40 protein-coding genes, 1 rRNA gene and 1 riboswitch are annotated in these 43,839 nt (G+C 66.7%); of the genes, 35 read left to right on the top strand and 6 right to left on the bottom strand.

Annotated elements, in window-relative coordinates; all coding sequences use genetic code 11:
- Both rrf and TVH25_RS07415 read left to right on the top strand, forming a co-directional pair.
- Positions 1 to 84, top strand: a 5S ribosomal RNA gene (gene rrf / locus TVH25_RS07420); the annotation flags it as partial.
- Between the two features lie 168 nt (positions 85 to 252).
- Complete coding sequence (locus TVH25_RS07415; protein WP_422423718.1) at positions 253 to 390, top strand: hypothetical protein; 138 nt, start codon at positions 253 to 255, stop codon at positions 388 to 390.
- On the opposite strand, the gene TVH25_RS07410 is transcribed toward TVH25_RS07415, so the two are convergent.
- Positions 387 to 1,652, bottom strand: a complete 1,266-nt coding sequence (locus TVH25_RS07410; protein WP_422423717.1) for a cytochrome P450 — start codon at positions 1,650 to 1,652, stop codon at positions 387 to 389. The genes TVH25_RS07415 and TVH25_RS07410 overlap by 4 nt on opposite strands.
- A 204-nt stretch (positions 1,653 to 1,856) precedes the next feature.
- On the opposite strand from TVH25_RS07410, the gene TVH25_RS07405 reads away from it, so the two are divergent.
- The 10 genes from TVH25_RS07405 (at position 1,857) to TVH25_RS07360 (ending at position 12,121) form a co-directional block, all read left to right on the top strand.
- Positions 1,857 to 2,486: a TetR/AcrR family transcriptional regulator gene (locus tag TVH25_RS07405; RefSeq protein ID WP_169622821.1), complete on the top strand. Its 630-nt coding sequence runs from the start codon at positions 1,857 to 1,859 to the stop codon at positions 2,484 to 2,486.
- 400 nt (positions 2,487 to 2,886) lie between these two features.
- Positions 2,887 to 3,720 (top strand): MlaE family ABC transporter permease, encoded by an 834-nt coding sequence (locus TVH25_RS07400; RefSeq protein WP_422423716.1) that lies wholly within the window; start codon positions 2,887 to 2,889, stop codon positions 3,718 to 3,720.
- Positions 3,721 to 4,575, top strand: a complete 855-nt coding sequence (locus tag TVH25_RS07395) for an MlaE family ABC transporter permease (RefSeq protein ID WP_422423715.1) — start codon at positions 3,721 to 3,723, stop codon at positions 4,573 to 4,575.
- Between the two features lie 3 nt (positions 4,576 to 4,578).
- Entirely contained in the window at positions 4,579 to 5,883 is a 1,305-nt protein-coding gene (locus TVH25_RS07390) for an MlaD family protein (RefSeq protein WP_422423714.1), read from the top strand.
- Positions 5,880 to 6,917, top strand: coding sequence for an MlaD family protein (locus TVH25_RS07385; RefSeq protein WP_296551678.1), 1,038 nt, complete (start codon positions 5,880 to 5,882; stop codon positions 6,915 to 6,917). The genes TVH25_RS07390 and TVH25_RS07385 overlap by 4 nt, the downstream gene beginning before the upstream one ends.
- Before the next feature lie 5 nt (positions 6,918 to 6,922).
- Complete coding sequence (locus TVH25_RS07380) at positions 6,923 to 7,972, top strand: MCE family protein (protein ID WP_422423713.1); 1,050 nt, start codon at positions 6,923 to 6,925, stop codon at positions 7,970 to 7,972.
- Positions 7,969 to 9,075: an MCE family protein gene (locus TVH25_RS07375; protein ID WP_422423712.1), complete on the top strand. Its 1,107-nt coding sequence runs from the start codon at positions 7,969 to 7,971 to the stop codon at positions 9,073 to 9,075. Before TVH25_RS07380 ends, TVH25_RS07375 begins: the two co-directional genes overlap by 4 nt.
- A 20-nt stretch (positions 9,076 to 9,095) precedes the next feature.
- Positions 9,096 to 10,175, top strand: coding sequence for an MlaD family protein (locus TVH25_RS07370; protein WP_422423711.1), 1,080 nt, complete (start codon positions 9,096 to 9,098; stop codon positions 10,173 to 10,175).
- Positions 10,172 to 11,458, top strand: coding sequence for an MlaD family protein (locus tag TVH25_RS07365; protein WP_422423710.1), 1,287 nt, complete (start codon positions 10,172 to 10,174; stop codon positions 11,456 to 11,458). Before TVH25_RS07370 ends, TVH25_RS07365 begins: the two co-directional genes overlap by 4 nt.
- Positions 11,459 to 11,491: 33 nt before the next feature.
- On the top strand, positions 11,492 to 12,121 hold the full coding sequence (locus tag TVH25_RS07360) for a hypothetical protein (RefSeq protein WP_422423709.1): 630 nt from the start codon (positions 11,492 to 11,494) through the stop codon (positions 12,119 to 12,121).
- Positions 12,122 to 12,140: 19 nt separating this feature from the next.
- On the opposite strand, the gene TVH25_RS07355 is transcribed toward TVH25_RS07360, so the two are convergent.
- Both TVH25_RS07355 and TVH25_RS07350 read right to left on the bottom strand, forming a co-directional pair.
- Complete coding sequence (locus TVH25_RS07355; protein WP_422423720.1) at positions 12,141 to 13,502, bottom strand: M1 family metallopeptidase; 1,362 nt, start codon at positions 13,500 to 13,502, stop codon at positions 12,141 to 12,143.
- Positions 13,487 to 17,392, bottom strand: a complete 3,906-nt coding sequence (locus TVH25_RS07350) for a Pls/PosA family non-ribosomal peptide synthetase (RefSeq protein WP_422423708.1) — start codon at positions 17,390 to 17,392, stop codon at positions 13,487 to 13,489. Before TVH25_RS07350 ends, TVH25_RS07355 begins: the two co-directional genes overlap by 16 nt.
- A gap of 217 nt (positions 17,393 to 17,609) precedes the next feature.
- Positions 17,610 to 17,726: riboswitch (SAM riboswitch) on the top strand.
- A 69-nt stretch (positions 17,727 to 17,795) separates the two neighbouring features.
- Here TVH25_RS07350 and TVH25_RS07345 point away from each other — a divergent pair.
- Together TVH25_RS07345 and TVH25_RS07340 are read left to right on the top strand one after the other, a co-directional pair.
- A complete protein-coding gene (locus TVH25_RS07345) occupies positions 17,796 to 19,109 on the top strand; it encodes an aminotransferase class V-fold PLP-dependent enzyme (RefSeq protein WP_296551668.1) in 1,314 nt (437 codons plus the stop codon).
- 196 nt (positions 19,110 to 19,305) lie between these two features.
- Positions 19,306 to 19,899: a hypothetical protein gene (locus TVH25_RS07340; protein ID WP_296551667.1), complete on the top strand. Its 594-nt coding sequence runs from the start codon at positions 19,306 to 19,308 to the stop codon at positions 19,897 to 19,899.
- 56 nt (positions 19,900 to 19,955) lie between these two features.
- Here the strand turns inward: TVH25_RS07340 and TVH25_RS07335 are convergent, their stop codons facing one another.
- Positions 19,956 to 20,474, bottom strand: coding sequence for a winged helix-turn-helix domain-containing protein (locus TVH25_RS07335; RefSeq protein WP_422423706.1), 519 nt, complete (start codon positions 20,472 to 20,474; stop codon positions 19,956 to 19,958).
- A 227-nt stretch (positions 20,475 to 20,701) separates the two neighbouring features.
- Entirely contained in the window at positions 20,702 to 21,175 is a 474-nt protein-coding gene (locus TVH25_RS07330; RefSeq protein ID WP_169622808.1) for a YbaK/EbsC family protein, read from the bottom strand.
- Positions 21,176 to 21,278: 103 nt separating this feature from the next.
- On the opposite strand from TVH25_RS07330, the gene TVH25_RS07325 reads away from it, so the two are divergent.
- Positions 21,279 to 22,109, top strand: coding sequence for a crotonase/enoyl-CoA hydratase family protein (locus TVH25_RS07325; RefSeq protein ID WP_169622807.1), 831 nt, complete (start codon positions 21,279 to 21,281; stop codon positions 22,107 to 22,109).
- Between the two features lie 108 nt (positions 22,110 to 22,217).
- Here the strand turns inward: TVH25_RS07325 and TVH25_RS07320 are convergent, their stop codons facing one another.
- Entirely contained in the window at positions 22,218 to 22,709 is a 492-nt protein-coding gene (locus tag TVH25_RS07320) for an inorganic diphosphatase (protein ID WP_169622806.1), read from the bottom strand.
- 164 nt (positions 22,710 to 22,873) lie between these two features.
- Between TVH25_RS07320 and dacB the strand changes: the two genes are divergently transcribed.
- The 20 genes from dacB to TVH25_RS07220 all read left to right on the top strand — a co-directional run bounded on the left by dacB (position 22,874) and on the right by TVH25_RS07220 (position 43,779).
- Positions 22,874 to 24,280, top strand: coding sequence for a D-alanyl-D-alanine carboxypeptidase/D-alanyl-D-alanine endopeptidase (gene dacB / locus TVH25_RS07315; protein WP_378528766.1), 1,407 nt, complete (start codon positions 22,874 to 22,876; stop codon positions 24,278 to 24,280).
- Positions 24,277 to 25,308 carry a zinc-dependent metalloprotease gene (locus tag TVH25_RS07310; RefSeq protein ID WP_422423705.1) on the top strand — a complete coding sequence of 344 codons (1,032 nt, stop codon included), beginning with the start codon at positions 24,277 to 24,279 and terminating at the stop codon, positions 25,306 to 25,308. Before dacB ends, TVH25_RS07310 begins: the two co-directional genes overlap by 4 nt.
- Positions 25,284 to 26,327, top strand: coding sequence for a tRNA lysidine(34) synthetase TilS (gene tilS, locus TVH25_RS07305; protein ID WP_378528775.1), 1,044 nt, complete (start codon positions 25,284 to 25,286; stop codon positions 26,325 to 26,327). The genes TVH25_RS07310 and tilS overlap by 25 nt, the downstream gene beginning before the upstream one ends.
- 20 nt (positions 26,328 to 26,347) lie before the next feature.
- A complete protein-coding gene (gene hpt, locus TVH25_RS07300; RefSeq protein WP_169622803.1) occupies positions 26,348 to 26,902 on the top strand; it encodes a hypoxanthine phosphoribosyltransferase in 555 nt (184 codons plus the stop codon).
- Between the two features lie 257 nt (positions 26,903 to 27,159).
- A complete protein-coding gene (ftsH, locus tag TVH25_RS07295) occupies positions 27,160 to 29,640 on the top strand; it encodes an ATP-dependent zinc metalloprotease FtsH (RefSeq protein WP_422423704.1) in 2,481 nt (826 codons plus the stop codon).
- 74 nt (positions 29,641 to 29,714) lie between these two features.
- A complete protein-coding gene (folE, locus tag TVH25_RS07290; protein WP_206037364.1) occupies positions 29,715 to 30,332 on the top strand; it encodes a GTP cyclohydrolase I FolE in 618 nt (205 codons plus the stop codon).
- 32 nt (positions 30,333 to 30,364) lie between these two features.
- Positions 30,365 to 31,186, top strand: a complete 822-nt coding sequence (gene folP / locus TVH25_RS07285; protein WP_378528776.1) for a dihydropteroate synthase — start codon at positions 30,365 to 30,367, stop codon at positions 31,184 to 31,186.
- Positions 31,183 to 31,551, top strand: coding sequence for a dihydroneopterin aldolase (folB, locus tag TVH25_RS07280; protein WP_422423703.1), 369 nt, complete (start codon positions 31,183 to 31,185; stop codon positions 31,549 to 31,551). Before folP ends, folB begins: the two co-directional genes overlap by 4 nt.
- Positions 31,548 to 32,087 (top strand): 2-amino-4-hydroxy-6-hydroxymethyldihydropteridine diphosphokinase, encoded by a 540-nt coding sequence (folK, locus tag TVH25_RS07275; RefSeq protein ID WP_422423701.1) that lies wholly within the window; start codon positions 31,548 to 31,550, stop codon positions 32,085 to 32,087. Before folB ends, folK begins: the two co-directional genes overlap by 4 nt.
- On the top strand, positions 32,084 to 32,557 hold the full coding sequence (locus tag TVH25_RS07270; RefSeq protein WP_169653251.1) for a DUF3180 domain-containing protein: 474 nt from the start codon (positions 32,084 to 32,086) through the stop codon (positions 32,555 to 32,557). Before folK ends, TVH25_RS07270 begins: the two co-directional genes overlap by 4 nt.
- A 98-nt stretch (positions 32,558 to 32,655) precedes the next feature.
- Complete coding sequence (locus TVH25_RS07265) at positions 32,656 to 33,486, top strand: DUF6779 domain-containing protein (protein WP_422423699.1); 831 nt, start codon at positions 32,656 to 32,658, stop codon at positions 33,484 to 33,486.
- Positions 33,487 to 33,642: 156 nt separating this feature from the next.
- Positions 33,643 to 34,578, top strand: a complete 936-nt coding sequence (locus tag TVH25_RS07260; RefSeq protein WP_169653252.1) for a Rossmann-like and DUF2520 domain-containing protein — start codon at positions 33,643 to 33,645, stop codon at positions 34,576 to 34,578.
- Complete coding sequence (panC, locus tag TVH25_RS07255) at positions 34,571 to 35,509, top strand: pantoate--beta-alanine ligase (RefSeq protein WP_422423698.1); 939 nt, start codon at positions 34,571 to 34,573, stop codon at positions 35,507 to 35,509. The genes TVH25_RS07260 and panC overlap by 8 nt, the downstream gene beginning before the upstream one ends.
- 37 nt (positions 35,510 to 35,546) lie before the next feature.
- Positions 35,547 to 35,984, top strand: a complete 438-nt coding sequence (gene panD, locus TVH25_RS07250) for an aspartate 1-decarboxylase (RefSeq protein WP_169622794.1) — start codon at positions 35,547 to 35,549, stop codon at positions 35,982 to 35,984.
- A gap of 2 nt (positions 35,985 to 35,986) precedes the next feature.
- Entirely contained in the window at positions 35,987 to 36,817 is an 831-nt protein-coding gene (locus TVH25_RS07245) for a type III pantothenate kinase (RefSeq protein ID WP_169622793.1), read from the top strand.
- A gap of 91 nt (positions 36,818 to 36,908) precedes the next feature.
- Positions 36,909 to 37,358, top strand: a complete 450-nt coding sequence (locus tag TVH25_RS07240) for a rhodanese-like domain-containing protein (protein ID WP_169653254.1) — start codon at positions 36,909 to 36,911, stop codon at positions 37,356 to 37,358.
- Positions 37,359 to 37,424: 66 nt separating this feature from the next.
- Complete coding sequence (lysS, locus tag TVH25_RS07235; protein ID WP_169622791.1) at positions 37,425 to 38,936, top strand: lysine--tRNA ligase; 1,512 nt, start codon at positions 37,425 to 37,427, stop codon at positions 38,934 to 38,936.
- Between the two features lie 100 nt (positions 38,937 to 39,036).
- Positions 39,037 to 39,396: a histone-like nucleoid-structuring protein Lsr2 gene (locus tag TVH25_RS07230; RefSeq protein ID WP_169622790.1), complete on the top strand. Its 360-nt coding sequence runs from the start codon at positions 39,037 to 39,039 to the stop codon at positions 39,394 to 39,396.
- Positions 39,397 to 39,548: 152 nt separating this feature from the next.
- Positions 39,549 to 40,979, top strand: coding sequence for a phospholipase D-like domain-containing protein (locus TVH25_RS07225; RefSeq protein ID WP_422423697.1), 1,431 nt, complete (start codon positions 39,549 to 39,551; stop codon positions 40,977 to 40,979).
- Between the two features lie 259 nt (positions 40,980 to 41,238).
- Positions 41,239 to 43,779 carry an ATP-dependent Clp protease ATP-binding subunit gene (locus TVH25_RS07220; protein WP_169622788.1) on the top strand — a complete coding sequence of 847 codons (2,541 nt, stop codon included), beginning with the start codon at positions 41,239 to 41,241 and terminating at the stop codon, positions 43,777 to 43,779.
- Positions 43,780 to 43,839 lie beyond the last annotated feature (60 nt).

Genomic DNA, 43,839 nt, shown 5'->3' with positions numbered 1-43,839 from the left:
CCCATTCCGAACCCGGAAGCTAAGCCCCATTGCGCCGATGGTACTGCACTCGACAGGGTGTGGGAGAGTAGGACACCGCCGAACACCCGTTTGCTGGAGGCCCCCAACTGTGTTGGGGGCCTTCAGTGTTTTGTATGGATAGTGTTTCTGGGGCAAGTGTTTTTCGATTTGTGTTTCAACGAAGGGACCCACAAGTGGGTCCCTTTTTCGTATTTATTGATCATTGTCCGGTCAGTGGGCAGGATGCACACCGTGACGAAGGCCGAGTTGTTGCGCGTGGCTGTCGGGCAGCCGGCGGTGGTCGACGGCGACCACGTTGCGTCGACGTTCTCTGCCCGGCAGTACCGGACAGCGGTGCTGTATGAGTCGGCCCTTCCGGTGCCGAATTAGACGGGTGTGAATTCGAGATGGATCGAAGCCAGGCCGCGGAGGATATACGTCGGCTCGTAGGTGAAGTGACGATCGTCGGCGGGCCCGTGCTTCTCCTCGGAGATCTTGATGTCCGCCATGCGGTCGAGGAGGCGTTCGACGGTGACGCGAGCCTCGACCCTGGCGAGAGGTCCGCCGGGGCAGGAATGCACTCCTCGTCCGAAAGCGATGTGTTCGCGGGCATTGGCGCGGTCGAGCTGGAGCTCGTGGGGTTCGGGGAATCGCCGGGGATCGCGGTTGCCGGCGGGCAGCGACACCATGACCGGAGTGCCCGCGGGAATGTCGACGCCGCCGAGTGTGGTCGTCTTCTTCGCGAGCCGGAAGTCGCTCTTGACCGGGCCTTCGAGGCGCAGGGCTTCTTCCACGAACTGCGGGATGAGACTGCGGTCTTCGCGAAGTTGCTTCTGGAGATCGGGATTTTCGGCGATCAACCTGAACGATGCGGTGATCAGTCGGGCGGTGGTGTCCTGCCCCGCACCGAACAGGAACGTGGCGAGGCGTACGAGTTCGACCACTTCGGGGGTCTCGCCGTCGGAGTACGTCGACTCGGCGAGTATCGACAGGACGTCGCCGGCAGGTTCCTCTCGTCGGGACTCGATGTAGCGGGAGAACTTGGAATCGAGAAATTCCAGAGGATTGGCGCCGAGTGCGCCGTCTTCGGCCATCGCGCCCGGAGTTTGGGTGGACAGGTGCGCGACGAACGCGGCGTGATCGGCCTCGGGCACACCGAGGAGATCTGCGATGGTCAACAGCGCGAAGGGCTGCGCGTATTCGTTGAGCAGTTCGACCTTGCCGGCGCCGTGGAACGTGTCGATCAGGAGGTCGGCGAGCCGCCACATGAACTCTTCGTTCTCCTCGAGTCGCCTCGGGCTGAACAGACCGCCGAGCAACCTGCGGATCCGGGTGTGCTTCGGCGGGTCCATGGTGACGAGGTGCTCGTTGAGCGGAATCTCGGGCCGGTGCTGCTCGATCTGATCGGTGATGTCATCACCGTTCGCTTCGAAGGGCATACCGGGGAAAGGGCCGGTCGCGGCGTTGATGTTCGAGTACGTCGACGTATCGCGCAGAACCGCAAGGCATTCGTCGAAGCCGGTGACCGCCACAACGCCGCGCGGTTCGATGAACTGCACGGGGCACCTGGACCGGAGATGGTCGAAGTAGGGGTGTGGATCGGGAATGAAGGACGGGTCGGTGAAGAAGTCCTTCGAGTCGAAGTCGTTCAATCGGGTCTCCTGACGTCGTGCGCACGGGAACGTGCACAACTGCGGTAGTACCGATCAACGTCAGCCTCGCCCGATGCTGAGCGCCTGCCTAGCAGTGCTGGATACATGGATAGCATGGGACAGCAGATGTGGTCAAGGACACATGTATTGCGCGGCTACCATGGCCCGAACCGGCGACCCGCCGCGACGAAACGGAGGTGGGGCATGACGTCGTCCAGGCGGATAGGTGCACCGGACGCGAAGAATCGTTCGGTGCTACTCGACGCAGCGGAGCAGCTGATGGTGGAAAGCGGTTACGCCGCAGTCACTTCGCGCCGGGTTGCAGACAAGGCTGCCCTCAAACCGCAGTTGGTCCACTATTACTTCCGCACCATGGACGACCTCTTCATGGAGGTCTTTCGGCGTCGTGCGGAAGAGGGCTTGCAGATCCAGGCAGCGATCCTGGACGCGCCCCACCCTCTGCGGGCGCTGTGGAACTTCAGTACCGACTCGACCGGCGTTGCGGTGACCATGGAGTTCATCGCGCTGGCCCGCCATCGTCCCGCCTTGCGTGCGGAAATCGCGCGTTACTCGGAACTGTTCCGCGTGGGTCAGCTGGCCGCGGCCGAGCAGGTTCTCGCACGCACCGAGTACGACGTATCGAGGATTCCGGCCGTGGTGGTGTCGGTCCTGATGACGAGCATTTCCCGTGTCGTCGTCATGGAGGAGGCATTGGGCGTCACCGCGGGGCATGCCGAAACCATCGAGCTCATCGACTGGTGCCTGGGAGTCCTCGAGAACGAGGCCGCCGACCGGGCGATCGGCAACGTGCGCGGTCGCTCCGACCTGCGATAACGCCGACGGCGCGCCCACCGCCGGCAAGCAATTCGAAAACATCCATTGCATGAATGAGAATTGTCTTCTACCTTGATGAGCGGGAAGATCTCGTCTCGACGTCCGGTCGCCCGCGGGTCGTCGAGCCTGCCCCTGGATGCGCGCCGTCGTGTCGGTGACCCGACGGTCGTCGCCCGAATCGATATGCCCGAGAATCGCTTCGGTTTGCGAGTTTCTCCGATATGCCTACGCGTGCAGCACTTTTCGATGATGCTTTCGGTGTGCCGGCGAATGCCGCGCACGCGCTTTCTCACTGTCGAGGGGGAACGGCCGTGGCACAGACCATTTCGAGATCGGCGTCGCGCTGCCGGTTCCCGCTGAGCTCCGGTCCGGTCGGCGCCGGAACGCAAGGTGAGCGGTGATGGCGACGCCTGCGGCCAACGAGATCGGTGGTTGGGCACGGGGATACCTTCGTCGTCACCCCATTGCCGCACTCGAGACCGTGGGCGGTCAATTCGTCCTGGGTTTCCGCGCTGTCCAGTATCTGTTCATCGATGTCTTCACTCTGCGGTTTCCGTTCGTGGAGTTCGTTCGGCAGGCCGCGTTCATGGCTTCGGCCTCGGCGTTGCCGACGATGTTCGTCGCGGTGCCGATCGGCGTGACCCTGTCGATCCAGTTCGGTTTGCTGGCCGGCCAGGTCGGCGCGACCTCTCTTGCCGGTGCGGCGAGCGGCCTGGCAGTCATCAAGCAGGGAGCACCCATGGTCGCGGCCCTGCTCATGGCGTCCGCGGCCGGTTCGGCGGTGTGCGCGGACCTCGGGTCCCGAAAGATCCGAGACGAGATCGACGCAATGGAAGTCATGGGCTTGTCGGTGATCCGCCGACTCGTCGTTCCACGCCTCGTCGCTGCCGTCGTGGTCGGGCTCGCCCTGACCGGGCTGGTGTGCTTCGTAGGATTTCTCTCGGGCTATCTCTTCAACACGTTCGTCATGAACGGCACCCCCGGTAGTTTCGTGTCGACTTTCGCCTCGTTCGCGACCATCGGGGACTTCGTGCTGACGATGATCAAAGCGACAGTGTTCGGCGCCATCGTCGCCATCGTCGCGTGCCAGAAGGGTCTGTCGACCCGGGGCGGGCCCGCGGGAGTGGCCAACTCCGTCAATGCGACCGTCGTTGCCTCGATCCTTCTGCTCATGATCGTGAACGTCGTCTTCACGCAGGTGTATGTGCTGCTGTTCCCGCGGACGGGGTTCTGAGTGGCCTCCCGGTACGTGCCTCGCGGCACGCGCCCGTTCGTCGTCGCAGGCAGGGCACAGGCCAGATCGATTCAGCGTCTCGGGCACATGGTCGTGTTCCTGCTCCGCGCGGTCGCGGCCGTCCCTGTGACGCTGCGTCACTACAGAAAAGAGTTCTTGCGCATCCTGTCCGATGTCACGTGGGGAAACGGGTCGCTCGTCGTCGGCGGCGGCACCGCGGGCGTGATCATCGTCCTGGGAGCGTCCGCCGGAGCGATCGTGGCGATCGAAGGCTACAACGCACTGCATCTGCTGGGCCTCGAGCCTGCGACCGGAATGGTGGCGTCGACTGCGACCACCCGGGAACTCGCACCGATCATGGCGTCGCTCGCATTTGCGGCGCAGGCTGGTTGCCGGTTCACCGCGCAATTGGGTGCGATGCGGATCTCGGAGGAGATCGACGCGATGGAATCACTGGCGATCCGCTCGATCCCGTACCTGGTCACCACCCGGCTACTCGCATCGGTCGTGGCCGTCGTTCCGTTGCACCTCGTGTGTCTCACGGTGAACTACGTTGCGGTGCAAGCCGTCATCGGTTTCACCGGAGGTGTCTCGTCGGGGACGTACGAGCACTATTTCGCCTTGGTGCTCAGCGGCACGGACATCTTCTATTCGCTGCTCAAAACGATTGTCTTCGTCATCATCACGACGACGATCCAGTGCTACTACGGGTTCTATGCCTCCGGGGGGCCGCAGGGCGTAGGCACCGCTGCCGGTCGCGCGATGCGCGCCAGTATCTCCGCGATGATCGTCGTCAATCTCCTCATGACGGTCGCGCTGTGGGGCATCGGGTCGGGTGCGAGGCTCGGGGGATAGCAGATGGCGATCATTCTGGAAAGCGATACCGGGCAGATGACCCCCACCAGGCTGTTCACTGCCGGCGCCGTCGCGTTGCTCGTCGCTGTGACGCTGGTGGTCCTCGTGGTCGTGAAGGTCGATGGCAGATTCACGGAGACGGTCGACGTCGAGGCGGCATTGTCCGACATCGGGGACGGTCTGCCTGCCCGTTCGGACGTGAAGTTCCGCGGGGTCCTCGTGGGGGAGGTCAGCGACGTTCGCCGGCCCGAGGGAGAGCGTGCCGGGGTCGTACTGATGTCGTTGAAACCCGAGTACGCACAGAGTATTCCGGGCATTGTGACGGCCCGCGTCGTGCCGAGCAATGTCTTCGCCGTGTCGTCGGTCCAACTTGTCGACAACGGTGCGGCGCCACCGCTGCACGACGGGTCGACGATCCTCCAGGACACCAGCTTGTCGACCGTGCAGTTGCAGACCGCACTGACGAAGCTTCGCGAGATCACAGCCGCGACAGCGAGAGCCGAAATGCAGCACACTCTCGGTGTTCTCGCCGCCGTGGCCGAGGCCACCGACCGGCGTGGAGACGACATCGTCACCGCCGGGGCGCAACTCGACCGAATTGTGCGGGAGGTCGGAGCAGTTCTCACGCCGGACGGAGGGCCGTCGACACTGGTTGCCCTGTCGGACGCCGTGCGGGGGCTCAGCGAGTCGGCGCCGGACCTGCTCGACGCCGTCCATCACGCTGTCGTTCCGATGCGCACGATCACCGAGCAGCGGGCCGAACTGGACACCCTCCTCGCTGCCGGCGCCGACACCCTGTCCTCGCTGGCAACGGGCATGGAGAAACACGCGGACACGGTGATGGGGGTTACGGCGGCGTTGACGCCTGTACTGGGCGTAGTGGCGGACGGGTCGTCCGCGTTCACGCCGATCACCGTGAGGATGCGCCGTATCTCCGACAAATGGTTCGAGAGTTTCTGGCCGGAAGGCGAGGAGCGGGGGATGGGCAAGTTCATCTTCCAGTTCACACCGCACCGCATGTACACACGAGCCGACTGTCCTCGCTACGGTGACCTCGCGGGTGCGAGCTGCGCCACCGCACCGGACACGGGAGCGCCGCCGATCTCGTCCCTGGACAGGGAGCCGCCGATCGTCAGCACCGTGCCGGTCGGTGGAAACGTCGGTCCGGTCGGCGGCGAGCAGGAGAAGGACCTCCTCGGCAAGATTCTCGGAGGCGATGCGTCGGCCGCAGCCGAGTTGCTTCTCGGCCCTGTGGCGCGTGGAGCCGTCGTGAGCATCATCCCCGACGCGGACGGAGCGCCGAGATGAGCTACCGCACACCGTTGATAGGCCTGGGCCTGTTCCTGATCGTGTCCATCGCGCTGACCTGGCCGGTGCTCGTTACCCTCCAGCGCGGCGTGAACGGCTCGACGACACCGTACAGCGCGGTCTTCAGCGACGTGTCCGGGCTCAGGGTGGGAGACGACGTGCGGATGGCCGGTGTCCGGGTGGGCCGCATCGATTCGATCGAACTCGACGACACGGTTGCGCGGGTTGCCTTCCGCATCGAGTCGGATCAGGTCGTGTACGACAACACCGAAGCCGCGATCACCTATCAGAACATCATCGGCCAGCGGTATCTCGGTCTGTCGCTCGGCGACGGCGGGTCCGCGACCCCGCTTCCCGCACACACCGAGATACCCCTCGAGCGAACCGAGCCGTCCTTCGATATCAGTGTGCTGCTCAACGGTTTCGAACCCCTCTTCAGCGTTCTCGATCCGGAGCAGGTGGACGAGATCACCGGAGCGATCATCGCTGCGTTGCAGGGCGACGCCGGATCCGTGACCACGCTCGTGGCCGAAACATCCCGTCTGGCAGAGTCCCTGGCCGAGCCGGACAGGATTCTCGGCGACATCATCGTCGATCTCGACGGAGTGATCAACGATCTGGCGACGCAGAGCGGGGACGTCGACTCCGTCATCGGCAGCGCGCGGGCGATCTTGGCGGAACTGTCGGCGAGGCGCACCGAGACGATCGAGTCGATGGACTCGATCGCCACGACCGTCGACCGCCTTGCCACTCTGACTGCGGAGATACAGCCCGATCTGCACGACATGCTTGCCAGGGAGCCTGGATTCACCGAGCACTACATGGACAACCTGGAGGAGTTCGAGTATTTCGGGAGGAACCTGCCGGCGCTGCTCAAGGGCCTCGCCCGGGTGAGCCAGGACGGCAGCTATCTCAGCACATACCTGTGCAACTTCAACGTCACGCTGATACCCGCTCTGAGCAACGTCATTCCGACGCTCGTCGCGCAGGCCACGCCCGAGGGCCGTGCCACGTACTCCCCGGTGTGCGGGTGATGCGCATGATGCCGGAGAAGACGGCAACCACGCGAGCGCGGAAGCCCACGCTCGAGGACCGAAGTCCGCTCCTGCTCGGCACCCTCACGGTCCTCGGCATCATCGTGGCACTGGCGGCCACCGTGGTCGTCTCCGGTGCCGGACTCGGCTCGGTGCGATACGAAGCCGAGTTCGCGCAGGCCGCGCGGATCACACCCGGTGACGGGGTGACGATCGCAGGCATCCAGGTCGGGACGGTCGAAGCCACCCGGCTCGACGGAGAACACGTGCTCGTCGAGATGGACATCGATCGGGGTGTGCATCTGGGCGTCGACACGATCGCCTCGATCAAGCTCACCACACTGCTCGGATCCCGTTACGTGGAACTTCGTCCGGCCGGTGCAACACCCTTACCGGACAACCGGATTCCACTCTCGAACACCGTGGTCCCCTACGACCTGCAGGCCGTCCTGGCCGACGCAACCACGACGTTCGAGCAGGTGGACGCGGAACGGCTGGGCACGACACTCGACACGCTCTCCGCCGAACTCGACGGGGTTCCCGCGCTGTTGCCTCAGGTGATGGCGAATATCGAGAGCCTGTCGGGCACCGTCGCCGATCGACGCGATCAGATCGGGTCGATCCTGGAAGCCACCGCGTCGATGACGAGCATCGTGCGCGCACAGCAACACAGTCTGGGTTCCCTCGTGCGGGACGGTCGGGATCTGATGCACGAACTCGAGTCCCGGCAGAACCTGATCCAGCGGTTGCTGACCTCGACGGCGGAACTGGTCGAGGTCCTTCACTCGGTCGTCGTCGACGACCGTACGGAGATCGATTCGCTCATAGCGAGCCTCAGCGGGCTGCTGCACACGTTGAGCAACAACGACGCATTGTTCCGCAACATCCTTCAGATCCTTCCGGTACCGATCAGGAACTTCGCGAACGCGTCGGGGACGGCCAACGAGGTCGATTTCACCGCACCGGCAGGGCCGATGATCGATTCGTGGATGTGCGCTCTGGCCGGTCACACCGGCGACCCCAGCCTGACCGCCTACCTCGGGGAGTGCGAATGAGATCGAGGACCGTTCTGGTCACAGTCGCGATCGCCGCGATGGTCGTCGCCGTGGCTGCTGTCGTTGCCGGACGCATATCGGCCGAACCGGACTCGATCACCGTCACCGCGCGCTTCGACAGTGCAGCAGGACTCTACGAGGGAAATGAGGTCGCGGTACTCGGCATTGCGGTCGGCCGGGTCACCACCGTCGAGGCCCGGGGTACTCACGTGGCCGTCACGATGGAGATCGACGGCGATACCGACATCCCGGCGGACGTCCAGGCGGTCGCCGTGTCCACCTCGGTGCTGACGGACCGGCATGTCGAACTCACGCCCGTCTACGCGGGCGGGGAAGTGCTGCAGGACAACGACACCATCGAACTCGACCGCACCCGGACTCCCATCGAGTTCGACAGACTGCTGGCGATGGCCGACACGATGGCGCTGGAACTCGAGGGTGACGGTGAGGGCAACGGTCCGGTATCGAGTCTGCTCGACCTCGGCGTCGGCATGACCGCAGGGAACGGAGTCGGGATCAGAAGTGCACTCGGGAGGCTGTCCGAAGCGATGAAGCTGAGTTCGGACCAGGGTGCCGCAACCGGAAACCAACTGACCGCGATCGTCGACAACCTCTCCGTCCTGAGCAGCACCGCCGCCGCGAACGACGCGGATATCCGAGAGTTCGGTGAGGCGACCGGAAGGCTGAGCGCGGTGCTCGCCGAGTCGAATCTCGGGTGGGGGGATACCGGCACGCACATCAACGAGGTTCTCGCACAGGCGACCTCTCTGCTGCAGGACAACCGTGAACCGATTCGCTCCACGATGACGAATGCGGAGGCGGTCACCCGTGCGCTCGCCGAGTACCGCAACGAGGTCGGCGAGTTTCTCGATCTTGCGCCGCTGCTGATGGACAACGCGTACAACGCTATCGATCAGGAGACCGGGGCCGCCCGGGTACACGCGCAACTCGAGAAGGTCTTTTTCGACGGAGAACTCGTGTCCCAGGTATGCACTCTTCTCGAGATGCGCGACCTCGGGTGCAGCACGGGCACCCTGAAGGACTTCGGTCCGGGATTCGGGATCGCCTCGATGCTCGAGGGAATCGCGGGGCTTCCGAGATGATGTGCTCGTGGTGGCGCCGGGTGGCGGTCGTGGGTACGGGAGCGGCGGTGCTCGTCACGACGGCATGCTCCGTCGGATTGGAGGATCTTCCACTGCCCGAACCAGGAGTGGGCGGCGAGTCGTATTCACTGCACGCGACTTTCGAGAACGCGTTGAACCTGCCGACGAAGGCAAAGGTGAAGTTGTCGGGAGCCGACATCGGTGAAGTCGCGTCGATGGTGGTGCAGGATTACACAGCGGTGGTCACGATGCGCATCGCGAGCGGCGTGACCGTCGAGGCAGGTACGACCGCCGAACTTCGTTCGGCCACCCCCCTCGGCGATGTGTTCGTGGCCTTGCAGCCGCCGCCCGAGGCCACCGGCGCCACGCCACTCCGGGAAGGCGACACCATTCCGCTGTCTTCGACCTCGGCGGCAGCGACCATCGAGGAATTGCTCTCCACTGCATCGGTTCTCGTCAACGGCGGTGCCCTCCGCAATTTCACGAAGATCGTCAACGGTCTGGGGGAGGCGGTCGGGAGACGTGGCGACAACCTCGCGAATCTCGTGAACGAATCGACGCGACTGCTCGGGCTGATCGCACGACGTACCGACGAGATCGAGGAGACGCTCGTCCGTACGGATCAACTGATCACGACGATCTCGGAGCGCCGGTCGACGATCGACGACGTCGTACTCGCGGCGCGGCCCGCACTGGACGTGGTGGCCGCCGAGACGTCGCAGGTGCTCGATCTGGTCTCGCAAGTCGACCGCATCAGCCGGCAGATCCAGCGATTTCCGGCGGTGCAGGACACCGATACCCGCAGCATTATCGCAGACATCAACCGCATTGCGGCAGAGCTGAATGCGGCGGCGACCGATCCGGAGGCCGAGCTCTCCGCCGTCAACAGATTGCTGGCACCGATCATGAAAGTCACGAGCAGCACGGCGGCGAACACCGACGCGGACCTCGAGCAGTTGGTGATCGGATCCGAGCCGATTCCGGGGCACCCGGGCGATCCGGGAAGCCGGTTGCCCGACGACACGGATTGGCAAGCCTTCGTGGGAACGCTGACGTACACGCTGACACGTCTGCAGGGCCGGCTGGAGGCGGGAGGATGACCCACCGGCCAGGAGTGCGGCGAGTACCGGACGTGGTTGCGGGCGGGGTGGTGTCCGGGGTCCGCATCGGAAACGCCCATCGGTTGGGGTTGTCGCTCGCGGCACTCGTGATGACCGGAATCCTGGGTGTCGGCTATCTGGTGTTCGGTGTCTTCGATCTGGGGCTGTCGGGCGGGACGATCCGCGTACGAGTCCATTTCGACGATTCCGGCGGCATCCTTCCGGGGCGCGACGTGGCCCTCCGTGGTGTACCCGTCGGAAGTGTGACCTCCGTGGACCTGACCGGCGACGGCGTTGTCATGCTGGCCGAGATCGATTCCCGGACCCGGATTCCGATCGGTGGTGAGGTGCGGGTGGCGGGACTGTCGCTCGCGGGCGAACAGTATCTCGACTTCCGGCCCGCTACCGATGACGGTCCGTATCTCGAAGACGGAGCGGAGATCTCGTCGGACGACACCACCACACCTGTCCCGTTGTCGGCGCTCATGCACGACATGGACGGCATGCTCGCGCAAATCGATCCGGCGTCGTTGCAGACCATCGTGGACGAACTCGGTGTCGGACCGGAAGGACCCCGGAAACTGTCCGACATCGTCGACGGCGGCACGTTTCTCATTTCGGCACTCGACGGAGTGCTGCCGCAGACGGGCACGCTCCTGCGCACCGGGAAGGTCGTGCTCGGGACGCTTGCCGACGCCGCGCCCGGCCTGCAGGCCGTGTCGGCAGAAATGGAGCACACGCTCGGTGGAATCGAATCGATGGATGAGGGATTCCGGTCGTTCGTGCAGACGGCTCCCGACACGATGGCGGCGGCCGACGCGATCATCGCCGAGAATTCGCCCACGATGGTGCAGCTGCTGGGCAATCTCACCACCGTCGCGCAGATGGCGTACGTGAGGGTGCCCGCCCTCGAGGAGTTCTTCTTCCCGAGCGAGCGGGACGGGTCCACGCTGGAGGCGCTCATGACGGCGTTCCGTGACGACGGCGTCTGGGCTCTCGTCAACATCTACCCTCGATATTCGTGCGACTACGACCTGCCGCGTGAGTCGCCGACGATTCCGAGTTTCCCCGAGCCTTTTCTGTACACGTACTGCAACAACCCCGATCCGTCGACTCTCGTTCGGGGCGCGCGCAATGCGCCGCGGCCTGTGGGAGAGGAAGGTGCGGCCGGATTGCCGCCGGGTGCAGATCCGCGTCGGCGCGCAGATCCGACTCCCATCGGGCCTCGGACGGTTCCGCTCGAATACGGCGGTCCGACCATGCCCTGGGAAAGCGTCAACTGAGCCGGTTACCGAAAGCCCGAATGGAGAACGCACATGAGTACCGAGAGCGCGACAGTCGGAGAAGACGTGCCCGGCACCGAAAGGGCCACCGTCACCGAAAATGCCACCGCCACCGAATCACCGGATACGCAGGCGGACGGCACGACACCGGCGAACCCCGCCGGGGACGGGCGGCCGTCGGTATCCCGGACGTTCCGCAGGGCAGGGTTCGCGGTGCTGGTGGTTCTCGCACTCGCTGCAACTGCGACAGCCGCGGTGTTCGGTGTGCAACTGCGCGACGCGAAGGCCGTCGAGAGCGCAGCCCGTGAGGCCTCCGACATCGCACGGCAGTACGCCGTCACCCTCACCTCGGTCGGTGCCGACCTCGAGAGTGATTTCGCCGCAGTCCTCGACGGGGCAACCGGCGACTTCGAGAAGATGTACGCGGAGTCGAGTGAGCAACTCCGGCAGTTGCTGATCGACAATCAGGCGCAGGCCGAGGGTGTCGTCGTGGAGTCGGGTATCAAGTCCGCGACACCGACGAAGGTCGAGGTGCTGTTGTTCATCGACCAGTCCGTGACCAATGCACTCGTTCCCGAGCCGCGGCTCGACCGCAGCCGCGTCGTGATGACCATGGAACTGGTCGACGGTCGCTGGCTCGCGTCGCAGGTCGATCTGCCGTGAACCGTCCAGTCTCCGCCGATCAGATTCTCGGGGGTGCCGGAAGTTCCTTCTGGCCCAGCCACGCATCCCAGAGGGGGCGCAGCGAGGTGTCGGAGAAGCGAGCAGCGAGATCTTTGAATTGTGTCGTCGTGACGTTGGAATGGCGATGCTCCGACGTCCATGTCCGGAGAAGCGTGAAAAACGAGTCGTCGCCCAGAGTCAGGCGCAACGCATGCAGGGTGAGCGCTCCGCGCTTGTAGATCCGGTCGTCGAACATGTCCTTCGCGCCGGGATCCTCGAGGAGGATGTCCTGGGGCTTGCGGGAAAGGCCGCGATACGCGTCGGCCGCGAGGGCCTGGGCAGACGGCCCACCGGAGTTCTCGGACCACAGCCACTCGGCGTAACACGCGAAACCTTCGTGGAGCCAGATGTCGCACCAGCGAGACAGAGTCAGGCTGTTGCCGAACCACTGGTGAGCCAATTCGTGTGCCACGAGCCGTTCTTCGGTCCTGTGCCCGTCGCAGAAATTGGCCCCGAACGTGGACAGACCCTGCGCCTCGATGGGGATCTCGAGGTCGTCGTCGGTCACCAGGGCCGTGTAGTGCGCGAAGGGGTACGGGCCGAACAGGCGCGTGAACAACTCGAGCATCTCCTGTTGCCGCCCGAAGTCCTTGTCGAACGCGTCGCGCAGGCGTGACGGGTGCACCGCGTACTGCGGCACCGGCGACGACGCGATCGCGCGCATCTCGTAGTGCCCGATCTGCACGGTCGCCAGGTACGTCGCCATCGGCTCGGGTTGCTCGTAGACCCACGTGGTCCGGCTGGATTTGGTCGTCTTGTGGACGAGCGTTCCGTTCGCGATCGCCTGGAACGGCGCGTCCGTGGTGATCGAGATGCGGTAGGTCGCTTTCGATCCGGGATGGTCGTCGCACGGAAACCACGACGGAGCGCCGTTGGGCTGGCTCGCGACGAGCGAGCCCTCCTCGAGTTCCTCCCACCCGACATCACCCCACATGGTGTGGAGCGGTGTGGGGGTGCCGGCGTACTGGACGGAGATGGTCAGCACCGCGCCCGCGGGGATGGCGTCTGCGGGGGTGACGGTGAGCTTGCCGCCGCGGTGCACGAACTTGGCGGGTCGTCGCCCGTTGACCGTCACCTTGGACACGCGCATCGACGGTGCGAGGTCGAGTGCGAACTTTCCCCGCACATCGGTGGTCGTCGCGATGATGACGGCCCGGCCCTCCAACCGGTTCGCCATGATCTTGTAGGCGAGATCGAGTTCGTACCGCGACACGCGGTAACCGCGGTTGCCGCTGGTCGGAAGGTACGGGTCGAGGGGACGGTCGGCGGTCACGGGCGGCACCGGCTTCGCGGCCTTGATCGGTTTCACCGCGGTGACCAGTCGCCCGGGGACGTCCACGCCGAGATCGGGTTGCCCTGCCAGCGGGTCGACGGTGGCACGACGTCGCCGCGCATCACCAGAGATGCGGGTCCGACAGTGGCGCCGTCACCGATCCCCGATGCGGGTAGCGCGACGCACTGGGGGCCGAGGGTCGCGCCGGCGCCGAGAGTCACGGTGTCCATGGCCATGATCCGATCATGGAACAAGTGTGTCTGTACAACGCACCCGCGTTCCACTGTCGCGCCGTCGCCCAGCGTCACGAGGTCCGCTTCGGGCAGCCAGTAGCTTTCGCACCACACACCGCGTCCGATCGTGGAACCGAGTGCGCGCAGCCACAGGTTCGTGGCCGCGGTGCCCGTCGCCGCGCGGGCGAACCACGGCGCGGCGACGGTCTCGACGAAGGTGTCCGATACTTCGTTGCGCCACACGAACGAACTCCACAGCGGATGTTCTTCTCGGCCGATGCGCCCCACGATCAGCCATTTCGCCGCGATCGTCACCAGGCACGCGACCGCGCCGGCGGCCATCAGCACCACACCGCCGAGCAGGATGGCGATCCGGTACCCGAAGTGCGACGCGAGCGTGTTGAGCGTGAAGAGGACTCCCAGCCCGATCCCGAACGTGACGATCATCGGAACGAGCCGGCAGGTCTCCACGAGACCGCGGGCGATCCGCAGCTTCGGCGACGGTGCGAAGGTGCGGCTCGCATCGCTGTCACCCGCAGCGCGGCGCAGTCGCACCGGGGGACTGCCGAGCCAGGACGACCCCGATTTCGCTTTCTGGGGCGCGGCCGAGAGGACCGCGACGAGACCGTGCTTCGGGACACGACGGCCGGGCGCCGCCATACCGGAATTACCGAGGAACGCCCGCTTTCCGACTTTGGCGTGCGAGATGTAGAGCCAGCCGCCCCCGAGTTCGTACGACGCGACCATCGTGTCGTCGGCCAGGAAGGCTCCGTCGGCGACCTTCGTGAACTTGGGCACCATGAGCACCGTCGACGCCTCGACGTCCTTGCCGATGTCGGCGCCGAGGAGCCGGAGCCAGCCCGGCGTGAGCATCGACGCGTACAGCGGGAAGAGGAAGGTGCGCGACGAATCCATCAGACGCTCGGTGGCCCACACCTGCCAGCCGACGCGGCTCCGGACCGGATGCCAGCCCTCCGTCATACGAATCGACAACAGTCGCACGGTGATCAGCGTGGTGAGTGCGAAGACGAACATGGTCAGCAACGCCGCGACCGGAAGCATCGCCAGGGACCGGGGAACGGCGTCTGCGACGGTCGCGGTGTCGCGCACCCACCACACGAGTAACGCGACACCTGCCGCGATCGACGCGATCGGCAGGCCGCCGAGGAGGACGGAGGTCAAGGCGTAGACGGGAATCCAGCGGGCTCCGCGGGGTGGTGCCTCCGAGGGCCAGGGACGGTCGGCCTTGCCGATCTTCTTGGCCGGCGACCCAGCCCAGTGCTGCCCGGACTTCACGCGCCCGAACACCGCGGAGCCGGCCTCGACTTCGGCATTCTTGCCGATGCGCGCACCGGGGGCGAGGAACGAGCGGGCACCGACGGCCGCGCCGGCACCCACCCGGATGGTGCCGATGTGGACGAGGTCGCCGTCGACCCAGTGACCCGACAGATCGACCTCGGGTTCGATCGAGCAGCCGTCGCCGAGTTCGAGGAGCCCGGTGATCGGGGGAAGGCTGTGCAGATCGACATCTCGTCCCACCTTCGCTCCCAGGGCACGAGCGTAGTTCCGCATCCACGGGGCGCCCGAAATGTTGGTTGCTCCGACGGCGTCGGACAGGCGTAGCGCCGTCCACAGTCGCAGGTGCACCGAGCCGCCCCGCGGGTAACTTCCGGGAACCACATCGCGGAGCAGCAGCCGCGCTCCCACGACGGCAAGCGCCATGCGCCCGGGAGGGGTAAGGAACAGGGCGGCACCGAACACGGTCCACCACCACGACAGGGTGACCCTCCACGGCACGTCGACGACCAGGCTGACGACGTTGTTGAGGATCGCGAGCCAGACGACCCACTGCAGTCCGGTGAGCGTCATGAGCGGCACGGTCGCGACGATCTGCGCGAACTGTGCGCGACGGGACACCGGAGCGACCACGCGGTGCGTGGCAGCGGTCGTCGGAGCCAGTTCGTCCAGGTAGACGGCGAGGGACCCGAGGCGTGGCCGGTCGTACAGCTGTGCGACGGTCATTTCCGGGTAGCGGGCACGAATGGCGGTGACGAGCTGGGCGGCTGCGAGCGAACCCCCGCCGAGTTCGAAGAAATCGTCGTCCAGGCCGTCGATGGGAGCGCCGAGGATGTCCGTCCACAACCCCGCCAGCCACGCGGCGGTGGGGTCGAGACCGAGGGCGTCGATCGAGTCGGCGTCTGCGCCGGGGAGCGGCCACGGCAAGGCGTTGCGGTCCACTTTCCCCGAGGTTCGGGTGGGGAGTTCGTCGACCCGGGCGAGCCGGGGCACGAGGGCGGCAGGAAGCTGCTCGGACAGGAGGTCGTGCGCGGCCGCCAGATCGAAGTCGGGGTCCGTCGAGGCGAGGTAGCCGACGAGAACCGAGTGTCCCGTCGCCGTCGTACGGACGGCGCAGGCGGCGCCGGCGACGCCCGGCAGGTTCTGCAAGGCATTGTCGACCTCACCGAGTTCGATGCGGCGTCCGCCGATCTTCACCTGATCGTCGGCACGCCCCTGGAACAGCAGTCCTTGCCGGTCGAGCACGACGAGGTCACCGCTGCGGTAGGCGCGCGACCATCCGAGACTCGGCATGGGCGCGTACTTTTCGGCGTCCTTCGCCGGGTCGAGGTATCGCGCCAGTCCCACGCCGCCGATGACGAGTTCACCGGCTTCTCCCTCGGCGACGGGGTTGCCCTCGGCGTCGACGACAGCGAGATCCCAGCCGTCGAGGGGCAGCCCGATGCGGACCGGCCCGGAGCCGTCCATGAGTGAGGCGCACGCGACGACGGTGGCTTCCGTCGGACCGTAGGTGTTCCACAACTCTCGTCCCGGAACGGCAAGCCGTTCGACGAGGTCCGGCGGGCAGGACTCGCCGCCGAAAATGAGCAGCCGCACCGCTTCGAGAGATTCGGCCGGCCACATCGCGGCGAGGGTCGGCACGGTGGAGACGACACTGATGTCACGCGAGATCAGCCACGGGCCGAGGTCCATGCCGGACCGGACCAATGAGCGCGGAGCGGGCACCAGGCACGCGCCGTGGCGCCACGCGAGCCACATCTCCTCACACGAGGCGTCGAATGCGACCGACAAGCCGGCCAGTACCCGGTCTCCCGGCCCGATCGGAGCGTCTCGGCAGAACAATCGCGCTTCGGCGTCGACGAACGCGGCGGCGTTGAGGTGGGTCACCGCCACACCCTTCGGAGTGCCGGTCGACCCCGACGTGAAGATGATCCACGCATCGTCCTCGAGCCGTGGACCGCGCAGCGGCGGGTCGGCCCGTACGGGAGCGGTACCGGGACCGATGCCGTCGTCGGTGACGACGGCGGTCACCCGGGCCTCGGAGAACACCAGGTCGGCGCGTTCGTCCGGGTCGTCGGCGTCCACGGGAACGTAGGCCGCGCCCGCGGCCAGGATCGCCAGGATGGTCACATACAGTTCGGCTCTGCCCGAGGTCATCCGAACCCCGACCCGATCGCCCGCACCGACCCCGGCGTCGAGGAGGGCGTACGCGCCTACCCGGACTTTCTCGAGCAGTTCCGCGTAGCCGATGACGCCGGTGCCGTCGTCGATCGCCGGTGCGTCGGGATGCGCCTCGGCGGTCGCGCGCAGGATGTCGACGAGGGTGCGGGCCGGCGGTGCGTGTGACGCGCGAAGAAACTCTGCGGGGATCACAGAGCTGCGGGGTTCAGCGGGGAGTGGGGCAGGCAAGTCCGCGGCGTCCTTCTACTCGATGGTGCTCCGGTTATCTCACGTTCAAGTGGACACGAGGTGAACGTCGGGGCACATCGCAGGGCCCGGGTGTGTCGCGCCCCGGCCGACTCGGAGGCGGTATTTCGGCAGGTCCGCGGCGTTCGTCCGCACTGTCGCGGTCGGCGCACCACATCCGGTTTGACACGGGACCGCCCGACTGCAATCCTCTTCGGCAGGTCATGAGTACCAGCATCGAGCCCCGGCTTGCTGGTCGGCAACCCTCCTCCGCGGTGGGGTGCTCCGGGTGACGACCTGGCTGTGATTCCAATACCGGACACGGCAAGCGCGGACTCCGCCGGCGATCGTTTCCCTTCGTCGTGGCGATTACCGACGGGTCCCTGGATCGACGAGGGATTTTGTCATGACTGCTGCATCTGCCACCGCCTGCATCGCGCCGTTCGCACACGTCTCCGGATGTGATGTGCAGGTGCCGCTCGTGCAGGGCGGCACCTGCACCTACGCCAACTTCGATTACGCGGCGAGTGCACCCGCTCTCGCCACAGTCACCGAACGCATCGCCGAGTTGCTGCCGTACTACGCGAGCGTCCATCGCGGCGCCGGATACGCCTCGCGGGTGAGCACCGCGAGTTACGAGGATTCGCGAGAGTCGGTGGCGCGCTTCGTCGGTGCCGACACCGATCAGGTCGTCGTTTTCACCCGCAACACGACCGATTCGCTGAACCTGCTGGCGGGTGCGGTGCCCGGTGACGTCGTGGTGCTCGATATCGAGCATCACGCGAATCTCCTCCCGTGGAAGAACTCCCGGGTTGTCGTGGCGGCCGACTCGATCGCGGAGACCGTGCAGCGTATCGCCGAGGAACTGAACCGGGCGCCGGCCGCGCTGCTCGCCGTCACGGGTGCCTCCAACGTGACCGGTGAAGTGCTGCCGATCTCCGAGCTCGCCGCCCTCGCTCATTCGTGCGGTGCGCGGATTCTCGTCGACGGTGCGCAGTTGGTGCCCCACCGCAGCGTGGATCTCACCGCCGACGGAATCGATTACCTCGCCTTCTCCGGTCACAAGCTCTACGCCCCGTTCGGCGCCGGAGTGCTCGTGGGACGCCGCGACTGGCTCGACACCGCCGAGCCGTACCTCGCCGGTGGCGGCGCGGTGCGCGAGGTGACTCTCGACGGTGCCGAATGGGCTTGTGCCCCTGCGCGACACGAGGCCGGAACACCGAACGTACTCGGGGTTGCCGCCCTGGCCGCGGCATGCGACACCCTCGGCGGTTTCGACACCGAGGCCGCGGCGCGGCACGAGGAAGAACTGTGCCGCCTGCTCGTCGACGGATTGAGCGGCATCGAGGGCGTCGAGATCCTGAAGTTGTGGGACGACTCGGAAGACTGCGTCGGCATCGTGACCTTCACCGTGGATGGATACGAACCGGGTGAGGTGGCGTCGTACCTTTCGGCCGAGCACGGAATCGGAGTGCGCGACGGGCGTTTCTGCGCGCACCCGCTGCTCGCACGCGTGGGACGCCCGGGTGGGGCGGTGCGCGCGTCGCTGGGGCTGGGCAGCTCGTCGGCAGACGTGGACCGGTTGCTCGCCGCGCTGCGCACTCTGGTCGCGCAAGGACCTGCGTGGACGCACGCGAAGACCGGCGGCGTGTGGAGCCCGGCACCGGAAACCCGGCCCGGACTCGCGCAGTCGGGAGAGGGTGCGTCGCAATGCATCTGAGTGTGAGTGTTGTGGTCGACAATTCCCCATGGGGTAGGTAGGGTTCTCGTCATGACCTCGGAGGCGACTGCAACGGCGCACTGGTGCCGCCGGCATGTCGATCTGTGCCGCACCGCCTCCGGTACCTGTCCGGACTGAGTTCTCTCCGCGCGCTTTTCAGCTGCTGCCGCATCACGGCTCATTCGAGAGGTTACTCATGTCCGATACCGATTCCACGTACCGGGACCGGACGCGGCGGTTGCTGCGCGTCGCGGTCGAACTCTCCGGGCAATCCGGACCCGACTACTGGGCCGATCTCACCGTCGGCCGTCCCGACGATCCTCCGCTCGACCCTGCCGCGCCGTCCGGCAACGTAATCCGGGTTCGCGCCGCAGACCTGCGGGAAACAGCGAAGATTCGCGACCGGATCCGTACCGAGGCCGTCGCGGAGGGCCGCGACCCCGACGCGGTGACGGTGCTCGTCGACCTCGAGGTGGTCGTCGATCCCGATGCACGTGCCGCGCGGATCCGCCACGCTCGGACCGACGGGATTGCCCGTCGGGGTCCGAGCACGTTGTCCTATGTGGGAACGCCGCACGGGCTCGCGAGCCTGATCGCCGACATCCATTCCGTCGGGGTGGCAGACGGCGTCACGCTGATTCCGTCGACGGCGCCGTTCACGGTGGAACATCTCGTCGACGGCACGCTCCCGTGGCTCGAAGCCCGCGGACTGCTGACGGTGTCACCGACTGTTGTGGAGGTTCTGCGACGGTTCGGTGAAGGGGCAGGTCCCGCGGCACGCGCGTCGTAGGCCGAACTGGGACGAGCGAAGGGGCCGGAGATTTTACCAGCCCCTTCGCTTGTGCTCTAGGCGCTTCGTCGGTGGAGAGGGGTGACGACGTGGACGCGCGCGTCGGGGTCGAAGCGGTAGCCGGCGCCTCGGACAGTGGTGACGATGTCGCCGAACCTGCCGAGTTTCGACCGGATACGGGAGACGTGTACATCGACGTCCCGGTTGCCGCGTTCGGGATCGATGTAGCCGGCACCGAGGGTACGCAGAGTCGATCGGGGAACCGCTGTGTGAGGGCGATCGACGAGATACGAAAAAATCTCGAATTCGGTGTGGCTCAGCTCTACTCGGCTGCCGTCGAGCACCAGGCCGCGAGCGGGCAGGTCCACCACGAGCGGTGCGGGCCCCGGGCTGAGGAGCGTGTGGGTGCGTGCGCCGGGAAGAAGGCCGGTCGCTGTTTCGCGGAGCGCGTCGGCGAGTGCCGCGAGGTCGCCGGGGTGGACAGCGCCCGTGTCCGAAACTTGGACGATGAGAACGAGTTCCGGCTCATCGACTGAGGAGGTGCCGGTTGCGCGTTCGAGGTGGTCGGTGGTCATTCGAAGACTCCGCTCGGAGAATGGACATCGGCGCGCCGCATGACGCATATGCCGCGGGTGACTATCGCGGTTGCCGGGAAAGGAGAAGGGCTGGTGCGTATCTCAGCGCGCACACAGGCTCGAGCGGGTGCGGCACAGGTCGACGTGCCTGCGGCTCCACGCTCGGTCGGTCATGAGTCGAAGTGTACCGCGCGTGGCACTTCGGGTGGTAGCCGAGCGGTACCCCTTCAGTCCACGTCCACGTCGATTCCCGCCGTGACGCGCATCAGTTCGCGGTACGTGGTTCGAAACAGCGTGTTGGCGCATCCACCCGCCGCCCACAGTTCCGCGTGGTCCTTCAGTGACCGATCGATGTAGGTCGGGAGGTTGGTGGGGTGTCCGAGCGGGGCGACACCACCGACAGGCTGGCCGGTGACCTCGACGACCACCGAGCGGGGTGCCGGCGCCAGGGTGCCGCCGAGGCGCTCGCCGGTGCGGTCGAGTGCGACCCGGTGTGCGCCCGACACCAGGAGCAGGATCGGTTCGTCGTCGAGAAGGAACACCAGGGACTTCACGATGGAGCCCACGTCGGCTCCCACCGCCGCCGCGGCCTGTTCCGCGGTGGTCACGGAGTCGGGTTGCCTGGTGATGAGCCCGTGGTGTCCACGAGCGATGAGCGTGTCGGCGACACGGGCCACGTTCGGGTGCCAGAACCTGCTCATGAGTCAAGAGTAGGACCTGCTCATCGGGGACGAATACGCGAAACGCCCGAGGAGTTTCGGGGCGGTGGCAGTGCTCGCCGACGAGGGACATTACTCTCGAGTAATGACCGATCACACCAGTTGGAAAGCGTTCACCGTCGAGCACAAGGACCACGTCGCCCAGGTGACGCTCATCGGTCCCGGCAAAGGCAACGCGATGGGCCCGGACCTGTGGTCCGAGCTGCCCGTCCTGTTCGCCCAACTCGACGCAGATCCGGACGTGCGTGCCGTCGTGCTGGCCGGCGCCGGCAAACACTTCACGTTCGGCCTCGACCTCGTCGCGATGGGTGGTGACCTCGCGGCGGTCCTCGCAGACGGTGCCCGCGCGAAGGCGCGCACCGAGTTCCACGGGATGGTCAAGCGTATGCAGGCAGCCATCACGGCCGTCGCCGACTGCCGCAAGCCGGTCGTCGCGGCGATCCAGGGCTGGTGCATCGGCGGCGGTGTCGACCTCATCACCGCGGCCGACATCCGCTACGCGAGCGCCGACGCCAAGTTCAGCGTCCGCGAAGTGAAGGTGGGCATGGTCGCGGATGTCGGCACCCTCGCGCGCCTGCCGTACATCATCGGTGACGGGCACGTCCGGGAACTCGCCCTCACCGGCAAGGACATCGACGCTGCGCGCGCCGAGAAGATCGGTCTCGTCAACGACGTCTTCGCCGACGCCGACGACGTCCTCGCCGCGGCCCACCGGACCGCTGCGGAAATCGCGGCGAACCCGCCGCTGGTCGTGCACGGGATCAAGGACGTCCTCGACCACAGCCGCTCGGCGCAGGTCGACGACAGCCTTCGCTACGTCGCGGCATGGAATGCGGCGTTCCTGCCCTCGGAGGATCTCGGCGAGGCGATCAAGGCGATCTTCGAGAAGCGCCCGCCCGAGTTCAAGGGACAGTGACGACGGCCGGTACCCCGGCACACCCCCGACACGACGAATCTCCCGGCCGATCCGTGGATCATCCGGGAGATTCGTCGTTGCAGGACACTCAGGTGTTCTGCGGCAGGCTCAGTGGCCGCCGTTGTCCTTCAAGCGCGCGATGGAGGCAGTGACCTCGGCCTCTGCGTCGGCGCGGCCCGTCCAGTCCGCGGCTTCGACGTGCTTGCCCGGCTCGAGATCCTTGTAGTGCACGAAGAAGTGCTTGATCGCGTCGAGTTCGAACTGCGGCACGTCGCCGATGTCCTGGATGTGATCCCACCGCGGGTCACCTGCGGGGACCGCGAGAACCTTGTCGTCGCCACCGGCCTCGTCGACCATCTTGAACATGCCGACCGGACGGGCATCGACGATGACGCCGGGGTACACCGACTCGGGGAGCAGTACGAGGCAGTCGAGCGGATCGCCGTCTTCACCGAGAGTGTTCTCGATGTACCCGTAGTCGGCGGGGTACCCGAACGCGGTGTAGAGGTAGCGGTCGAGCTTGACGCGGCCGGTCTCGTGATCGACCTCGTACTTGTTCCGCTGCCCCTTGGGGATCTCGATGGTGACCTCGAACTCCACGCGCTTGCCTCACTTCGTCGGTGTTTTCGCTCGCCGATACGACATCCGTATCTGCGGTGATGGTCCGGAGAAAGGATAACGGGCGCGGCGCTAGTCTGGACGACGCAGGTACCGGACCACGAAGGCGGCCACCAGGGCGCGAGTGTGCAGGACACAGCGGAGGCGTGTTGGCGGGGCAGGAAAAGATCAAGAAGCAGGGTTCGTTGGTCACACGTCGGCGCCGGAACATCCGGATCCTGTTCGGTATCTGGGCCGCCGGTTTTCTCGCACTCGTCGTGGGCGGCGCATTTGCCGTCTACGACGTGCGCACCACTGCCAGCGCGACGATCGCGCCCGCTCCCGCACCGGTCGTCGCGGACCCCGCGGTCGCGCCGGTGGCGGACGATGCCCCGGCTCCGGTCCCCGCGGCCCTGGCCGCCGCGCTCGACGCAGCCGTGAAGAACCCGGCGCTCGGATCGTTCACCGGATCGGTCACCGATGCGGCCACCGGGACCGTCCTGTGGTCCCAGGACCCGGACCGGCCGATGACACCCGCATCCACGACGAAGATCCTCACCACCGCGGCCGCGTTGCTCGGCCTGCCCAGCGATCACCGCATCACGACGCGGGTGGTCGAGGGCTCCCGTCCCGGCGAGATCGTCCTCGTCGCGGGTGGCGACCCCACCCTCACCGCTCAGCCCGTCGGCGAAGACGGTTTCTACCCCGGTGGTCCCCGCATCGCCGATCTCGCGCAGCAAATCCAGCGCAGCGGAGCCGTCGTCGACACCGTGGTCGTCGATGTCGGGATCTTCAGCGGAGACCCGCTCGCGGTCGGATGGGACGCCACCGATGTCGGGGACGGGTTCGTCGCACCCATCGAACCGGTGATGCTCGACGGGGGACGCCTGCGGCCGCTCGAAGACGAGTCGCCGCGTTCGGCTACTCCTGCGCTCGACGCCGGGCGAGCGCTCGCCGCCGCACTCGGCGCCGATCCCGAGAAGGTCACGATCGGGACGGCCTCACCGGGTACAGCGCCCATGGCATCGGTTCAGTCCGCACCGCTGCGGACACGACTGGAACAAATGGTGCAGCATTCCGACAACGTGCTCGCCGAAACCATCGGACGGGAAATCGCGATCTCGTCGGGTAGCGCGCCCACGTTCACCGGTGCCGTCGAAGCTGTGACCCGCACTCTTCAGGGCGCCGGGATCGACACCTCCGGAGTCACGCTTCAGGACCTCAGCGGCCTGTCCCTCGACAACCGCATCCCGGCGCGGGTCCTCGACTCGATCGTCGCGCGCGCCGCCGGCCCGGACGCTCCGGCCCTGCGTCCGATGCTCGATTACCTGCCGGTCGCGGGTGCCACCGGCACGCTCAGCGACCGCTACGGCACCACTGCCCGTGCCGGAGCCGGGTGGGTCCGCGCGAAAACAGGCACACTGAGTCTTGTGAGCGGGCTTACGGGATACGTCGTGGACGTCGATGGCCGGGTACTGACGTTCGCACTCATGTCGAACGATCGGTTCCCCAACGAAGCACGACCCGCGCTGGACGACGTCGCGGCCGTACTCCGGGGATGCGGCTGCCGATGAGCGAACAGGAGCGGGGCATCGGCGACGCGATCGATTGGGAGTTCGCGGCGGGCGTCGGTGCCCGGCTCACGCGCTCCGGCCCCGCGATGTCGGGGTACACCCGTGACGCCGCCATCGAGGAGCTGTACGCGGCGGCGGAGCGCGCCGAAGGCCCGGTGCGTGAGCAGACCGGGATGGGCAACGGGACGGTGCCGCCGCCCGCGCGCGTCGTGGATCGCCCCGACTGGGTGCGGGCCGCGGCGGAGTCGATGGCGGACCTCACCGGGTCCGACCGGAGCGGGAGCTGGCTCGGTAAGCCCGCGGGCGCGCAGGCAGGCGCGATGCTCGCGTACCTCGCGTCGGCCGTCCTCGGTCAGTACGACCCGTTCTCGCGCACGCTGCTGCTCGTCGCACCCAACGTCGTCGCCGTCGAGCGCGCACTGAAGGTGCCGACCTCGGACTTCCGCCTGTGGGTGTGTCTGCACGAGGTCACCCACCGCGTGCAGTTCGAGCAGGCTCCCTGGATGGCGGACATCATGCGCGAGTCCACCGCCGAACTCACGGCAGCGGTCGACGAGCCGATCGGTGAGGTCGTGAGCAGGTTCGTGGCCGCCGCCCGCGATCTGCGCACTCCGGGCGAGAAGCCGATGTCGCAACGCGGCATGGTCGGACTGCTGCGTGCCACGCAGGCGGAACCGCAACGCGAATCGCTCGACCGGATGCTGGCGCTCGGAACGCTGCTCGAAGGCCACGCCGATCACGTCATGGACGGGGTGGGGCCGTCCGTCGTTCCGTCGGTGGCACGGATCCGCCGTGCGTTCGACAGCCGGCGTCGCCGCAACGGAAACCCGATCCACCGCGTGATCCGCGTCGTTCTCGGCGTGGACGCGAAGATGGCGCAGTACGTGCACGGAAAGAAGTTCGTCGACGCCGTCGTCGCGAAGGCCGGCATGGCGCAGTTCAACGCGGTGTGGTCCGGCCCCGACGCGCTCCCGACCCTCACGGAGATCGATCACCCGGACGCCTGGATCGCACGGGTGCTGGGCTGACCGTGCCGCCCGCTCCGCGACTGCCCGAACTGCCCGCAATCCACGAGGTCCGGCTGGCGGTGCGCGCCTGGCTGTCCACGCACGACGTGCGCGCGGTGGCCGTCGCGCTGTCCGGTGGCGCCGACTCCGCAGCGCTGACAGCGGCGGCCGTGGCCGAGGCCGACGAGGTGCACGCCGTCGTCGTCGACCATCGTCTGCAGGAGGGCTCGTCGGACGTCGCCGCGCGCGCCGCCGATTTCGCGCGTGCGCGTGGGTGCGCCTCCGTCCGGGTGGTGGCCGTGGACGTTACCGGCCCCGGAGGGCTGGAGGCGGCTGCTCGTACCGCCCGGTACAGGGCCCTCGACGAGGCGCGCGGCGGAATGCCGGTCCTGCTCGGCCACACTCTCGACGACCAAGCCGAGACGGTCCTCCTCGGTCTCGGCCGCGGTTCGGGGCTTCGCTCGATCTGCGGAATGGCGCCGTTCGACGCCCCGTGGGGGAGACCCCTGCTCGGCGTACGGAGAAGCGTCACCCGGCGCGCATGCGGCGAACTCGGTTACCTCCCGTACGAGGATCCCCACAACGCGGACCCGCGATTCACTCGCGTCCGATTGCGGACGGAGGCCCTCCCGATGCTCGAGGAGATCCTCGGTGGCGGAGTCGCCGCGGCGCTCGCTCGCACCGCCGCGCAACTTCGGGACGACGGGGAGGCGCTCGACGAAGCGGCTGCCGGCCTGCTGGCCCGTGCCGCGACCCCGCGCGAGCCCGCGGCCGACTGCTCACTCGATGTGACGGTGCTCACCGATGCACCCGCCGCGGTCCGCCGCCGGGCGGTTCGCTTGTGGCTGCTCGGACGCGGTGCACCCGCGCCGAACGACAAGTCGCTGCGCGCAATCGACGATCTGGTGGTGCTCTGGCACGGGCAGGGGCCCGTCGCGGTGGGCCGGGGTCCGGGAGCGGGGACCAGGTTGGTGGTGCTGCGTCGGCGTGGCAGGCTGAGTATGGAGTTCGTCGACCAGCAGCGGTGCGCGGACGACTGACGGAAGGTGGGTAGAACCCGGTGTACGAAGGTGACATTGCCTCGGTGCTGATCTCCGAGGAGCAGATCGCAGAGCGGACGGCCGAACTGGCAGCCTCGATTGCGGAGCGATACCCCGAGGGCGCCCCGGAGGGTGATCTCCTGCTCATCGGTGTGCTCAAAGGCGCGATCTTCTTCATGACCGACTTCGCCCGAGCCCTGCCGATCCCGGCCCAGATGGAATTCATGGCGGTGAGCTCGTACGGTTCCTCGACCTCGTCCTCCGGCGTGGTCCGGATTCTCAAGGACCTCGACAAGGACATCGCCGGCCGCAACGTCCTGATCGTCGAGGACATCATCGACTCGGGTCTGACGCTGTCCTGGCTGATCCGCAACCTGTCGACGCGCAACCCGGCGTCGCTCGAGGTCGTCACCCTGCTGCGCAAGCCCGACGCCCAGAAGATCGACGTCGAGGTCAAGGACGTCGGCTTCGACATCCCCAACGAGTTCGTCGTCGGGTACGGACTCGACTACGACGAGCGGTACCGGGACCTGCCCTACATCGGCACTCTCCACCCGAAGGTCTACAGCAGCTGACACCTGCGCGGTGGGAGTGCAGACGCCGCAGATGAACCGTCCGCAGCCTCGCTGTGGGTGGGAACAAGGGACACCGCCGGTTCGTTGTCTGTTCGAACGACCTGCTGCGACTCCGCGGCGGTTCGTCGTCACGCGGTAACCTTGCGGTGCCTGGTTGGTCACTGCTCGCGAAACCGCGACCGCACCGGGTGTAGCGCCCTCGACACGACACCGATGACGTCACTATCGAAAGGACCGGCCGGCCGGGCCGAACCTGTATGAACCGCAAGACAGTGTTCCGTAATCTGGCGATTGTCGCCGGCATCCTGTTGGTCATCTACGCCTTCAGCTACTTCGGCGACGACACGCGCGGCTTCACGAAGGTGGACACGTCTGTCGCGATCTCCCAGCTCGAGGCGAAAAACGTCAGCGAGGCGCGCATCGACGACCGTGAGCAGCAGCTCCGGTTGTGGCTGAACAACGGCGACGATGCGACCGAGGGCAGTACCGAGATCATCGCGAAGTACCCCGCGTCGGCATCGGAGCAGATCTTCGATCTGGTCGGTGATTCCGGCGTGCCGAAGTACAACACGCAGGTCACCCAGGAGAGCTGGCTGACGTCGATCCTGCTGTTCGTGGTGCCGATGGCCATCCTGCTGGTGGTGTTCTTCCTCGTCATGAGCCGTATGCAGGGCGGTGGCCGCGGCGGGATGATGGGCTTCGGCAAGTCTCGTGCCAAGCAGCTGACCAAGGACATGCCCAAGACGACGTTCAACGACGTCGCGGGTGCGAACGAGGCCGTCGAAGAGCTGTACGAGATCAAGGACTTCCTGCAGAACCCGAGCCGGTACCAGGCGCTCGGCGCCAAGATTCCGAAGGGCGTGCTGCTGTACGGCCCTCCCGGCACGGGTAAGACGCTGCTCGCGCGCGCTGTCGCAGGCGAGGCCGGCGTGCCGTTCTTCACGATCTCCGGTTCGGACTTCGTCGAGATGTTCGTCGGCGTCGGTGCCTCCCGCGTGCGCGACCTGTTCGAGCAGGCCAAGCAGAACGCGCCCTGCATTATCTTCGTCGACGAGATCGACGCCGTCGGCCGTCAGCGTGGTGCGGGCCTCGGCGGTGGCCACGACGAGCGCGAACAGACTCTCAACCAGCTGCTCGTCGAGATGGACGGCTTCGGTGACCGCTCCGGCATCATCGTCATGGCCGCCACCAACCGGCCCGACATCCTCGACCCCGCGTTGCTGCGCCCAGGTCGTTTCGACCGTCAGATCCCGGTGAGCAATCCGGATCTCGCCGGTCGCCGCGCGATCCTCGCGGTGCATTCCAAGGGCAAGCCGATCGACCCGAACGCCGACCTCGGCGGTCTCGCCAAGCGCACCGTGGGCATGTCCGGTGCCGACCTGGCGAACGTCGTGAACGAAGCAGCCCTGCTCACCGCCCGCGAGAACGGCACGGTCATCACCGAGGCGACGCTCGAAGAGGCCGTGGACCGCGTGATCGGCGGGCCGCGCCGCAAGAGCCGCATCATCAGCGAATACGAGAAGAAGATCACCGCGTACCACGAGGGCGGTCACACGCTCGCCGCGTGGGCGATGCCCGACATCGAGCCGGTGTACAAGGTCACGATTCTGGCCCGTGGGCGCACGGGCGGGCACGCCATGACGGTGCCCGAGGACGACAAGGGCCTGATGACGCGGTCCGAGATGATCGCGCGCCTGGTCATGGCGATGGGTGGCCGCGCCGCCGAAGAGCTGATCTTCCGCGAGCCCACCACCGGTGCTTCGTCGGACATCGATCAGGCGACGAAGATCGCCCGCGCGATGGTCACCGAGTACGGCATGAGCGCGAAGCTCGGCGCCGTCCACTACGGCCAGGAGCAGGGCGACCCGTTCCTCGGACGGTCGATGGGGAACCAGACCGACTACTCGCACGAGGTGGCCCGCGAGATCGACGAAGAGGTCCGCAACCTCATCGAGGCTGCGCACACCGAGGCATGGTCGATTCTCAACGAGTACCGCGACGTCCTCGACGTGCTGGCGGGCGAGTTGCTCGAGCACGAGACGCTCACCCGCAAGGACCTCGAGCGGATTCTCGCGGATGTCCACAAGCGCCCGCGCATCACCGCGTTCAACGATTTCGGTGACCGCATCCCGTCCGACAAGCCGCCGATCAAGACGCCGCGCGAACTCGCAGAAGAGCGTGGCGAGCCGTGGCCGGCGGAGCCGCCGAGCCTGACGAAGCCGCCGCAGCCGCAGCACCAGCAGCCGCAGCACCAGCCGGACCCGCACGGCTCCAACGGTCGGCCGCAGCACGGCGACGACCGGCAGCCGCAGTACCCGGGTGCGCCCCAGCCGGCGCAGCCGCAGTCGGCGCAGCCCCAATACCCGGGTGCCCAGCCGCAGTACCCCGGCGCCGCGCCCGCGGAGCCGCAGTACCAGCCGTCGGCTCCCGGAAACGGGTACGGCCGGCCTCAGCCTCAGCCGATCCCGGCGTCCGAGCCGCTGCCCGGATTCCCGCCGGCGCCGTACCCGGGTGGACCCCGGCACGCGACCCGGCCCGACTACGGCGCCCCCGCCGGCTGGTCGGCACCGGGCTGGCCGCCGGAGGAACAGCAGGACGAGCGCGGAACCTTCCGGGGCGGTTACCCCGATTGGACCCGCACGGGATCCGACAACTCCGATGAACAACGGGACGAGGGACATCCGACCCCCGAACCGCCACCCACGCAGCCGTGGGAAGGGCCGTCCGGCCAGCGTTGAGACGACGAGCAACTTCAAGAGTGGAGGACTGGCGGGTGTCGGTTGATCACGTGGGTACCGCAGCGGGTTCCGGTATGGACGACGATGACGTGGTGTCGCAGACGCTGAGTGTGGAGGCGGGGCGAGTTTTCGACCAGCCACGCGCCGAGGCGGCCGTGCGGGAACTGCTCATCGCCGTGGGCGAGGATCCTGAACGGGAAGGTCTGCGCGACACCCCGGCGCGCGTTGCACGGGCATATCGCGAGGTGTTCGCGGGCCTGTTCACCAACCCCGACGAGGTTCTCAACACCACTTTCGACGAGGGACACCGGGAACTCGTGCTGGTGCGCGACATCCCGATGTACTCGACGTGTGAACACCACCTGGTGTCCTTCCACGGCGTCGCGCACGTCGGCTACATTCCCGGCCCGACCGGTCGCGTCACGGGTCTGTCGAAGCTCGCACGCGTGGTCGACCTCTACGCGAAGCGCCCGCAGGTGCAGGAGCGCCTCACCAGCCAGATCGCCGACGCACTGGTGCGCAAGCTCGAGCCGCGCGGAGTGATCGTCGTCGTGGAGGCCGAACATCTCTGCATGGCGATGCGCGGCATCCGGAAGCCCGGGGCGAGCACGACCACGTCGGCTGTACGTGGATTGCTCCAGACGAGTTCGGCGTCGCGCGCCGAGGCCCTGGACCTCATCCTGCGCCGGTGAGCGTGTTCGAGGCCGAGCAGCGGCCGATCGTGATGGGCGTACTCAACGTGACCAGCGATTCGTTTTCGGACGGCGGGCGCTATCTCGACCGCGAGTCGGCCATCGCACGCGGACTCGAACTCCGTGACCTCGGCGTCGACATCGTCGACGTCGGAGGCGAATCGACACGTCCCGGCGCGATGCGCATCGATCCCCAGGTCGAGGCGGATCGAGTCACGCCGGTCATCGAAGCTCTCACGGCGGAAGGCATCCGTACGAGTGTCGACACGATGCGCGCGTCGGTCGCCGAGGCCGCGATCACCGCGGGTGTGACGATCGTCAACGATGTGTCCGGCGGGCGCGCCGACAGCGACATGGCGTCGGTGGTGGCGTCCGCGGGCGTGCCGTGGATCCTCATGCACTGGCGTCCCACCGGTGGGTTCGTCCACGCGGGTGGGTCCGCGCATTACGACGACGTGGTGACCGAGGTGCGCGACGAGCTGCTCACCCAGGTCGACGTCGCCGTCGCCGCGGGCGTCGACCCGTCGAAGATCGTTCTCGACCCCGGACTCGGATTCGTGAAGCAACCGGACCACAACTGGCAACTCCTCCACGGCCTGCCGGAGCTGAACGCGCTCGGTTTTCCCGTGCTGATCGGTGCCTCCCGCAAGCGCTTCCTCGGATCCTTGCTCGCGTCACCCGACGGCGCAGTGCGTCCGCCCGCGGGTCGTGAAGTCGCGACGGCCGTGGTGTCGGCGCTCGCCGCGACCCACGGCGCGTGGGGAGTGCGCGTGCACGACGTGCAGGCTTCGCGTGACGCGCTCGCGGTGGTTCGGGCATGGCAGCACGGCGGTGCGGAGAGGATGCACGTATGAGCGACCGGATCGAACTGCGGGGACTACGGGTCCGCGGCAACCACGGAGTGTTCGACCACGAGAAGCGTGACGGACAGGATTTTCTCGTCGACATCGTGGCGTGGCTCGACCTCGCTCCGGCTGCGGCGAGCGACGATCTCGCCGACACGCTGCACTACGGCGAACTCGCCGAAGCCGCCGCCGCCGTCATCGCCGGCCCGGGACGCGACCTCATCGAGACAGTGGCCGGGGAAATCGCCGACGGCGTGCTCGCCGACCCACGGGTGTCGCGCGTAGAAGTCACGCTCCACAAGCCGTCGGCGCCGATACCGCTGACGTTCTCGGACGTCGCCGTGGTGGTCGATCGGACCCGGAGCGTGTCGTGAGCCGGGCCGTCCTGTCGATCGGGTCCAACATCGGCGACCGCGAGGCGCACCTGCGCTCGGTGGTCGAGGCGCTGGGACGGCGTGCGGTGGCCGTCTCCGCGGTGTATTCGACGGCGCCCTGGGGCGGCGTCGAGCAACAGGACTTTCTCAACGCGGTGATCGTCGCGGAGGACGCCGCTTTCGCACCGGACGACTGGCTGCGGTTCGGCCGCGAATGCGAAGCGGCGGCCGAGCGGGTACGCGTCGAGCGGTGGGGTCCGCGCAGCCTCGACGTCGACGTCGTGTCGTGCGACGCGGGCGACGGAGAGGTGCTCAGCGAAGATCCCGAGTTGACGCTCCCACACCCGCGGGCACACCAGAGGGCCTTCGTGCTCGTGCCGTGGCTCGACGTGGAACCCGACGCGGTGCTCACCGTGGAAGGGGAGACCCGCCGTGTCGACGACTGGCTCGACGGACTCGAGGCGGCGGAGCGTGACGGCGTGCACCGCACCGATCTGAACTTGACCGGCACCGGCGTGGGGGAACAGGCACGATGAAACCGACCCGGGTTCGCGATCTGCTCGCGCTGGCCGTGCTGGCGGCGGTCATCACCTGGTTGCTCGTGCGCACGCTGTACGGCTCTCTGCCGGCCATCCCGGTATATGCCGGAGCGTCGCTGTACGTGGCGGCGGTGATCGAGGTGGTCCTCGCGTTCGTCATCCGTTCGCGGGTCGGTAAGCACGAGATCGGGGAGGGCCCCGGCCGGATCCACCCGATCACGGTTGCGCGTTCCGTAGCCCTGGCGAAGGCGTCCGCGCTCGTCGGGGCGGCCAGTACGGGCGTATGGGCCGGGTTCCTGCTCTTCCTTCTGCCGGAGCGCGCCGAAGTTCGCGCCGCCATGGAAGACACGTCCGGCGCAGTCGTCGGGGCAGTTGCCGGTGTGGCTCTTGTGGCTGCTGCGCTGTGGCTCGAATATTGTTGCAAGGCACCGGAGGACCCCGACGAGCCGAACGAGCCCGCGACCTGACGGCCGCTGTGGCGGGACGACCCGTGCCGCCGAACGGATTTCGCTGAGACGGGCGGGCATCGCTGGTTCGACCTGGGAAGACACGTAGTCTGGTAAGTATGGTTTCCCCGGGACGAGAGAACAGAAATCGTCGTCCGTGGCGCAGTACCGGCTCCATGATCGTCGCCGGTTTGCTTGCCTTGGCCATGGTCGCGTCCCTGCTGTTGGTTGTCAGCGACAGCGTGCAGGTCCTGCGTATCGCGGTGGTCGTTGCGCTGTGGGCGGCCACCGTCGGCGCGATCGCGATGACCAAGTACCGCCGCGAGTCGGCGCTGGAAAAGGCCAAGGTCGACGACCTCAAGACGGTGTACGACCTTCAGCTCGAACGCGAGATCTCCGCGCGCCGCGAGTACGAACTGACGGTCGAGGAAAAGGTTCGGTCGGACCTGCGCATCGACGCCGAAGAAATGGCAGCGCTGCGTCATGAGCTCGCGACACTTCGCCGCAATCTCGAAGTGCTGTTCGACGGTCGGCTTCCCGACGAGAACGTGGCACTCGGAGGGCAGGCGGATCGTCGGCGCGAACTCGACGCCACGACACGTGTCACGGCGCCGCGACCGTCCGGACCGGCGTTTGCGTCGCCCGACGACGAGCCGCTCACAGCGGAGACGATCACGGTGGGCTCGCCGGAGGAGCGCGCCGAGACACCGCCTGCCGGGACACCGCCTGCCGGGACACCGCCTGCCGAGACACTGCCCACCCAGGCACCGCCCGCCGAGACACCGCCCACCCAGACACCGCCCACCGGGGCGCGCCCGCAGCCTGCCGAGGTGCACACCGCAGCGGCCGAGCCCCCGACCGGCCGACGCGGCCGCCGCCGTGCGGAGGGTGCCCATTCCGAGGGCCGGAGCGTCGCGGAAATTCTCGCCGCACTCTCGTCCGAACGCTGATCTGCGCGCCACGTCGCGGGACGGTACCGGCTGGTCACAGCCGGGTGAGGCGCAGATCACTCCTTTCCGTCGTGGCGGGCGCCGAGCGCAGCGCGCTATTGTCGGGCGAACGTCCGGTACCCGCTGAGCGGGACTGGAACGAATGAGAGGACTCCCGTGAATTCCTTCGGGATCACCAACGCGCCTGCGCCTGCCCGCCTATCAGTCGGTGTCGTTTCCGCTGGTCGCGTGGGCACCGCACTGGGCGCGGCGCTCGAGCGCGTCGGCCACGTGGTCGTGGCCTGTTCGGCGGTGTCCGAGGTCTCGAAGCATCGCGCGAGTGTTCGCCTCCCCGACTCCGAGATACTGCCGGTCGACGAGGTCGCCGGCCGGTGCAATCTGCTTCTCCTCGCCGTTCCGGACACCGAACTCGAATCGCTGGTGGCCGGACTGGCCGCCACCTCCGTCGTCAAGCCGGGCACGATCGTCCTGCACGTATCCGGTGCTCACGGCATCGGTATTCTCGCGCCGCTCGCGGAGCAGGGCGCAGTGCCGCTCGCGGTTCACCCCGCGATGACGTTCACCGGGCACGACGAAGACACCGCCCGCCTCGCGTCCACCTGTTTCGGCATCACCGCAGCCGACGAGATCGGCTACGCGATCGCGCAGGCACTCGTCCTCGAGATCGGTGGCGAACCGGTCCGGGTCTCCGAGCAGATGCGGCCGCTCTATCACGCAGCGCTTGCCCACGGCAGCAACCACCTGGTCACGCTTGTCGCCGACGCAGTCGAAGCGCTGCGAGTCGCGCTCGCCGGTGACGAGTTGCTCGGTCAGCAGATCGTGGACGGTGCACCGGGCGGAGTCGCCGAACGAGTCCTTCAACCTCTGCTCACCGCCGCGTTGGACAACGTGCTGCGGCGAGGACCGTCCGCGCTCACGGGTCCGGTGGCCCGCGGCGACGCGGACACGGTCGCTACACACCTGCAGGTACTCGACGATGCCGACCCGCAGATCGCGGCGGGCTACCGCGCTATGTCGCTGCGGTCGGCGCAGCGCACCGGCTCGAAGCCGGAACTGATGGAAATTCTCGAAAGGGCTGATCACGGTGAGTGAAGCGCGACAGGGCGGTTACGTGCGTGGAGAAACCACCGTGCACCACAATCCCGAGGACCTGAGAAAGGTCACCAAGGCGTTGCGCAGTGTGGGCCGGACGGTCGCACTCGTACCCACGATGGGTGCGCTGCACTCCGGGCACCTGGAACTGGTGAAGCATGCGAAGCTCACGGGCGCGGTGGTCGTCGTGTCGATCTTCGTCAACCCCCTTCAGTTCGGTCCCGGCGAGGATCTCGATGCCTACCCCCGCACGCTCGACGCAGACCTCGAACTGCTCCGGGATGCCGGCGTGGAACTCGTGTTCGCTCCCACGGCTACGGCGATGTACCCGAACGGACCGCGCACCACGATCCACCCGGGCCCGCTCGGTTCGGAACTCGAAGGTGCTTCGCGGCCCGGCCATTTCGCCGGCATGCTCACCGTTGTCGCCAAACTGCTGCAGATCGTCGCGCCCAACTCCGCGTACTTCGGGGAGAAGGACTACCAGCAACTGGCGTTGATCCGGCAGATGGTGACAGACCTGAACTTCGACGTTCGGATCGTGGGTGTGCCCACCGTCCGTGAGGCCGACGGGCTCGCCTTGTCCTCGCGCAACCGCTACCTCTCCGAGCAGGAGCGCGAGATCGCAACCACACTGTCGGCTGCGCTCGTCGCCGGCGCACACGCGGCTGCCGGTGGACCGGACGCCATCCTGGCGGCAGCGCGAGACGTACTCGCGTCCGCTCCCGAGATCGAGGTGGACTACCTCGAGGTGCGTGGCGCCGATCTCGGACCCGCCCCCGAACGAGGCGACGGCCGGTTGCTCGTCGCCGCACGACTCGGTACCACCCGGCTGATCGACAACGTCGGTGTCGCTGTCGGTACCGGGTTTCTCGAACGCGCGGTCGGGCAGGTAGATCCCACCGTCGCCGACGACCTGTTGACCCGCTGACCCAGTTCGCGAAACCAGAAGGAAGCCGAGGACGAACATGTTCCGCACCATGATGAAGTCGAAGATCCACCGCGCCACGGTGACCCATGCGGACCTGCATTACGTCGGTTCGGTGACCGTCGATCAGGACCTGATGGACGCCGCGGACCTGCTCGAGGGAGAGCAGGTGTGCATCGTCGACATCGACAACGGCAACCGTCTCGAGACGTACGTGATCGCGGGGGAGCGCGGGTCGGGCGTCATCGGAATCAACGGTGCCGCGGCGCGTCTGGTCAGTCCCGGTGATCTGGTCATTCTCATCGCCTACGGCGTGATGAACGAGCAGGAATGCAAGGACTACAACCCGAGCGTCGTGTTCGTCGACGCCGACAATCGTCCGGTGGAACTCGGCAACGATCCGGCGCACGCACCCGAGGGATCCGGTCTCATCACCCCCCGGATGCTGTCCACACTCGACGCACCGTCCCTGGTGTAGACATGCTCCTCGCCGTCGACGTCCGGAACACCAACATCGTTCTGGGCGTCTTCACGGGCAGCGGGACGCATTCGAAACTGCTGTGCGACCGGCGCGTGCGCACGGACCCGAAGATGACAGCCGACGAACTGGCTCTGCTCTTCCGGGGACTGCTCGGTGACGACGTCGACCGGATCACCGGCGTCGCCGCGTTGTCGACTGTGCCGTCGGTGCTGCGCGAGTTGCGGATCATGCTGGGGCGCTACTGGTCGCAGGTGCCGCATGTGGTCGTCGAGCCGGGTGTCCGGACCGGAGTGCCGTTGCTCGTCGACAACCCCAAAGAGGTCGGCGCCGATCGCATCGTCAACAGCCTTGCGGCCCATCACTTCTACGGCTCTCCGTGTGTCATCGTGGACTTCGGTACATCCACGTGTGTCGACGTCGTGTCCGCCAAGGGCGAGTTCCTCGGTGGCGCCATCGCGCCCGGCGTGGAAATCGCGATGGACGCCCTCGCATCTCAGTCCGCGGCGCTCCGGAAAGTCGAGTTGGTCCGGCCCCGCGGCGTTCTCGGGAAGAACACCGTCGAGTGCATGCAGTCCGGCGCGGTCTTCGGTTTCGCCGGCATGGTCGACGGTCTCGTGCGGCGAGTGTGCGCGGAGGTGCCCGGATTCGGAGCCGACGACGTCGCGGTGATCGGGACAGGAGACAGCGCGCCGTTGATCATGCCCGAATCGCGGACGCTCGAGCACCACGAGCCCGATCTCACCCTCGAAGGGCTGCGCCTGGTCTTCGAACGTAATCAGGTGAGACGCGCTACACGTGCCACGGGTTCCACCGGACGCGGTTCTGTGTAAAGATGCTTCCGTGATCCGTTGCATGAGCGCCCAGGAGTGTTGTCGAGGCTGACGCCTGCCTCGACTGTCGACACTTCCTGGGAGATCTCTCATGCGCGCTGCGCTGCTCGATTCTGCTTCTCTTTCTTCTGCCCCCATCGCTCTGTTTCCGCTGGCGGTCGAACGCACCTATCCGACAGAACTCGCCGCGGCCGTCGCGCGCGGCGCTGTCGTCGTCGACATCCGCCGGCACGCCGAACGGGCCGCCCAGGGCACATTGCCCGGTGCGCTGGCGATCGACGCGGCACTCGTGCCGGAGCGGCTCGACCCCGCCCACCCGAATCACCTCGCAATGGCCACCGGCTACGACAAGGAGTGGATCCTTGTCTCCGCATACGGTGCCGACACCGACCGTGTCGTGCTCGACCTGCGCCGACGCGGGCTGCGGGGTGCAACCGCGCTCGTGGGCGGTTACGCCGCCGTCAAATCGGCGAATCTCGTCGACGCGGTCACCGTGGCCCGGCATGTCGCCGAAGACGTGGCGCGCGTCACCGCACACTGACTCTGCTGCACGCGGTGCGGTAGCTGCGGGATAAAAGCCCAGGGCTTTCGGATAGTCTGGTTACCCGTGAGTGATGCCAGTGTTCAGCAGCCCGACGATACCCCCGAGCAGATCCGGGTCCGCCGCGACAAGCGCGAACGACTCTTGGCGGAGGGTAAGGACGCCTATCCGGTCGTCGTGCCCCGGACACACACCCTGGCGCAGATCCGCGCCGCGTATCCCGACCTCGAACCCGACGCCACAACCGGCGAACAGGTGGGCGTGGTCGGACGCATCATCTTCCTCCGCAACACCGGCAAGCTCTGCTTCGCCACCTTGCAGGAGGGCGACGGCACTCAGCTTCAGGTCATGATCAGTCTCGCCGGTGTGGGAGAAGACGCTCTCGCGGCATGGAAGGCAGAGACCGACCTCGGCGACTTCGTGTTCGTCCACGGTGAGGTCATCAGCTCGCGCCGCGGTGAACTCAGCGTCATGGCCGACTCCTGGAGCATGGCGTCGAAGGCGCTGCGCCCGCTGCCGGTCGCGCACAAGGAGATGAACGAGGAGACACGCGTTCGTCAGCGTTACGTCGACCTCATCGTCCGCCCCGACGCCCGCCGGAACGCGCGGATGCGGGTCGCGGTGGTGCGCGAACTGCGCAATGCTCTCGAGCGCCGCGATTTCCTCGAGGTCGAGACGCCGATGCTCCAGACGTTGCACGGTGGTGCCGCCGCGCGGCCGTTCGTCACCCATTCGAACGCACTCGACATGGACTTGTTCCTGCGCATCGCTCCCGAGTTGTTCCTCAAGCGCTGCGTCGTCGGTGGGATCGAGAAGGTCTTCGAGATAAACCGGAATTTCCGCAACGAGGGTGCGGACTCCACCCACTCACCCGAATTCTCGATGCTGGAAACCTACGAGGCGTACGGCACCTACGACGATTCGGCGAAGATGATCCGCGAGGTCATCCAGGAAGTCGCGATGGCGGCGTTCGGCAGCCATGTGGTCACCCTGGCCGACGGCACCGAATACGACTTCGGCGGTGAATGGAAGACCCTCGAAATGTACCCCTCTCTGTCGCAGGCGATCGGCTCCGAGGTGACTCCGGAAACCACGGTCGACGAATTGAAGGCCCTTGCGGGACGTGTCGGTCTCGAGGTTCCGGAGGGCAAGGGCTGGGGCCACGGCAAGCTCGTCGAGGAACTCTGGGAGCACATGTGCGGCGACCAGTTGTACACACCGACTTTCGTGCGTGATTTCCCGGTGGAGACATCGCCTCTCACGCGCGATCACCGCTCGGTGAAGGGCGTCACGGAGAAATGGGATCTCTACGTTCGCGGTTTCGAACTCGCCACGGGGTACTCGGAACTCGTGGATCCGGTGATCCAGCGTGAGCGTTTCGTCGATCAGGCGCGGCTCGCATCGGCCGGCGACGACGAGGCGATGGTTCTCGACGAAGATTTCCTCTCGGCCATGGAACAGGGAATGCCGCCGACGACGGGGACGGGAATGGGAATCGACCGTCTGCTGATGGCGCTGACCGGCCTGGGAATCCGGGAAACAATCCTGTTTCCGATTGTTCGTCCGACCACGCGTTAATTCCACCCACCGAGTTTCGTATTGCCATGGGTTAATTCCGGGGTATCGTGGTCCTGTCCCGGGGGGGACCGCTTTCTTCATTCGAGAGGATTCTCAACACATGGCAAAGAAGGTCACCGTCACTCTGATCGACGATGTGGACCAGGAAACGGCCGCAGATGAATCGGTGGAGTTCGGACTCGATGGAGTTACCTACGAGATCGACCTGTCCGAAGAGAATGCTGCCAAGTTGCGCGACCAGTTGGAATTCTGGATCGAGCACGCACGAAAGGTGGGGGGCCGCAAGCGCGGCAAGGTCGGTCCGTCGACCACTCCCACCACGCGCAAGCCCGCACGGGCCGGCTCGGATCGTGAACAGACTGCCGCAATTCGTGAATGGGCGCGGAACAACGATTGGCCGGTCTCCGCGCGCGGCCGCATCTCCGCCGAAATCGTGGAAGCTTACAACCAGGCCCACTAGGAATTCCGACGCAGGAGTGATCCCGCGGGGGCGTCGTCACCTGGTGGCGGCGCCTCTGTGCACGTCAGGGCTCGGACCCGGCGGTGTGGGGTCCTCTGTTTTGCACAACACATTTCTGGGGGACCTAACCGTGCCGGAGTAGGATTCGCAGGATGGTTGACAGAGTGCTCGAGCCGGGAAAAACGTGTTGGCGCACCGCACGTGCGGCCAATCTTACTTCGATCGTCGACGCCGCCACCTATTTCCATCACGTGAAATCCGCGATGCTCAGCGCGAAAAAACGGATCATACTCATCGGCTGGGATTTCGACACCCGGATCCAATTCGAACCGGACGGCAAGACCCTCGAGGGCCCGAACAGGCTCGGCGCTTTTCTGAAGTGGCTGCCGCGCCACCGTCCCGACCTCGAGGTCTATCTGCTGAAGTGGAATATCGGGGCCTTCAGTGCCCTCGGCCGTGGGATGACGCCTGTGTTCGTACTCGACTGGTTCACCGACTCACGGCTACACCTCGAGATCGACGGTGCGCACCCGGTGGGTGCCGCACACCACCAGAAGATCATCGTCGTCGACGACGAAATCGCGTTCTGCGGTGGAATCGACATGACCGTCGATCGGTGGGACACCTCCGACCACGCGGACCGGAGCCGATACCGCCGGGAACCGACCGGCAAGCGCTACGGCCCGTGGCACGACGTCACCACTGCGGTGGACGGCGAGGCCGCGCGAGCGCTGGGCGAACTGGCCCGAGCGCGCTGGAAGGCCGCTACCGGCGAAGAACTCGGACCCGTCGAAGGAACCGAACCGATCTGGCCCGAGGGACTCGAGCCGACCGTGCGCGACGTCGACGTCTCGATCGCGCGTACGTTGCCGACGTACGGCGATCAGGAGGGCGTCCACGAGATCGAAGCGCTGTACCTCGCCATCATCGAGAACACACGCAGCACCCTGTATCTGGAGAGCCAGTACCTGGCATCGCGCACCCTCGCGGAGGCGCTCGCGGCGCGACTGCAGGAACCGGACGGCCCCGAAATCGTGCTCGTACTTCCGCGCAACGCCGACGGCTGGCTCGAACAGAAGGCGATGGACGGCGCCCGGCGTGCTCTTCTCCACCTGCTGTGGGACGCCGACGTGCACGGCCGCTTCGGCGCGTACTACCCGGTGACCGAGGGCGGCAACCCGATCTACGTCCATGCGAAGGTCGTCGTGATGGACGAGAGCGTCTTGCGAATCGGTTCGTCGAACCTCAACAACCGTTCCATGGGATTCGACACCGAGTGTGATCTCGCGATCGAAGCGGCAGCACCCGGGGACCGGGTGGGCAGGGCCGCGGTCGACCTGCGCAACACGCTGCTCGCCGAGCACCTCGGCGTGGACGTCGGAAAAATCGAGGAAGCCACGGCGGACGGGGGCTCGCTGCTCGCGGCGGTCGAGCGCTTCCGCGGGCCGGGCCGTTCGCTGCGTCCCTTCGAACCCGCTACCGTGGATGGGGAGGACAGCGTGCTCGCCGAGAGCAGCCTCGCGGACCCGGAGCGTGCCCCGCGCAGCCTCGGAAGGCGTCTACAGCGCGTCCTCGCAGGCTGACGGCCTGTTCGCTTCTGGCGTACAGCTTGCGGAAACGTATCTGCCACGTGCAGCGTTACAACCTATAGCCGGGTTTTTCCCCAACCTCCGAAGGGTAGAGGGAGAGCGGGTCGATACCACGCCAACTAGAGTGTGCAGTGGGAACGTGGAACCTTCACCGGTTCCGATGAACGACTCGAGTGCCGGAGCTAAGAGCGGCAGCAGAGATCCGGGACGATCGCGTATCGGATTCTGCGGCCGGAGAGTGTGAGGGAGTGCGATGTTCGAAAGGTTCACCGATCGCGCGCGGCGCGTCGTTGTCCTGGCTCAAGAAGAGGCCAGGATGCTCAACCACAACTACATCGGCACGGAGCACATCCTCCTCGGCCTCATCCACGAGGGTGAGGGTGTGGCGGCGAAGTCTCTCGAGTCGTTGGGGATCTCCCTCGAAGGTGTCCGGAGCCAGGTCGAAGAGATCATCGGCCAGGGTCAGCAGGCACCGTCCGGGCATATTCCTTTCACTCCGCGTGCCAAGAAGGTCCTCGAGCTGAGCCTGCGCGAAGCGCTGCAGCTCGGCCACAACTACATCGGTACCGAGCACATCCTGCTCGGGCTGATCCGCGAGGGTGAAGGCGTGGCCGCTCAGGTCCTCGTCAAGCTCGGCGCCGACCTCAACCGGGTCCGGCAGCAGGTCATCCAGCTGCTCTCCGGTTACCAGGGCAAGGAACCCGCGGAATCCGGCACGAGCCGCGGCGAGTCCGGCACCCCGTCGACATCCCTCGTCCTCGATCAGTTCGGCCGCAACCTCACGCAGGCCGCGCTCGAAGGCAAGCTCGATCCGGTCATCGGCCGGGCCAAGGAAATCGAGCGGGTCATGCAGGTGCTCTCGCGCCGCACCAAGAACAACCCGGTGCTGATCGGTGAGCCCGGTGTCGGTAAGACCGCCGTCGTCGAAGGCCTCGCGCAGGCCATCGTGAACGGTGAGGTCCCCGAGACCCTCAAGGACAAGCAGCTCTACACGCTCGACCTGGGCTCGCTCGTCGCCGGCAGCCGTTACCGCGGTGACTTCGAGGAACGCCTCAAGAAGGTGCTCAAGGAGATCAACAGCCGCGGCGACATCATCCTGTTCATCGACGAGCTGCACACGCTCGTCGGCGCAGGTGCCGCCGAAGGCGCGATCGACGCCGCGTCGATCCTGAAGCCGAAGCTCGCCCGTGGTGAGCTGCAGACCATCGGTGCGACCACCCTCGACGAGTACCGCAAGTACATCGAGAAGGATGCCGCCCTCGAGCGTCGCTTCCAGCCGGTCCAGGTCGGCGAGCCGACGGTCGAGCACACCATCGAGATCCTCAAGGGACTCCGGGACCGGTACGAGGCGCACCACCGCGTCTCGATCACCGACAAGGCGCTCGTCGCATCCGCGACGCTCGCCGACCGGTACATCAACGACCGCTTCCTGCCGGACAAGGCGATCGACCTCATCGACGAGGCGGGCGCGCGCATGCGCATCCGCCGGATGACCGCACCGCCGGACCTGCGCGAGTTCGACGACCGGATCGCCGACGCCCGTCGCGAGAAGGAATCGGCGATCGACGCGCAGGACTTCGAAAAGGCTGCAAGCCTGCGCGACAAGGAGAAGCAGCTCGTCGCGCAGCGTGCCGAGCGTGAGAAGCAGTGGCGTGCGGGCGACCTCGACGTGATCGCAGAGGTCGACGAGGAGCAGATCGCAGAGGTTCTCGCGAACTGGACCGGTATCCCCGTGTTCAAGCTCACCGAGGAGGAGACCACCCGTCTGCTCCGCATGGAAGACGAGCTGCACAAGCGGATCATCGGCCAGGAGGACGCGGTCAAGGCTGTCGCGAAGGCGATCCGGCGTACGCGTGCCGGGCTCAAGGACCCGAAGCGTCCGTCCGGTTCGTTCATCTTCGCCGGTCCGTCCGGTGTCGGTAAGACCGAGCTCTCCAAGGCGCTGGCGAACTTCCTCTTCGGTGAGGACGACGCGCTCATCCAGATCGACATGGGTGAGTTCCACGACCGGTTCACCGCGTCGCGTCTGTTCGGTGCGCCCCCCGGCTACGTCGGATACGAAGAGGGCGGCCAGCTCACCGAGAAGGTGCGCCGCAAGCCGTTCTCGGTGGTGCTCTTCGACGAGATCGAGAAGGCCCACCAGGAGATCTACAACACGCTCCTGCAGGTCCTCGAAGACGGTCGTCTCACCGACGGTCAGGGACGCACGGTGGACTTCAAGAACACGGTGCTGATCTTCACGTCGAACCTCGGTACGTCGGACATCTCGAAGGCTGTCGGCCTGGGCTTCACCCACGGCAGCGACAGCGGGTCCAACTACGAGCGGATGAAGAACAAGGTCAACGACGAGCTCAAGAAGCACTTCCGGCCCGAATTCCTCAACCGTATCGACGACATCATCGTCTTCCACCAGCTGACGAAGGATCAGATCATCCAGATGGTCGATCTGATGATCGGACGCGTGGAGAAGCAGCTGAAGAACAAGGACATGGGCATCGAGCTCACCGAGAAGGCGAAGTCGCTGCTCGCGAAGCGCGGATTCGACCCGGTCCTGGGCGCCCGTCCGCTCCGCCGCACCATCCAGCGCGAGATCGAGGATCAGCTCTCCGAGAAGATCCTGTTCGGCGAGATCGGCTCCGGCCATATCGTCCTCGTCGACGTCGAGAACTGGGACGGCGAAGGCGCCGGCGAGAACGCGAAGTTCACGTTCACGCCGAGCGAGAAGCCGGCCGAGGTGCCCGACACCCCGGCGGTCGTCATGGCGAAGACCCCCGAAGGGGAGCCGGAAGCCTGACATCGCGGTTCCGATAGACACGCCGCCGGGGGGGGGGGGCGCGCGCGGGGGCCCCCCCCG

Origin of the sequence: Rhodococcus sp. 7Tela_A2 (genome assembly GCF_049311045.1) — a bacterium.
In the GTDB taxonomy this organism is placed as follows: domain Bacteria; phylum Actinomycetota; class Actinomycetes; order Mycobacteriales; family Mycobacteriaceae; genus Rhodococcus.
The sequence above is the reverse complement of the archived record's forward strand: the minus strand, read 5'-3'. Positions and strand labels throughout refer to the sequence as shown.

Excerpts from the sequence above, each read along its gene's own strand:
- TVH25_RS07405 (WP_169622821.1), top strand. The coding sequence starts at position 1,857 with ATGACGTCGTCCAGGCGGATAGGTGCACCGGACGCGAAGAATCGTTCG.
- TVH25_RS07400 (WP_422423716.1), top strand. The coding sequence starts at position 2,887 with ATGGCGACGCCTGCGGCCAACGAGATCGGTGGTTGGGCACGGGGATAC.
- TVH25_RS07390 (WP_422423714.1), top strand. The coding sequence starts at position 4,579 with ATGGCGATCATTCTGGAAAGCGATACCGGGCAGATGACCCCCACCAGG.
- TVH25_RS07385 (WP_296551678.1), top strand. The coding sequence starts at position 5,880 with ATGAGCTACCGCACACCGTTGATAGGCCTGGGCCTGTTCCTGATCGTG.
- TVH25_RS07380 (WP_422423713.1), top strand. The coding sequence starts at position 6,923 with ATGATGCCGGAGAAGACGGCAACCACGCGAGCGCGGAAGCCCACGCTC.
- TVH25_RS07375 (WP_422423712.1), top strand. The coding sequence starts at position 7,969 with ATGAGATCGAGGACCGTTCTGGTCACAGTCGCGATCGCCGCGATGGTC.
- TVH25_RS07365 (WP_422423710.1), top strand. The coding sequence starts at position 10,172 with ATGACCCACCGGCCAGGAGTGCGGCGAGTACCGGACGTGGTTGCGGGC.
- TVH25_RS07360 (WP_422423709.1), top strand. The coding sequence starts at position 11,492 with ATGAGTACCGAGAGCGCGACAGTCGGAGAAGACGTGCCCGGCACCGAA.
- TVH25_RS07345 (WP_296551668.1), top strand. The coding sequence starts at position 17,796 with ATGACTGCTGCATCTGCCACCGCCTGCATCGCGCCGTTCGCACACGTC.
- TVH25_RS07340 (WP_296551667.1), top strand. The coding sequence starts at position 19,306 with ATGTCCGATACCGATTCCACGTACCGGGACCGGACGCGGCGGTTGCTG.
- TVH25_RS07335 (WP_422423706.1), bottom strand. The coding sequence starts at position 20,474 with ATGACCACCGACCACCTCGAACGCGCAACCGGCACCTCCTCAGTCGAT.
- TVH25_RS07330 (WP_169622808.1), bottom strand. The coding sequence starts at position 21,175 with ATGAGCAGGTTCTGGCACCCGAACGTGGCCCGTGTCGCCGACACGCTC.
- TVH25_RS07325 (WP_169622807.1), top strand. The coding sequence starts at position 21,279 with ATGACCGATCACACCAGTTGGAAAGCGTTCACCGTCGAGCACAAGGAC.
- TVH25_RS07310 (WP_422423705.1), top strand. The coding sequence starts at position 24,277 with ATGAGCGAACAGGAGCGGGGCATCGGCGACGCGATCGATTGGGAGTTC.
- ftsH (WP_422423704.1), top strand. The coding sequence starts at position 27,160 with ATGAACCGCAAGACAGTGTTCCGTAATCTGGCGATTGTCGCCGGCATC.
- folE (WP_206037364.1), top strand. The coding sequence starts at position 29,715 with ATGGACGACGATGACGTGGTGTCGCAGACGCTGAGTGTGGAGGCGGGG.
- folP (WP_378528776.1), top strand. The coding sequence starts at position 30,365 with ATGGGCGTACTCAACGTGACCAGCGATTCGTTTTCGGACGGCGGGCGC.
- folB (WP_422423703.1), top strand. The coding sequence starts at position 31,183 with ATGAGCGACCGGATCGAACTGCGGGGACTACGGGTCCGCGGCAACCAC.
- TVH25_RS07270 (WP_169653251.1), top strand. The coding sequence starts at position 32,084 with ATGAAACCGACCCGGGTTCGCGATCTGCTCGCGCTGGCCGTGCTGGCG.
- TVH25_RS07265 (WP_422423699.1), top strand. The coding sequence starts at position 32,656 with ATGGTTTCCCCGGGACGAGAGAACAGAAATCGTCGTCCGTGGCGCAGT.
- panD (WP_169622794.1), top strand. The coding sequence starts at position 35,547 with ATGTTCCGCACCATGATGAAGTCGAAGATCCACCGCGCCACGGTGACC.
- TVH25_RS07245 (WP_169622793.1), top strand. The coding sequence starts at position 35,987 with ATGCTCCTCGCCGTCGACGTCCGGAACACCAACATCGTTCTGGGCGTC.
- TVH25_RS07240 (WP_169653254.1), top strand. The coding sequence starts at position 36,909 with ATGCGCGCTGCGCTGCTCGATTCTGCTTCTCTTTCTTCTGCCCCCATC.
- TVH25_RS07230 (WP_169622790.1), top strand. The coding sequence starts at position 39,037 with ATGGCAAAGAAGGTCACCGTCACTCTGATCGACGATGTGGACCAGGAA.
- TVH25_RS07225 (WP_422423697.1), top strand. The coding sequence starts at position 39,549 with ATGGTTGACAGAGTGCTCGAGCCGGGAAAAACGTGTTGGCGCACCGCA.
- TVH25_RS07220 (WP_169622788.1), top strand. The coding sequence starts at position 41,239 with ATGTTCGAAAGGTTCACCGATCGCGCGCGGCGCGTCGTTGTCCTGGCT.